This window comes from Thermovirga sp., assembly GCF_017656375.1.
Lineage (GTDB): Bacteria > Synergistota > Synergistia > Synergistales > Thermovirgaceae > Thermovirga.
The window spans coordinates 1-49,883 of sequence record NZ_JACDOB010000012.1; the positions used below are offsets into that span (position 1 = coordinate 1).

Annotated in this window: 51 protein-coding genes; 34 read left to right on the forward strand and 17 right to left on the reverse strand. The window is 44.7% G+C overall.

The window, feature by feature from the left end; genetic code table 11:
- A partial coding sequence (locus tag H0Z23_RS05115) for a cation diffusion facilitator family transporter (protein WP_296867901.1) occupies positions 1 to 322 on the reverse strand: 322 nt, incomplete at its 3' end.
- Between the two features lie 55 nt (positions 323 to 377).
- Positions 378 to 1,580, reverse strand: coding sequence for a tryptophan synthase subunit beta (gene trpB, locus H0Z23_RS05120; protein WP_296867902.1), 1,203 nt, complete (start codon positions 1,578 to 1,580; stop codon positions 378 to 380).
- A gap of 338 nt (positions 1,581 to 1,918) precedes the next feature.
- On the opposite strand from trpB, the gene H0Z23_RS05125 reads away from it, so the two are divergent.
- Positions 1,919 to 2,824 (forward strand): hypothetical protein, encoded by a 906-nt coding sequence (locus tag H0Z23_RS05125; protein WP_296867903.1) that lies wholly within the window; start codon positions 1,919 to 1,921, stop codon positions 2,822 to 2,824.
- A 1-nt stretch (position 2,825) separates the two neighbouring features.
- Here the strand turns inward: H0Z23_RS05125 and H0Z23_RS05130 are convergent, their stop codons facing one another.
- The 7 genes from H0Z23_RS05130 to hcp all read right to left on the reverse strand — a co-directional run bounded on the left by H0Z23_RS05130 (position 2,826) and on the right by hcp (position 8,498).
- Positions 2,826 to 3,479 (reverse strand): ABC transporter ATP-binding protein, encoded by a 654-nt coding sequence (locus H0Z23_RS05130; protein ID WP_296867904.1) that lies wholly within the window; start codon positions 3,477 to 3,479, stop codon positions 2,826 to 2,828.
- On the reverse strand, positions 3,476 to 4,237 hold the full coding sequence (gene cbiQ / locus H0Z23_RS05135; RefSeq protein WP_296867905.1) for a cobalt ECF transporter T component CbiQ: 762 nt from the start codon (positions 4,235 to 4,237) through the stop codon (positions 3,476 to 3,478). Before cbiQ ends, H0Z23_RS05130 begins: the two co-directional genes overlap by 4 nt.
- Positions 4,230 to 4,832, reverse strand: a complete 603-nt coding sequence (locus H0Z23_RS05140; RefSeq protein WP_296867906.1) for a hypothetical protein — start codon at positions 4,830 to 4,832, stop codon at positions 4,230 to 4,232. Before H0Z23_RS05140 ends, cbiQ begins: the two co-directional genes overlap by 8 nt.
- Positions 4,829 to 5,431: a cobalt transporter CbiM gene (gene cbiM / locus H0Z23_RS05145; protein ID WP_296867907.1), complete on the reverse strand. Its 603-nt coding sequence runs from the start codon at positions 5,429 to 5,431 to the stop codon at positions 4,829 to 4,831. Before cbiM ends, H0Z23_RS05140 begins: the two co-directional genes overlap by 4 nt.
- Positions 5,432 to 5,436: 5 nt before the next feature.
- Positions 5,437 to 6,225, reverse strand: a complete 789-nt coding sequence (locus H0Z23_RS05150) for a DUF4198 domain-containing protein (RefSeq protein WP_296867908.1) — start codon at positions 6,223 to 6,225, stop codon at positions 5,437 to 5,439.
- 147 nt (positions 6,226 to 6,372) lie between these two features.
- Complete coding sequence (locus H0Z23_RS05155) at positions 6,373 to 6,789, reverse strand: Rrf2 family transcriptional regulator (RefSeq protein ID WP_296867909.1); 417 nt, start codon at positions 6,787 to 6,789, stop codon at positions 6,373 to 6,375.
- A gap of 62 nt (positions 6,790 to 6,851) precedes the next feature.
- Positions 6,852 to 8,498 carry a hydroxylamine reductase gene (gene hcp, locus H0Z23_RS05160; protein WP_296867910.1) on the reverse strand — a complete coding sequence of 549 codons (1,647 nt, stop codon included), beginning with the start codon at positions 8,496 to 8,498 and terminating at the stop codon, positions 6,852 to 6,854.
- Positions 8,499 to 8,772: 274 nt separating this feature from the next.
- On the opposite strand from hcp, the gene H0Z23_RS05165 reads away from it, so the two are divergent.
- On the forward strand, positions 8,773 to 9,774 hold the full coding sequence (locus H0Z23_RS05165) for a radical SAM protein (protein ID WP_296867911.1): 1,002 nt from the start codon (positions 8,773 to 8,775) through the stop codon (positions 9,772 to 9,774).
- Positions 9,740 to 10,693 (forward strand): ADP-ribosylglycohydrolase family protein, encoded by a 954-nt coding sequence (locus H0Z23_RS05170; RefSeq protein WP_296867912.1) that lies wholly within the window; start codon positions 9,740 to 9,742, stop codon positions 10,691 to 10,693. Before H0Z23_RS05165 ends, H0Z23_RS05170 begins: the two co-directional genes overlap by 35 nt.
- Before the next feature lie 18 nt (positions 10,694 to 10,711).
- On the opposite strand, the gene H0Z23_RS05175 is transcribed toward H0Z23_RS05170, so the two are convergent.
- From H0Z23_RS05175 to H0Z23_RS05185, 3 genes are read right to left on the reverse strand one after another with little or no spacing between them, the layout of a single operon-like run.
- A complete protein-coding gene (locus H0Z23_RS05175) occupies positions 10,712 to 11,632 on the reverse strand; it encodes a patatin-like phospholipase family protein (RefSeq protein WP_296867914.1) in 921 nt (306 codons plus the stop codon).
- A 46-nt stretch (positions 11,633 to 11,678) separates the two neighbouring features.
- Positions 11,679 to 12,407, reverse strand: a complete 729-nt coding sequence (locus H0Z23_RS05180; RefSeq protein WP_296867916.1) for a polysaccharide deacetylase family protein — start codon at positions 12,405 to 12,407, stop codon at positions 11,679 to 11,681.
- 11 nt (positions 12,408 to 12,418) lie between these two features.
- A complete protein-coding gene (locus H0Z23_RS05185) occupies positions 12,419 to 12,805 on the reverse strand; it encodes a cupin domain-containing protein (RefSeq protein WP_296867919.1) in 387 nt (128 codons plus the stop codon).
- A 299-nt stretch (positions 12,806 to 13,104) separates the two neighbouring features.
- On the opposite strand from H0Z23_RS05185, the gene H0Z23_RS05190 reads away from it, so the two are divergent.
- The 19 genes from H0Z23_RS05190 to H0Z23_RS05280 all read left to right on the forward strand — a co-directional run bounded on the left by H0Z23_RS05190 (position 13,105) and on the right by H0Z23_RS05280 (position 27,451).
- Positions 13,105 to 13,539: an Hsp20/alpha crystallin family protein gene (locus H0Z23_RS05190; protein ID WP_296867921.1), complete on the forward strand. Its 435-nt coding sequence runs from the start codon at positions 13,105 to 13,107 to the stop codon at positions 13,537 to 13,539.
- A gap of 148 nt (positions 13,540 to 13,687) precedes the next feature.
- Positions 13,688 to 14,053 carry a DRTGG domain-containing protein gene (locus H0Z23_RS05195; protein WP_296867923.1) on the forward strand — a complete coding sequence of 122 codons (366 nt, stop codon included), beginning with the start codon at positions 13,688 to 13,690 and terminating at the stop codon, positions 14,051 to 14,053.
- Positions 14,050 to 14,496, forward strand: a complete 447-nt coding sequence (locus H0Z23_RS05200; protein ID WP_296867924.1) for an anti-sigma regulatory factor — start codon at positions 14,050 to 14,052, stop codon at positions 14,494 to 14,496. Before H0Z23_RS05195 ends, H0Z23_RS05200 begins: the two co-directional genes overlap by 4 nt.
- A gap of 2 nt (positions 14,497 to 14,498) precedes the next feature.
- On the forward strand, positions 14,499 to 15,833 hold the full coding sequence (locus H0Z23_RS05205; RefSeq protein ID WP_296867926.1) for a [Fe-Fe] hydrogenase large subunit C-terminal domain-containing protein: 1,335 nt from the start codon (positions 14,499 to 14,501) through the stop codon (positions 15,831 to 15,833).
- A complete protein-coding gene (locus H0Z23_RS05210) occupies positions 15,811 to 16,158 on the forward strand; it encodes a serine kinase (protein ID WP_296867928.1) in 348 nt (115 codons plus the stop codon). Before H0Z23_RS05205 ends, H0Z23_RS05210 begins: the two co-directional genes overlap by 23 nt.
- Before the next feature lie 19 nt (positions 16,159 to 16,177).
- Positions 16,178 to 16,906 (forward strand): PHP domain-containing protein, encoded by a 729-nt coding sequence (locus H0Z23_RS05215; RefSeq protein WP_296867932.1) that lies wholly within the window; start codon positions 16,178 to 16,180, stop codon positions 16,904 to 16,906.
- A gap of 117 nt (positions 16,907 to 17,023) precedes the next feature.
- Entirely contained in the window at positions 17,024 to 17,848 is an 825-nt protein-coding gene (locus tag H0Z23_RS05220; RefSeq protein WP_296867934.1) for a formate/nitrite transporter family protein, read from the forward strand.
- Positions 17,849 to 17,853: 5 nt separating this feature from the next.
- Positions 17,854 to 18,480 carry a molybdenum cofactor guanylyltransferase gene (locus tag H0Z23_RS05225; protein ID WP_296867936.1) on the forward strand — a complete coding sequence of 209 codons (627 nt, stop codon included), beginning with the start codon at positions 17,854 to 17,856 and terminating at the stop codon, positions 18,478 to 18,480.
- Between the two features lie 239 nt (positions 18,481 to 18,719).
- On the forward strand, positions 18,720 to 19,196 hold the full coding sequence (nuoE, locus tag H0Z23_RS05230) for an NADH-quinone oxidoreductase subunit NuoE (RefSeq protein ID WP_296867992.1): 477 nt from the start codon (positions 18,720 to 18,722) through the stop codon (positions 19,194 to 19,196).
- Between the two features lie 5 nt (positions 19,197 to 19,201).
- Positions 19,202 to 19,759: an ATP-binding protein gene (locus H0Z23_RS05235; RefSeq protein ID WP_296867941.1), complete on the forward strand. Its 558-nt coding sequence runs from the start codon at positions 19,202 to 19,204 to the stop codon at positions 19,757 to 19,759.
- Positions 19,760 to 19,764: 5 nt separating this feature from the next.
- Positions 19,765 to 20,136, forward strand: a complete 372-nt coding sequence (locus H0Z23_RS05240) for a (2Fe-2S) ferredoxin domain-containing protein (protein ID WP_296867943.1) — start codon at positions 19,765 to 19,767, stop codon at positions 20,134 to 20,136.
- Between the two features lie 19 nt (positions 20,137 to 20,155).
- Positions 20,156 to 21,943, forward strand: coding sequence for an NADH-quinone oxidoreductase subunit NuoF (gene nuoF, locus H0Z23_RS05245; protein WP_366928874.1), 1,788 nt, complete (start codon positions 20,156 to 20,158; stop codon positions 21,941 to 21,943).
- Between the two features lie 21 nt (positions 21,944 to 21,964).
- The gene (locus H0Z23_RS05250) at positions 21,965 to 24,037 is read left to right on the forward strand and encodes a molybdopterin-dependent oxidoreductase (protein WP_296867946.1); all 2,073 of its coding nucleotides are present in this window, start codon (positions 21,965 to 21,967) and stop codon (positions 24,035 to 24,037) included.
- The gene (locus H0Z23_RS05255; RefSeq protein WP_296867948.1) at positions 24,037 to 24,576 is read left to right on the forward strand and encodes an NADP oxidoreductase; all 540 of its coding nucleotides are present in this window, start codon (positions 24,037 to 24,039) and stop codon (positions 24,574 to 24,576) included. The genes H0Z23_RS05250 and H0Z23_RS05255 overlap by 1 nt, the downstream gene beginning before the upstream one ends.
- Positions 24,577 to 24,589: 13 nt before the next feature.
- Entirely contained in the window at positions 24,590 to 26,017 is a 1,428-nt protein-coding gene (locus H0Z23_RS05260; RefSeq protein ID WP_296867950.1) for a Ni/Fe hydrogenase subunit alpha, read from the forward strand.
- A 12-nt stretch (positions 26,018 to 26,029) separates the two neighbouring features.
- A complete protein-coding gene (locus tag H0Z23_RS05265; RefSeq protein WP_296867952.1) occupies positions 26,030 to 26,494 on the forward strand; it encodes a hydrogenase maturation protease in 465 nt (154 codons plus the stop codon).
- Between the two features lie 108 nt (positions 26,495 to 26,602).
- A complete protein-coding gene (locus tag H0Z23_RS05270) occupies positions 26,603 to 26,857 on the forward strand; it encodes a hypothetical protein (protein WP_296867954.1) in 255 nt (84 codons plus the stop codon).
- An 18-nt stretch (positions 26,858 to 26,875) separates the two neighbouring features.
- Entirely contained in the window at positions 26,876 to 27,262 is a 387-nt protein-coding gene (locus H0Z23_RS05275; RefSeq protein WP_296867956.1) for a DnaJ domain-containing protein, read from the forward strand.
- A gap of 30 nt (positions 27,263 to 27,292) precedes the next feature.
- Entirely contained in the window at positions 27,293 to 27,451 is a 159-nt protein-coding gene (locus tag H0Z23_RS05280) for a hypothetical protein (RefSeq protein ID WP_296867958.1), read from the forward strand.
- Between the two features lie 191 nt (positions 27,452 to 27,642).
- On the opposite strand, the gene H0Z23_RS05285 is transcribed toward H0Z23_RS05280, so the two are convergent.
- A complete protein-coding gene (locus tag H0Z23_RS05285) occupies positions 27,643 to 27,846 on the reverse strand; it encodes a dodecin family protein (protein ID WP_296867959.1) in 204 nt (67 codons plus the stop codon).
- Between the two features lie 156 nt (positions 27,847 to 28,002).
- Between H0Z23_RS05285 and H0Z23_RS05290 the strand changes: the two genes are divergently transcribed.
- The 4 genes from H0Z23_RS05290 (at position 28,003) to H0Z23_RS05305 (ending at position 32,367) form a co-directional block, all read left to right on the forward strand.
- Positions 28,003 to 28,464, forward strand: coding sequence for a hypothetical protein (locus tag H0Z23_RS05290; protein ID WP_296867961.1), 462 nt, complete (start codon positions 28,003 to 28,005; stop codon positions 28,462 to 28,464).
- A gap of 86 nt (positions 28,465 to 28,550) precedes the next feature.
- Positions 28,551 to 29,744 carry a CaiB/BaiF CoA-transferase family protein gene (locus tag H0Z23_RS05295; protein ID WP_296867962.1) on the forward strand — a complete coding sequence of 398 codons (1,194 nt, stop codon included), beginning with the start codon at positions 28,551 to 28,553 and terminating at the stop codon, positions 29,742 to 29,744.
- Positions 29,745 to 30,041: 297 nt separating this feature from the next.
- The gene (locus tag H0Z23_RS05300) at positions 30,042 to 31,394 is read left to right on the forward strand and encodes a TIGR00366 family protein (protein ID WP_296867964.1); all 1,353 of its coding nucleotides are present in this window, start codon (positions 30,042 to 30,044) and stop codon (positions 31,392 to 31,394) included.
- Between the two features lie 49 nt (positions 31,395 to 31,443).
- Complete coding sequence (locus H0Z23_RS05305; RefSeq protein ID WP_296867966.1) at positions 31,444 to 32,367, forward strand: carbon-nitrogen hydrolase family protein; 924 nt, start codon at positions 31,444 to 31,446, stop codon at positions 32,365 to 32,367.
- 52 nt (positions 32,368 to 32,419) lie between these two features.
- On the opposite strand, the gene H0Z23_RS05310 is transcribed toward H0Z23_RS05305, so the two are convergent.
- A complete protein-coding gene (locus H0Z23_RS05310; protein ID WP_296867968.1) occupies positions 32,420 to 33,985 on the reverse strand; it encodes a PucR family transcriptional regulator in 1,566 nt (521 codons plus the stop codon).
- Positions 33,986 to 34,049: 64 nt separating this feature from the next.
- Complete coding sequence (locus H0Z23_RS05315) at positions 34,050 to 34,559, reverse strand: hypothetical protein (RefSeq protein ID WP_296867970.1); 510 nt, start codon at positions 34,557 to 34,559, stop codon at positions 34,050 to 34,052.
- Between the two features lie 177 nt (positions 34,560 to 34,736).
- On the opposite strand from H0Z23_RS05315, the gene H0Z23_RS05320 reads away from it, so the two are divergent.
- The 5 genes from H0Z23_RS05320 to clpB all read left to right on the forward strand — a co-directional run bounded on the left by H0Z23_RS05320 (position 34,737) and on the right by clpB (position 42,593).
- Positions 34,737 to 36,290 carry a YbaK/EbsC family protein gene (locus H0Z23_RS05320; protein WP_296867973.1) on the forward strand — a complete coding sequence of 518 codons (1,554 nt, stop codon included), beginning with the start codon at positions 34,737 to 34,739 and terminating at the stop codon, positions 36,288 to 36,290.
- Between the two features lie 72 nt (positions 36,291 to 36,362).
- Positions 36,363 to 36,767 (forward strand): hypothetical protein, encoded by a 405-nt coding sequence (locus tag H0Z23_RS05325; RefSeq protein WP_296867975.1) that lies wholly within the window; start codon positions 36,363 to 36,365, stop codon positions 36,765 to 36,767.
- A gap of 274 nt (positions 36,768 to 37,041) precedes the next feature.
- Entirely contained in the window at positions 37,042 to 38,931 is a 1,890-nt protein-coding gene (dnaK, locus tag H0Z23_RS05330) for a molecular chaperone DnaK (protein ID WP_296867977.1), read from the forward strand.
- A gap of 113 nt (positions 38,932 to 39,044) precedes the next feature.
- Positions 39,045 to 39,965 (forward strand): DnaJ C-terminal domain-containing protein, encoded by a 921-nt coding sequence (locus tag H0Z23_RS05335; RefSeq protein ID WP_296867978.1) that lies wholly within the window; start codon positions 39,045 to 39,047, stop codon positions 39,963 to 39,965.
- A gap of 18 nt (positions 39,966 to 39,983) precedes the next feature.
- Positions 39,984 to 42,593 (forward strand): ATP-dependent chaperone ClpB, encoded by a 2,610-nt coding sequence (gene clpB / locus H0Z23_RS05340; RefSeq protein ID WP_296867980.1) that lies wholly within the window; start codon positions 39,984 to 39,986, stop codon positions 42,591 to 42,593.
- A 48-nt stretch (positions 42,594 to 42,641) separates the two neighbouring features.
- Here clpB and H0Z23_RS05345 read toward each other — a convergent pair whose 3' ends face one another.
- A complete protein-coding gene (locus tag H0Z23_RS05345) occupies positions 42,642 to 44,093 on the reverse strand; it encodes a sodium:solute symporter family protein (RefSeq protein WP_296867982.1) in 1,452 nt (483 codons plus the stop codon).
- Positions 44,094 to 44,503: 410 nt separating this feature from the next.
- Positions 44,504 to 46,384 carry a translational GTPase TypA gene (typA, locus tag H0Z23_RS05350; RefSeq protein ID WP_296867983.1) on the reverse strand — a complete coding sequence of 627 codons (1,881 nt, stop codon included), beginning with the start codon at positions 46,382 to 46,384 and terminating at the stop codon, positions 44,504 to 44,506.
- Between the two features lie 174 nt (positions 46,385 to 46,558).
- On the opposite strand from typA, the gene H0Z23_RS05355 reads away from it, so the two are divergent.
- The 3 genes from H0Z23_RS05355 to H0Z23_RS05365 are packed head-to-tail and all read left to right on the forward strand — an operon-like array spanning position 46,559 to position 49,870.
- Entirely contained in the window at positions 46,559 to 47,449 is an 891-nt protein-coding gene (locus tag H0Z23_RS05355; protein ID WP_296867985.1) for an electron transfer flavoprotein subunit beta/FixA family protein, read from the forward strand.
- Positions 47,442 to 48,458, forward strand: a complete 1,017-nt coding sequence (locus tag H0Z23_RS05360; protein WP_296867987.1) for an electron transfer flavoprotein subunit alpha/FixB family protein — start codon at positions 47,442 to 47,444, stop codon at positions 48,456 to 48,458. Before H0Z23_RS05355 ends, H0Z23_RS05360 begins: the two co-directional genes overlap by 8 nt.
- Positions 48,455 to 49,870, forward strand: a complete 1,416-nt coding sequence (locus H0Z23_RS05365; protein WP_296867989.1) for an FAD-linked oxidase C-terminal domain-containing protein — start codon at positions 48,455 to 48,457, stop codon at positions 49,868 to 49,870. The genes H0Z23_RS05360 and H0Z23_RS05365 overlap by 4 nt, the downstream gene beginning before the upstream one ends.
- Positions 49,871 to 49,883: the final 13 nt, after the last annotated feature.

A 49,883-nucleotide genomic window follows, 5' to 3' on the forward strand; every position in this document is an offset into this window, starting at 1 on the left:
TTAAAGTGTTCCAGATTTTTGATGTGCTCGTCAAAAATATTCCTATTGCTACGCCTATAAGGGATAAACCCACGATCACTGATGCAAGGGTTTCAAATTTCCCGTGTCCGTAATCGTGGGTTTCGTCCGTGGGCCTTCCCGCTAGCCTGAAAGCCACTATGGCCACGGCATCTGTAACGAGGTCTGAAAAAGAGTGAACTGCATCAGCTGTCATGGCGGAACTATTTCCGAGCAGGCCTGCAACAAACTTAAACACGGTGAGAACAAGGTTTATAGCTAGACCTATCCAAGATGCCCGTAAAGCTTTGTGCTGTCTGTCCACTGTGCCTTTTATTCTTCCTTCCTCCTCGCTTAAGTGCAAATGATTACGGTGACAATTATAATCCTAAAAGAGGAAGCACCGTATCCAGGTCTTTATCTCCCCTTCCAGATAAGTTAACAAGCACGGTTTCCTCTTTATCTAAACTAGGCAGTATTTTCAATGCATAAGCTAGGGCGTGAGAGCTTTCTAAGGCAGGAATTATACCTTCAAGCCTGCAGAGCGTTGAAAAGGCACCCAAAGCATCCTGGTCTGTTACGGCCACATATTCGGCTCGCCCTGTTTCTTTGAGGAATGCGTGTTCGGGGCCAACCCCGGGATAGTCTAGCCCCGCTGAAATGGAGTAGACTTCTGCAGGCTCCCCTTTTTCATCGGTCAATACGTAGCTTTTGAAACCATGAATTATTCCTGGTTTCCCGGCGACCAGGGTAGCAGCATGTTCTTTTGTATTCAGTCCCTTGCCTGCAGGTTCTACGCCTATTATTTTCACTGAAGAGTTTTCTATAAAGCCGGAGAACAATCCTATTGCGTTACTTCCACCCCCGACACAGGCTATTACATAGTCGGGAAGTTCTCCCTCTCTTTCAAGGAACTGTTTTTTAGCTTCTTCCCCGATGACGCTCTGGAATTTCTTCACTATTGTCGGGTATGGGTGAGGCCCTACAGCGGAGCCTAAAAGATAGAAGACATCTGGGTTTTTTATGTATTCTGCGAGGGCAGCGTCAACGGCCTCCTTGAGGGTTTGCTGTCCAAAAGTAACAGGTACGACTTCAGCACCAAGGACTTTCATGCGCGCTACATTGGGAGCCTGCCTTTTAACGTCTACAGCGCCCATGAAGATGGTGCATTTCAAGCCCAGCAAGGCACAAACGGTCGCTGTCGCGGTTCCGTGCATTCCTGCTCCAGTTTCAGCAATTACCCTGGTCTTTCCCATTCGCTTCGCTAGGAGAGCCTGGCCCAATGCATTGTTTATCTTGTGAGCTCCAGTATGGTTGAGATCCTCTCGCTTGAGAAACAGCCGGCCCCCGCCGAGTTTCTGAGAGATGTTTTTGCATTCCGTAATGGCCGAAGGCCTTCCTACATATTCCTTAAGGAGCCTATGAAATTCCTCAAAAAATGACTGGTCAAATATGATATCTTCATACGCCCTCTCTAACTCCAGTAGGCGAGGCTTCAGTTCTTCGGGAACGAAACTTCCCCCGAATTTCCCATAGAACCCTTTCCTTGCTGCTTCTGCCTGTGCTGTGCTCGTCCTTTTCATTCTCTTCTTCCTCCTTGTATGTTTAGTGTAAAAAATAAGGGGCTTCCCCTTAGGAAAGCCCCTTAAAGTACAATATTAAGGGGCTGGGGATAAGTTAAATCCCGCAGCCCCGCTAGTACAAGCTCACGGCTGCGGCGCCTTAGCGCCACCACCAGAAATTAACTTTTACATACGTGCTCTTTTGGATTACATTCTTCACTTTAGCTCATCTCCTCGTTTGGCGAAGACTATAGCAAATATCAAAAAATTTTGCAAATGCTTTTTATTTGGAGTAGGGTATAGAAAACGAATTGCTATAATTATATAGCAGAGTAAAGAAAAAATAGGGGGAAGTTGTGATGTTGGGATTTATGCATGTGTGCGAGAAAAGGAGTGCGTGTTTTTGGAAATACAGGACAAAGAGATTGCTTCTTATGTTTCTTGCAATGGCCTTTTTCGTGGTTCTTTCCCGAGGTCTAGCTGTAGCTTCAGAGGCATGTGCTACTCAGGCAAGCGAGAAGTCCATAAAAATTGTTTGTCCTACAGCTGGTGATGTGTACAGGGAAGGGGATATTTGTCGTATAAGGTGGGAAGCCAAGGGAGTGGAAAAAGTATCCATCGCTGTAGCTGTCGGAGGAAAAGATAGGGGGATGCTTGAATCTGATGTTGGTAAAACAGTTTTCGATGCTGAAAAAGGATTCTTTGAATGGAAAATTCCACTCGGCTTTGTGACTTCCTTTGGGGTGGACAAGAGCGATAACGTAAGGATCATGCTTATGGACGCCGATGACCCCGATCTTTTCGCTGTGAGCGATTCTTTTACAATAGAGGGCCGAGTTAAGCCTCCAGCTGAATTCCTTGATTTGCACGACAGTTCGGATTTTGAGCATGCTATAAAGGTGTATTATGGACAAATACAAGAGGGCAAATATGCTGAAGCGTTTAAGTTGTTATCTCCTGAAAAGATAACGATGACGTATGCTGACGGGGCCGCTCAGTCCTTTGGCCCGAGGCCGGATTATTCTGTTTGGTTAAAAGGGGCCGAGAATATTCGAGGCGTTGAGTTGCTTGAGATAAAGGAAGTGCGTCCACCAGAACGCGAATTGGAGATTTTAGGGATTCGGCTTTTTGAAGTTACATTGAAAGTGGATCTCGAAGAGGGGAAAAATTGGCCCATGCCTTCCGGGGAGGTTGCATATTTTCTGTATATGGCAAGGGGAAGCGATGGAAAAATTTGGATTTTGGATATAGGAACGGGTCCTTGATTTAGCAAAGCAATAAGTGCCCATTCGAAAGAATATAGCTTTTGGATGTACATTTTGCGAGGAATGGTTTATCGTGTGACGCCACTAGAACTGCTTTGCCTGTTTCTAATAGGATTTGTTCTAGCCTGGCTTGAGCTCTTTCATCAAGGCCGCTTGTTGGTTCGTCCAATAAAAGCAAGTCTGGATCCATGGCCAACACTGCAGCCAATGCTCCCATTCTTTTTTGGCCTTCCGATAACATGTACGGGGGAAGGCCAGCGAGATCTTTGAGTCCAACTAGTTCAAGCGTATCCATAGCTTTTTCTCTTGCCTGAGAAGTCGAAAATCCCAGATTGAGAGGGCCGAATGCTACATCTTCTAGGAGAGTGGGGCAGAAAAGTTGATCCTCGGGGTCTTGAAAAAGGAAACCGACCTTTTCCCGCAGGAAAGCAATTCCCTTTTTGCTGTTTATCGTCTTGCCCATGAAAATTATTTTGCCTTCATCAGGCTCCAATATTCTCACTATCAGATTGAAGAGTGTGGTTTTGCCGGAGCCGTTTTCCCCCACTATGGCTAACTTCTCGCCATATCTGATTGAGAGGTTTATATCTTTTAAGACTGGCTTACCTTCATGGTAGCTGAATGATATATTTTGAAGTTCTAGAAGGGGATTCATCTTGCGATACACCCCACCAAGAGGGCGCAAAAAGCTGCGCATTTTATTATTTCGTTGAGGGAAATAGCTTTATGCGGTTCGAGCGTTGGGAATGATCCGTTAAACCCTCGAAGTTCCATCGCGTTTGTTACTCTTTCAGCTCTTTTGAATGCTTTAAGGAAAATTACGCCCATGAAATTACCATAAGATCTCAGAGTGAATAAGTTAAGTTTGGGGTCAAAACCTCTGAGCTCCATGGCTTTCTGGACCTTCAATGCCTCTTTTACCAGCACATGTCCGTAGCGATAAGTAAAGTGCAAGAGGAGAATCAATTTTTGGGGGAAATAGAAAGAACGTAAGGCTTCCAAGTTTTTGTGCATAGGAGTAGTCCCAAGGAGGGCCATGAATCCCAAAAGGGCCGCATTGCTTCTGAGAGTGATTGCTAAAGCGGTTTTTAGGCCTTCCACATAAATGGGAATGTGTCCTAGATAATATTTCTCGCCTCCATACGTGAGTGGAAGGGTCAGCCAGAGGATTACTAGGATGCTGTCGAGAGCAGCTAATCGACTTGCTACTTTAGATAATGGCAATTTCCCCCATATGGTTAGAAGCATTGAGGTTCCCATCAAACCTAAAAGAGAGATCCAGTTATTTGTTAAAGCTACTGTTGCTGCCAGCACAAAAGATGTTAAAACTTTAAGTCTTGGGTCCATGTTATGCAAGCCAGAGCTGCCTTGTAATAGATCCCTGTCTTGGGTTATATCAAGATGCTTATTCATGCCGCTTCTTCCCTCTTATCCAAAGGGCAAGACCTGTCAAGCCTACTATATAGCCTATGCCCCCTAGTATTTCTGTTATGCCTGGCTTAGAAAGTTCTAGATTCAATTTTAAGAGTTCGTCAATAACGGGTTTTATTTCTTCCCTAACTACTTTTCGCACAGCTGTTTCTATTGCTTCTTCAGAAACGCCTTGGAGGGATATTCCTTCAGTTTTATAAGTTTTGGCATTTGCGTCTTTTACTGTTTCGTTCCCTTTTCTTGAAGTTTCTATGGTGGTTGTCCCTCTATGGCCGGCTCCTCCTTCCACTATTACTTCAAGCCTATTTGGCATGGGAGAGGGCACCTTTAAAGAAAAAAGGCCTTCCTCATTAGTTTTGCCTTTTACCAATGTTTGATCCTTGTTTACCTTCAGGAAAACAGGGCACCCTTTTGCAGGGGTCCCATCGTTAAAATATGCTTCTCCATTTACAGTGTCACCCTCCAGTATAGCAAATACACTAAGGCGATGCGCCATAGCAGAAGGAGGATTAACCGTTAGGACCATACTAACTATTGCTAAAATTGCAAACATCGATCTTGCCTTCAGTATGGTCATTTTATACCACCCTCCAAAAAAGTTTTGTCCGTCTTTGAAAGATAAGATACGATGAATCCAGTTACTATTCCTTCGATAATCATCACAGGCAAATGAGCACTTGTTATCATTACAGCAGAAGTCATGAAGGCTTCGCCGCGGAATAGTAATGAGATAGCTACGCAAGCTGCGGATCCTAATATACCGAGCAATCCGGAGGTGAAGCCGCATATAAAAGGATTAATGTTTGCTTTTAGCATCGCTCTTCCTATCATACCGGCCAGGATACCTGGAAGTGCCATATTTGTAACATTTACACCCAGAACTATCAGGCCGCCAAATTGAAAAAGCACAGCCTGTAATAATAAAGCAACCAAAAAAGCTGGGAATAGAGACCAACCCAGTAAAATACCGCCGAGTCCTCCCAGTACAAGATGAACGCTTGTTGCTCCTAGATTTACGTGGATCAAGGAAGCCACAAATAAAGCGGCGGAGACGATCCCGCAGCGGGGGATCGTCTCAAAGGAAAGTTTTTTTATTCCGTACGCCGTTCCTGCGGTGGCGATAGCAGCACCTGAAACTAAAACTGGTAAGGAAAGTACTCCTTCAGCAATATGCATTGCATTTACCTTTCAGATTTCTCGGCGTATACCCATATAAGGGCGCCAATTTCAATGGGCACATCCTCACCGGAAGGTGATTTCATTGTCTCTGGAGCGTCAGTCAAAGCGGCAAACCCCCACCAACCGGACCACGGTATAGCATAAGTGAACACTCCGTTCCTATCAGTTTTTACCACTTGTGTGACGTATGGTGCTTTGGGCGCTTCGACCTGTGAGCTAGTGTTATAATATTCCACCTCTACGTCTGCGTTAGCTACAGGCTTACCGTCCACAATTACCTTTCCTTGAAAAATGTTACCTGCCCAAAGGCCATAAGGCCTTGTCAGAGGGATAACTTCAGCTCTCAAGCCTACAGGCTCACTCCATGCATCTTCCATACCAAATGCGTTTACCACTGTTTTGGTGTAGTGAACTATGTATTTGCCCTCCGCTTTTTCCCAATAGGGTTTGGGTGCCACATAAAATACGTGGTCGCCGGGACGTTTTATAGTGTATTTTGTCTTCCAGGCTTTGATTCCTGGGGCAATGTCGTAACTTTTCAAGGTGCCTAAAAGATCTATTTTTTTGCCCCTTATCATGACACCAAACTCCGAAGGCCTTTCCATGTTCATGGGTTTTTGCTCAAAAGGATGGGTAAAAATTAAATTAAGGTCAATGGTCTTTTCGTCGTTCTGTTCAATTATATTCTCTTGAGGCATAATCACTTGGAAATGGGCTGATGCAACGCCACTTATACCTAAAACTATAATAGTTACAACAATCACAAATAGAGAAAAAGAAAATCTCTTCATAGTGTTTCCCCCCCACTCCGGGAATCTCAATTCAAAGAAAAGCATGCAAAACACGCGCGTGTTACAAAATTGCAAAAAGATAATACCACAGATCGAAATGCAGTCAAGGCTAGTATTGTAAATTTTTGTAGATGTGCGTTATTAGTTTTAAGAAAGCTTGTTCTTTAGATCATAAAGGGTTGTTTTATCAAGGTACTCCATGAATTGTTGTGTCAGGTCTTCGACTAGGTTCCCGAAAATGCAGGTTCCAAAGGGGCAAGGTGTGCCACTTTGGAGGAAGCACGTATCTGTTGTAATCTTTCCTTCTATTGCCTTGTATATGTCAAGTAGGGTTATTTCTTCAGGGGATTTTGCCAGCTCAAAGCCCCCCTTAGGGCCCCTTATAGAGTGTACAAGACCGCTTTTGGCAAGCCTTTGGAAAACCTTGGAAAGGTGTGCCTCTGATGCCTGTGTGATCTCTGCCATTTCCTTGATTGTTATTCGTCCCGTATCTGATGAAACTAAAATTCCCATGCCATGTAGGGCCAAGGATGTGGCTTCAGATATTTGGATTATTTTCTTCATTGTTTGTACCCACCCTATTTTTGTTTTGCGGCCGGAGTATACTCCGGCCGCTCTCAAGGATTTTATCCTAATATGGCCTTCAAGTCTTCTTCTGGCGTGGTTATTGGCATGAGATTGAATTCCTTCTGCAGGAATTCAAACACAGGAGGTTTGACAAATGCTGGAAGTGTTGGGCCAAGGCGCATGTTCTTCACACCTAGATATAGCAGGGATAGCAAAATACACACAGCTTTTTGCTCATACCATGACAAGATCAATGAAAGAGGCAAGCTGTTTATATCGGTTTCAAAGGCCTCTGCCAGGGCTTGAGCTATTTTTACAGCAGAGTAAGCATCGTTGCACTGCCCAACATCTAGCAAGCGAGGTATGCCTTCTATATCCCCGAAATCCAGCTTGTTGAAACGGTATTTCCCACAGGCCAAGGTAAGGATAACACAATCTTTGGGAACTTGTTTAGCCAAATCTGTGTAATAACTGCGTCCGCTTTTTGCTCCGTCACATCCTCCTATTAGGAAGAAGTGCCTGATCTTGCCTTCTTTTACCTTCTCTATGATCTGGGGCGCTACCGATAATACGGCATTGTGGCCAAATCCTACCATGATGGTCTTTTCGGGTGCATCTTCGGTAAATCCTTCTTCTGCCAGAGCTGCTTCTATTACTGGGGTGAAATCTTTATCTGGGCCAATGTGACGAACGCCAGGCCATGCCACTAAACCCGTCGTGAATATGCGGTGCTTGTATGATTCTTTAGGCCTCTGAATGCAGTTGGTGGTCATAAGTATGGCGCCAGGGAATTCGTCAAATTCCTTCTGCTGGTCCTGCCATGCGCCGCCGTAGTTGCCCACCAGGTGCGAGTATTTCTTGAGTTCCGGATAGCCGTGGCAGGGGAGCATCTCTCCGTGTGTGTAAATGTTTATTCCTTTGCCTTCTGTCTGTTGAAGCAGCAGTTCTAGATCTCTTAAGTCGTGTCCTGAAACCAGGATAGCCTTGCCTTTGACTGGGGTTATGCGCACTTTGGTTGGAACTGGATCTCCGTATCCGCCGGTGTTTGCTCTGTCCAGCAGCTCCATGACCCTTATATTCCATTTGCCTGCGTCCAATGCCCTGGCGATTAGGTCGTCCAGTTTGAAGGAATCGCTTGAAAGGTAATTGAGGAAATCATGGAAGAACCCGTAAATTTCATCGTCTTCGTGTCCAAGGACGTGGGCGTGGTCCACATATGCAGCGCTTCCTTTGAGACCGAAGAGGATGAGGTCGTGCATGCCCTGGATGACCTCTCCGTGTTTTTCGGCCCCTTTTGCCGGGGTCACTTCCTCTCCTTTAGCTACCATCTCTTCCTTAGTACTGCCCGGATCGAAGGTTGCTGGACCCTTCAGTTTCTCAGGTTCTTTACCTGCTTTTTTGCATGAATCCTCATACATTTTGCGAGCTTTTTCTCTCAGTTCTACGGCCCTTTTGACCAGGCCTTCCATCCTGTTTTCGTCGAAATTAACGTTTGTAATTGTTGAAAAAAGAGCTTCAACTACAAAAGTGTCTATCTCGTGGTCCTTTGCCCCTAATTGTCTGGCCCTGTGGGCGTACATGGAAATTCCTTTGGTGATGTGGATTAAAAGGTCCTGCATATCCGATACTTCGGGGGATTTTCCACAAACTCCTGCCACTGTACAACCTGTTCCTTTTGCTGTTTGTTCACATTGATAACAAAACATATTGCCTCACCCTCCTGGCTGTAGTTGTGATTACACAGATAATGGTACCACAATACCAAAAATATGGAAAGGCTTTTTGCGATTGCGCTTTTAAATTGGGTTGTAGGCATAACTTTCCACCCCCTTTTGTTTCATAATCTATTTGCAGGGAGTTTTAATTCTCTCCCTTGAGTCCAATAAAGCCAGCAAAACGGTGCAAATTGGTACTGTTACTGCCGAAGCTAAGGATGTAAACTTTTAGTGATAATAAATATCAACAAAAGAGGGGGATAATATGTGTATTTTTGGTCCTGTTCCTTCCAGAAGGCTCGGCTCAAGTTTGGGTATAAATAATATTCCTTACAAGATATGCACTTACACCTGTGCCTATTGCCAGATAGGGCCAACGTTGCGTTTGGAACTAGAAAGAAAGCGCTACAGTGATCCCGAAAAAATAGCAAGCTCCGTGAAAAAGCGGCTGCTTTGCCTCGCTGAAAAGGGAGAGAAAGTCGATTACATCACCCTCGTCCCAGATGGAGAACCTACGCTCGATACAGCTTTGGGAGAGTTGCTGACTGAACTTAGAAAGACGAGCATACCGGTGGCCGTTATCACCAATTCTTCGCTGATATGGGAATCGCAAGTCAGAGAAGCTCTCATGTTAGCAGATTGGGTTAGCCTCAAGATCGACGCCATATCCGAGGACGTGTGGCGCAGCGTAGACCGGCCTCACCCGGCTTTAAAACACGACGAGATACTTGAAGGTATGAAAATCCTCGCGGCTGATTTTACAGGAAAACTCTGCACGGAAACCATGCTCGTAAGAGACCTCAATGACGTGCCCGAAGAACTCGAAAAGATAGCGGATTTCATCTCAAATTACCTCAATCCCTACACAGCCTATATTTCCGTTCCTACTCGGCCACCAGCAGCTTCCTGGGTGTTGCCTCCGAAGGAAGAGGCTGTAACTGCAGCTTATGCAATATATAAAAAGAAAGGCTTAACCGTTGAGACACTGACAGGTTATGAAGGCAACGAGTTCGTCATTACAGATAACCCCGCAGAGGAGATCCTCAATATAACGGCAGTCCATCCAATGAGAAGCGATGCCATAGAGGAAGTCTTACGGCGTTGGGAAGCAGACGAGCAGATCATAGAAGACCTGGTAGATGAAGGTAAAATAAAGAGAGTAGAATATGAGGGGAACATTTATTACCTGCGAGTGATGGGCGACCAAAAGGAGAAAAAGGGAGCATTAGCTGATGGCATTGGGAGTCAACCAAGATGTGATAGATAGGGCTCAAGGCTGTTTCTTGGGCCAAATAATAGGGGATTTGCTTGGCAGCTTGGTGGAGTTTAAAACACGAGAGGAGATTGAAAGGTTGTTCCCAAGCGGCCTTGAGAATGCCATGAACAGTGGGCAAGTGAATTTTCTTGCGCTCCAACCCACAGACGATTCAGAGATGGCTCTTGCGCTCGCAAGGGCCTTAATAAAAAAGGGCCGTTACGATAAAGGCTACGTGCGAGATTCATACGTCAGATGGCTCGATTCTAACCCTCCCGACTACGGGTTCACGGTCGAGGCTGGGTTAAGAGGAACTCCTAACATCAAAAGCCAGGCCAATGGGGCGCTGATGAGGATAAGCCCCTTGGGAATCTTCGGGGCAAATCAAAATCTTGAGCTAGTGGCTTCTTGGGCCAGGGAGGATGCGAAGATAACTCACCCAAACCCCGTTTGCGTTCAGATCAATGAACTTTTTGCGATGGCCGTAGCTTTTGCCATCAGAAACGGCCCAGATGTTAAGGCTTTATATGATCAGATCGTACGTTGGGCCGATGAAAGAGATGTAGAACCGATCGTGCGAGATGTCGTAATTGCAGCAGAGAAAAATCCTCCCCAAGATTACATTACCCACCAAGGATGGGTGTTGATAGCCTTTCAAAATGCGCTGTGGCAGTTGCTGCATGCTCCAAACTTCAAAGAGGCGATAGTGGATACGATTACGCAAGGTGGGGATGCCGACACGAACGCTGCGATATGCGGGGCGCTAGTGGGCGCCGTGTACGGCAAAAGGGCCATTCCTAAAAAATGGATAGATATTATCCTTAACTGTCGAGCTGAAGATGTAGAGGACCCTGCTGTCAAGGCAAGGCCCAGAGAATATTGGCCTGTGGACGTCATGGATTTGGCTTGGAAACTCCTGATTAATAATTAAATTGTTTTTAGTATAAAATTAACGAGGACTTTTGTCCGGCTTGATAAAAGATAGTGCACGAAAAATCCAGCTTTCCCTGCGGCGCAGAAGTTTCTTTATTTGTGGCAAATGCTCTTTAGCTGAGTCCATTCCTATTTTGATAAATTTATTGTACTCCGAAAAGTCGGACCAAGGGACATAGGGCAGATGAGGTTTTATTAAGATGTCTGCCTTTTCTGCCTGAAGTCTGGAAAGCTCAAGGCCCATTATCAGCTGACAGCGTTCTATGATATCTATCATGGCTGGATCCTTTAGTTGTGGAAGGCTAGAAGGACTGGCGGAAATGGCTATAACCATCTCAGCACCCAGTTTTATGGTGCTTTCCACTGGTATAAGCTGGGTAATTCCTCCGTCAGCAATGAAAAGGTCTTTTTCTTTCTCCGGCGGTAGAAACCCTGGAACTAAAGAGCTTCGCTTTACAGCCTTTCTGATATCACCCTTGTCGAATATTAAGGTTTTGCCTGAATTTAGATCCGTTGCTACTGCAGCAAAGGGGATCTTGGTCTCCTCTATTTTCCCTTCTTTAACCAAAAAGTTGACGGCCTCATCCAGAACGTGAGATTTGAAAAAGGGCCTCCTGGCGCCCAGAGATATGGCATATACGCGCTTTGCCAAAGTTCTTGCTAGCTTGCTAAGGGGGGTAGAGTCCTCTTGTTCATCATTGCCAATAATAGGCAGCTCAAGGTTGCCATGCTTTTCAGAGTCAAGGTATGCTTTTACTTTTTTTATAGCTTCTTCAATATTTCCCTGTTGGGCGTAAATGGCGCCTATTATGGCTCCCATAGAAGTGCCGCAGATGATATCTATAGGTATATTCTCTTCTTCCAGGACTTTTATCACTCCTAGATGGACAAGCCCTCTTGCACCTCCACCACCTAGGGCTAGGCCTACTGTAGGCATGCAAATCTCCTCCTCATTTTATGTTCATTATACACTTCAGGAGTTGTTAGTTGCTATGGGCTAGCGATATGGGTTTTATTGGCTTGTGGAGCATTTGCTCCAGGGTGACGAAAGAGTACCCTTCTTTTCTTAAGGTGTTTATTATCAGGGGCAGGGCTGCCAATGTGAAGTTGCCTCCGTCATGCAAAAGAACTATTGCACCAGGCGTAGCCCTTCTTATCACTGTTTTGGCAAGGGCTTGGGGGGAATAACTATCAAAGCCAGCGTCATATCCGTTGATGGTCCATAAAACTGTCTGCAGCCCTAATTTGTTTGCAATATCCAAAGTCCGGTTATTCCAATTACCCCCTGGGGGACGAAAGAATCGAGGGGGTGTTTCAGTTATTGCCTTTATTGCCTGATTGCAGAAACGTATTTGTTCTTCTACTTCTTTTCCTTCAAGTTTACTTAAATTTGGGTGACTCCAAGAGTGGTTTCCCAGTACGTGCCCTCTCTTAACTATGTTCTTGAGTATAAAGGGGTTTTCGGCGGCTTTTACACCTACGACAAAGAACGTTGCTTTTATTTGAAAGGAATCCAACAGGTCTAGCAATTGGGGAGTATGGAATGGATGAGGCCCATCGTCAAACGTTAGTGCTATAACTTTTGCGAACGTGGGCCCAGAAGTGATAGGGGAAAGAGCCAAGGCAAACTTGGGCCTCGCAACTAGCAGCAATGCCGCCGTAATTATCATTAAAATTTGGTTCCATTTACAAAACTTGCTGAAGAAATTCATGGTTTTTATGCTTAAGCTTCAGGGTCACCTTTTACGGGAACAGTGCAGAGAAAGTTCAAGGGGCTGTCTCCTAGGTTTTTGAAACAGTGCTTTTCTCCGGAAGGCACGTAAGCCCAGGAGTGTGCATCCAAAATATATGAGTGATCATTTAACACGAACTCAACCTTACCTGACAGAATTACCACGTAATGCGGCCAGTCGTGGGTGTGTAAAGGTGTTTGAGCTCCTTTGTCCAACTGAAAGTGTCTCATAACGTAATCTTTCCAGAATCTGCGGGGCCCAAATACGATTTTCTTTTCTACACCCCAAGCTTCTTTTACGGCAACGGACTCGAGAGACTCAATCGATCCGGCAAAAACATTATCTTCATTAGCCATTTTCTTACCTTCCTTTCTCATTTGTTTTATACAGCAAAATATTTCATTTGCTTATGATACTACAACTTTAGGAAGAGATAATAGTTTGCATGCAACAGCTTCTAACTGTTGAGAAAAAATGAGATATGAAGAGATATTTGTAGAAAAATGCCTCAAAAAAAGAATATGCCATATTATTTCTCAACATATACTGACCTTTACTGACTTTTATATTTGACTATTATTGACCTTATCGTAAAATTTGAAGTGCAAATGAGGAACGAGGAAAGAAGGCGCAACAAGAAATAAAAACGTTAGAAATTGGCAGGGGGGTGGATAAGATGACTGGAAGGTACATGATGCCTTGGAATGGGACGAGGAGTATTTTTGATGAAATGGATGAATTTTTCCGTGGTTTCTCCGAAGCTCTAAGGCCTATGACCAGCAGGTATGCTCCTGTTGAAATGTACGAAGAGGGAAATGAGTTGGTGCTGAAAGTTGATGCGCCCGGCTTTGAACCTTCAGATGTGGAGATAAAGACCTTTGCCGACAAAGTTTTGATTCAGTCCAAGGTTGAGCAGAAGGAAGAAAAGGAAGAAAAGGGAAAAACTTATTACATCAGGCGCAGGTCTCAGGCTATGAACTACAGCATCAACCTGCCCTACGAAGTTGATCCCGCTAAGGCTAAAGCTTCCTTCAAGAACGGGGTCATAACTATAAAGTTGCCCAAGAGTGAGGCCGTAGAAGGCAGGGTAATTCCTATTGAGAAAGAATAATAACACATGGCCTTTACATTTAACGGAGCTTTCAAGAAGGGGGGGACGTAGTAGCCCCCCTCTTTTTTGTGGCCTCAAAGATAAACATTTATGAAAAAACATGATATAGTTAATAATATCACTAATTGCTTGTAGGGAGGCCACTCAGATGTTTTTAAGTGAAATTTTGGGTTTGTTGGAAGCAGAAAAGGTTGGAAAGAGTGAACATCTTTCGGTGGAAATTGGCTGTGCATTTGCTTCTGACCTGATGAGCGATGTTTTGGCCCTTGCTAGCCCAGGCTCTCTTTTAATTACTGGCCTTACTAACATTCAAATAGTTAGGACTGCGAGCATGTTAGATATGCCTGGGGTTGTCTTCGTTCGTGGCAAAAGGCCGGCCAAGGAGACCGTAGAATTAGCTGATAAAATGGGGCTTCCCATAATATTGACGAACAAGACCATGTTCGAGACCTGCGGAATACTATATGCGGCAGGCATTAAATCTTGCTTTTGCCCAAAGAGGAGTGGGCAATGAGCGCAAGAGAACCTTTGATAGTCCAAAGAGAGGTTAAGCCTCTTGATTTTTTAGCAGCAGGCGAGACAGCTTCAGAGTTCAAAGAGCTTCTTAAGTCTTTAGGCATACCCACAGATATATGTAGACGAGCCTCTATAGTAACCTATGAAGCAGAGATGAATACAGTCATCCATGGCGGTGGGGGAGTTATGAGTTTGAGGTTGGAGGATGATGCTATCATAATAGTAGCTGAAGACCAAGGGCCAGGAATAGCAGATTTGGAGAAGGCCATGCAGGAAGGATATTCGACTGCCCCTGATTTTGTCAGAGAAATGGGTTTTGGTGCAGGAATGGGACTTCCTAATATAAAGAAATATTCTGATAAACTGGAGATAGATACAAGAGTTGGAGAGGGTACAACGCTAAGGGCCTATATTTTCATTAAAGGCCAACGGGAGGAATAAAAATGTCCCATGGAATAAAAATAAATAAAGAAGCATGCAAAGGTTGTGTAAATTGCATAAAGACTTGTCCTACAGAGGCAATGCGAGTAATAGATGGCAAAGTCCGTATCATGGAAGAGCGGTGTATAGGTTGTGGCGAGTGTCTTAGAAGTTGCAGGCACAGAGCCCTGTCTTTGAAAGAAAACGACTGGGATTTCCTCTCAAGTAAGCGGTCTTTGGCTGTAGTTGTTGACCCGGCATTGTGTTTCCAATTCCCTTGGAGGCCTTATCCAGATGTTCTGTCTCAGGTGCTGCGGAACATGGGATTTGACCCTATTTTCAAAGATGCTGCTTTGGCTTTTGACCTTACAGCTTTGGCTGAAGCAAGATTGCTAGATGGCAATTCAGATAAGCGTGGTCCCATGATATCTACCTACTGTCCCGCTGTGGTAAGGCTTATCCAGATGAAGTTTCAGGAACTTATTAAGAATCTGTCGCCTGTTGAAAACCCTCTTGAGATATGTATAGACCTGTGGAGAGCAAAGCATGTCAAGCACAATGTCCCTGCTGCATTAGTGGCTCCGTGCCCCGCACGCGTAGCGATGGTTGAGGATCCTGTTGGTAGAGATGCAAGTTCTGCTGATTATGTTATTTCTGTTACTCGTATGGCAAGAGAAATATTGACAAACAGTAGGAGCGTTGAACATTTGGAGGACTCTGCAAGAGGCTCTAATTCTCGGTGGGTTAGGTGGGCCTCCTTGGGAGGCGAAACCGCCCATATAAAGGAATTTGCCGAAAAACCCGTTCGCTCTTTGACGGTGTCAGGGATGCGAAATGTTATTGATTTGTTTCAAGAATTGGAATTGGGGAGACTAAAAGGGATAGATTTCATAGAGGCTAGGGCTTGTAACTTTGGGTGTATAGGCGGTATAGCCAACGTTGAATCTCGTTTTATAGCCCACCAAAAACTTAAGATGTTAGCTTCCTCAGCGCCAACGGATGAAGAGAAGCTACTTCTAGATGAACTTTATGAAACGGGGATATGGAAATTGCAGGAAGAGATAATGCCAGTGGAGCAGGCACCATTAGGAATGGATTTGGCCAAGGCTATGGAAAAGTTGGAAGAACTTCACTCAGTGTACGCTGAGTTGCCTCATCTGGATTGCGGAACCTGCGGAAGACCCACTTGTAGGGTTATGGCTGAAGATATAGTGAAAGGAAGTGGATCCATTGAGGATTGTATTTTCAGGGTGAGAGAAAGAATTGCAGAGCTTTCAGAAGAAATACATGTTTTATCTAAAAAACTGATTCATACTATGACTCCGGAGGGAGAAAATGAAGATAAGCGAGATATGTAACAGCTTGGAGCTTAAGGTTTATTGGATGCCAGACGAGGATGTGGATGTTAAAGGTGCAGTAGTTGGAGATCTTTTGAGCTTCGTCATGGGTAATGCCCCTGCAGGTTGTTTGTGGGTGACTATTCAAAACCATCTCAATGTTGCAGCTGTTGCAGTATTGAAGGAAATCCCTCTCGTCATACTCGCTTCAGGAAGGGAACCATCCTCTGAGCTTATCTCCAGATGTGAAAGTGAAAATATAGCATTGGCTTCCACGAGTTTGGATGCCTACACGATTTGCGGGAAGCTTTATGATTTGGGCATAAGGAACGAGGAACGTATATAAAAAAATGAAAATATTTCATATGGATCTTCATGTGCACACGGTGCTTTCCCCTTGTGCAGAACTTGATATGGGTGCGCCAGACATAGTAGGTAAGTGTATTGAAGAAAGGATAGATATAATCGCTATAACGGACCATAATGCTGTGGAAAATGCCATGGCGGTGAAAAAAGCTGCTGAGGGTTTGCCCCTAGAAGTTATATATGGGGTGGAAGTTCAGTCCTTTGAAGACGTGCACGTGCTTTGTTACTTTTCAGAATGGGGGAGAGCAAAGGAATTTCAAGGTTGGCTATGGAACTATTTGCCTCCGATAGGCAATGTGCCTGAAAAATTTGGCGTACAACTTATAATAGACGAAAAAAACGGCATTATTGGTGAGGTCCCTAGGTTTTTACTTCAAGGCATCAATAAGACGGCAGATGAGATAATTGCAAAAGCGAGATATTATGATGGTATTTGCGTTTTGGCCCACGTGGATAGGGATGCGTTTTCATATGTATCTGTTTTGGGCTTTGTGCCGGAAGATTTAGAAATAGGCGCTGTGGAGGTTTCTAGACATATTTCAAGAAGTGAGGCGCTATGTTGGAAACGAAAGGTTGGGGGGCGCCCTCTAATAAGGTCGTCAGACGCCCATAGATTAGACGATCTGAAAAAGGAATATGCAACTCCTGTTTTGCTTGAAAAACCTACCCTTGAAGAAATTACTATGGCGTTTCATGGTGTCAATGGAAGGAAAATCCTCTGGCCATAACCCTCCTTGCTTTGCGGGTTGAATTAATTTTTCTCTTTAGGTACTATTCTTTGGGTTTACGGTAGGGAAACCGATAGTGAGCAAGAGAGACGATAAGAGAAAAGGAGGAATTTGGACATGAGCTTTAAGACGCCGTCGGAACTTGCTAAAGGAGCATGCAGCGCTGCCATTACGAAAAGCAGATGGACAGTGCCTCAGATGCTCATATTAGGATTCTTTGCAGGGGCGTACATTGCTTTCGCCGGTTTTTTGTATACGGTTGTAACCCAAGATTTGGCTCGCTTTGCGGGGGTTGGTTTTGCGAAGTTTTTGGGAGGATCTGTTTTTTCGGTTGGCCTGATGTTAGTTGTTATTGCAGGAGGGGAACTTTTTACCGGTAACTGTATGATGCCCATGGGTACTTTATCTGGTTGTATATCTGTAGGTGACGTTCTGCGCAATTGGTTTTGGGTGTATTTGGCTAATTTTTTAGGTTCAGTCATAGTGGCCTTTTTGGTCTTTCATTCAGGCCTTGCAACGGGCCAAGTAGGTGTTAATGCGCTAAAAATAGCGACAGCCAAGATGAATCTCCCTTTCAAGGAAGCTTTAGTAAGGGGAATTTTATGTAATTGGCTTGTGGTGTTGGCAGTTTGGATGAGCATGGCTGCTACAGACATAACGGGTAAAATCTTTGCTATATTTTTCCCCATAATGGCGTTTGTCGCTTCAGGCTTTGAACACAGCATAGCTAATATGTACTTTATGTTTCTGGGTATTTTACTGAAAGGCAGCGAAAAACTGGTTGAAGCTGCCAATATTTCTGCAGATAAGCTTGCCTCGGTTGGGTGGGGAGGCTTTCTCCATAACCTCGTTCCAGTAACTATTGGGAATGTAATAGGAGGGGTCGTATTCGTGACCATTTTGTATTTTTGGGTTTTCAAGGGCAATTTGAAAGAAGATTAGAAAAGATGAAACAAAACGATCTTTCAGCATCATTGGTCATCCTTGGTGGAGGAAAGGGCATTAGAATAGGCACTGAAAAGCTGTTTTTGCCTTTAGGAGATTCGTTGCTGATAGAAAAGGTCATTGATAGGACGTCTTCGTGGTTTGAGGAGACGATAATTGCCGTAGGAAAGTCTCATGTACCTTTCATGGAGGCTTTTTTGCAGGGAAAAAGTTGCGTTAAGCCTGTTAGGGTAATAGCAGATGAAGTGAGTAATCGGGGCCCCATAGAGGGGCTCCGATGTGCTTTGAAAGTCTTAAAAACTCAATGGGCTTTTGTGATAGGTTGTGATATGCCTTTTGTAAGGAAAGAGATAGCCCAGGCATTGTGGCACTTCTGCAATGAAAAGGCAGATGTGGTTTGCGGAAGGCTTAACGGGTTCTTGGAGCCTCTCCATGCTTTTTATTCTGTATCATGCTTGCCTGCCATAGAAAAAGCCCTAAAAAGAGGGCATCTTTCCTTAAAGGGTTTTTACAAGGACGTAAAGGTTTTCGTAGTTGAGGAAAGCGTTCTTTCCGGTTTACCAGGCTACAGACGTTCTTTTGTGGGAATAAATACTAAAGAGGAACTTTTTCAATTAGGGGACGTATAACCTGTACTAGTTTACTCGCGGGCACATTCTTAGTTTAAATATCATGCAATCATGCAAATTGTGTTGTATTGCAGGTGCATTTCGGGATGTACCTAAATTAAATACCCCCCAAGTCTATTGCGACATATACTTTTCAATGTTATAAGAGCTAAAGGTATTGTTTTTTTGTCAATATTTGTGATTGTGCTCACTATGCTGAAGTGGTGCTAATGTGTAGAAAAAATTGAAAGTAGGTGGTGGTGATAGTGGTAGTGAAGGCGGCAGAAATAGCGGCGAAGACCAAGGAAATAGTGGAGCCTTGGAAAGGGAAGCATGGTGGCCTAATTCCTATTCTCCAGGAAATCCAGCATGAGTTTGGTTATTTGCCGGAGGAGGCCTTGGTCACCGTTTCCAAGGAGCTCAAGATTCCAAAGGCGGATATTTATGGTGTTGCTACTTTCTATGCCCAGTTTCATTTGAAGCCCAGAGGGAGACACGTCATAAGAGTGTGTAGGGGAACTGCGTGTCACGTAAGGGGTAGCCTCAAGATTATGGAAAAGATAAAGCAGATCTTGAATGTGAATGAGAACGATACTACTGAGGATTTGCGGTTTACTCTAGAGCCTGTGGCTTGCCTTGGAGCCTGTGGCCTTGCGCCTGTTCTTATGGTTGATGATGATACTCATGGAAGATTGACTCCAGACAAGGTGCAATCCATTTTAGATAAGTACGAGTAATTACAATGTTGCAGGACCTATCTCAGTACGTACTGGACATATCGGAAAATTCATTGAAGGCTGGAGCATCCAGGGTAGAGATAGAGTTGTGCGTGGATGAGCAAAAAGACCTTGTGAGCTTAACCGTCACAGATAATGGCCCAGGTATGGATGAAGAGCTTTTAAGCATGGTGGTTGATCCCTTTTGCACGACCAGGCGGGAGAGAAAAGTGGGATTAGGTATCCCTTTCCTAAAGCAGGCAGCTGAAACATGCGAAGGCTTCTTGAGAATTGACTCAGGGAAAGGAGAGGGAACTAAGGTCAATGTCTTATTAAGGAAAAGCCATATTGATTGTCCGCCAATGGGCGATGTTGCATCTACTGTGGTTGCGTTGATGGTAGGTTGGCCAGATAGGTCTTTTGTGTTTAGGTATGCAGTTGATGGCAAGACGTTGGATCTAAGTACTGATCAGCTTTTGGAGATTCTTGAGGATAGGAATCTTTTAGTATTGCCAGAAGTGGCTGTGTGGTTAAGAAAGTACTTAAGTGAGCAGATAGAAAAACTCCATATGGGGAGGAAGTGATTGAATTGCCGAAAATTACCAGTTTGGAAGATTTGAGGAAAATAAAGGAACAGGCTAGAGATTTAACTGCTGCTCGAAGTGGTGGTAAGGTAAAGATAATAATCGGTATGGGTACCTGCGGTATAGCAGCAGGAGCCAGGGAGATCATGACAGCGGTCTTAGAGGAATTGGACAAAAGAGGCCTTAGAGACGTTGTTGTGGAGACCACGGGTTGTATAGGCATGTGTCAAAAGGAGCCTTTGCTAGACGTCATAAGGCCCGGGGAACCCCGCATTACTTATGGCAATGTTAGAGTGGAAGATGTACCCATGATAATTGCCGAGCACGTCGTAAACGGCAGGGTTGTTGAAGAAAAAGTTGTAGGAAGAACGGAATAGGGGGGCAAAGAAGATGTCCATGTATCGTGCTCACGTACTAGTTTGTAAGGGAACAGGATGTACCGCAAGTGGCTCTCCTTCTGTTTTCAGCGCTTTCAAGGAAGAGCTTGCAAAACGCAAGCTGGATAACGAAGTAATGCTGGTGGAAACGGGATGCCACGGAATGTGTGAAATGGGGCCCATAGTGGTTATATATCCTGAGGGTGCGTTCTATTGTCGGGTTACTGCAGAAGATGTTCCAGAGATAGTTGAGGAGCATCTCTACAAAGGCAGGATAGTAGAGAGATTGCTTTATACTATACCCACCGATATGACCAAAGTGCCTCATTACAAGGATATACCTTTTTACAGCAAACAGCACAGGATAGTGCTTAAAAACTGCGGTTACATAAACCCTGATCACATAGAGGAGTATATTGCAAGAGATGGTTATCAAGCTTTGGCCAAGGCTTTGACTCAGATGTCCCCAGAAGAGGTTCTGGAAGAGGTCAAACGTTCAGGGCTTAGAGGAAGAGGAGGAGCTGGTTTCCCTACGGGACTTAAATGGGAGTTTGCGAGAAAGGCTGCAGGCGACAAGAAGTATATAATTTGTAACGCTGACGAAGGAGACCCAGGAGCGTTCATGGATCGCTCAGTCCTTGAAGGCGATCCTCACGCAGTTATAGAGGGAATGCTTCTTGGAGCATATGCCATTGGTGCTGATGAAGGTTACATCTACTGTCGAGCGGAATATCCCCTTGCCATAAAGAGGCTTAAGAATGCCATAAGTCAGGCAGAGGAGTATGGGCTTCTTGGGAACAACATAATGGATACAGATTTCTCCTTCCATCTTCACGTTAAAGAAGGAGCAGGAGCTTTCGTATGTGGAGAAGAGACGGCACTCATGGCCTCCATAGAGGGTAAAAGGGGTATGCCTCGTCCAAGGCCTCCATTCCCCGCTCAGGCCGGGTTATGGGGCAAGCCCACTAATATAAACAACGTGGAGACGTGGGCCAACGTACCTCAAATAATATTGAACGGTGCCGATTGGTACAGCTCTATAGGAACGGAAACCTCCAAGGGTACCAAGGTGTTCGCCTTAACAGGTAAAGTAAAAAATACTGGCCTTATAGAGGTCCCGATGGGGATTACTATAAGGGAGATAGTATTCGAACTCGGAGGCGGTATTCTTGGCGATAAGGAATTCAAGGCAGTTCAAATAGGTGGGCCTTCGGGAGGATGCTTGACCAAAGAACACCTGGATCTTCCAGTAGATTATGAGTCCCTGACAGGTGCTGGAGCCATAATGGGATCGGGTGGCCTTGTGGTAATGGACGAGGATACCTGTATGGTGGACGTCGCCAAGTTCTTCCTGGAGTTTACTCAGAGAGAGTCTTGCGGGAAGTGTGTTCCTTGTAGGGAAGGGACGAAACAGATGCTTCTTCTGTTGGAGAAAATAACCAACGGAGAAGGCACAATGGAAGACCTTAACACCCTTGAGGAACTTGCCCACATGGTCAAGAGAATGTCTCTCTGTGGTTTGGGCCAGACGGCTCCTAACCCGGTACTTACTACCCTCAAGTATTTCCGCCATGAATACGAGGCTCATATAAAGGACAAAAAGTGTCCGGCTAAGGTTTGCACAGCTTTGATAACTTACAATATAGATAGTGAAAAGTGCCGCAAATGTGGGCTCTGTGCCAAAAATTGTCCGGTCGATTGCATTTCTGGTGATAGGCAGACACCATATAAGATTGATCAAGAGCGCTGCATAAAGTGCGGCACGTGTCTAGAGGTTTGCCCGTTCAATGCGGTATATAAAGACTGAGGCAGCGGGGAGGAAGAAATAATGAAAGAGATTACTTTAACCATAGATGGAAAGGTTTGCAAAGGTTCCCATGGGGATACTATCCTTACGGTTGCCAGGAAAAATGATATCTATATACCCACACTTTGTTACCTGGAGGGATTAACTCCTATTGGTTCGTGTAGAATGTGTGTCGTAGAAGTTGAGAACAATCCGAAACTTCTCACTGCATGTACTACTCCCGCTCAAGACGGGATGGTAGTGCACACCAAGACAGAAACTCTTCACAACTACAGAAAACAAGTCCTTGAATTACTTTTTGCTGGCAGGAACCATTTCTGTATGTACTGCTCCCAGAGTGGCGACTGTGAGCTGCAGCGTTTGGCAATAGAGCACGGCATGGATCATGTCAGGTATCCTTTCCTTTACTCGGATTTTGAGAACGACGCGACCCACCCCGAGTACCAGGTGGATCACAATCGTTGCATCCTGTGTTTGCGCTGTATAAGGGTATGTGCAGAAAAAGTGGGAGCCCATACGTTGGACCTCAAGGATCGTGGCTGGAATGCCAAGGTAATATCCGATTTGGGCAAAAAACTTGGAGAAAGCGATACATGCGTAAGTTGCGGAGCGTGTGCCCAGGTTTGCCCCACAGGAACTATTACCATAAGGGAGTTTGCATATAGGGGACGTCGTAGCGACTGTGATGATGTAGTGGAAAGTGTATGCCCTCTTTGCGGGGTAGGCTGTAAGATAAAAGCATATGTTAGAACTGGCAGCATAGTTCGTGTGGAAGGTACCACTACCGATCAGCCAGATGGAGGGCAGCTTTGCTACAGAGGTAGATTGGAACTTCCTAGATCTACAGAAAGAGACAGAGTACACGTTCCCATGATAAGAGAAGGGGTTTATTACAGGGAAGCTACATGGGAAGAAGCATTATCCTTGATAGCGGAGAACTTTAAGACGGCCAAAGAAGCTGATAAAGCCGGTGCTTTGGTTTCCAGTATATGCACTGATGAAGAGCTATCCGTGTTCAGCGCACTTTTCAAGGACTCTCTTGGAATGAGAAGATTGGATACTTTTGATGGAGACATATTAAGGGGATTCAGAAAGGGTTTTGAGCCATTCAGGCAACAAGGGGTAAGGCCATTTACCGCGGCGCACAATATTTTGAAAAGCGACTGTATAGTGAACCTCTGCGCTGATCCAGATGAGGAAGCACCAGTTGTTGCTAGCTACATGAGAGTGGCTGCCCTCAGGAATGAGGCATCCCTTATTAATGTCTCAAGTGGTAAGAATCCATTTGAAGGCATAACCGATGTTGATATAAGATTGTTGTCGCCATGTGGTGATCCTTGCCTGCTTGATAGCATAACTAAGGTTATAACCTCGTTGAGGATGTCTGAAGAAGACCTCGGCAAAGGCACTGAAGCACTAAACGATTACCGCAACTACCTGGAGAAGACTGCCGCTTTGGTCAATATGAGCGTAGAGGAAGTGGAGCAAGTTATATTGAAACTTGCTAATGCTAAAAAGCCTATATTTGTCTTGGGAAGCAACGTATCGAAGAATCCAGCAGTAGTCCAGGCAGGAGTAAACCTTGCAATAGCTAGCAGGGCATTCTTCGAGGATGGCATAGGTATCGTACCTCTAGTGGTAAGCAGCAACAGCTTAGGTACTGTGAACACTGTTTTGGCTGAGGAACCATGGCTTGGCAAGGAAGATTTGGATTTTCTCTATGTCTTCTCGACGGGCATGATCCCGGAGGACGAGGAATCCCTTTCGGCGATATCCAGAACCAAGTTTGTGGTGGTTCAGACACCTTATTTGGTACATCCTCTGGTGAACATGGCAGATGTGTTGCTTCCGGCTCCAGCATGGTATGAGAGAAGTGGGCATTTCTGCACGATAGAGGGAGAGAGAAGAAGGCTGAATGTGGTTGTACCGCCTAAGGGAGAAGTCAAAGGACTCGCCTCGGTTATTCAAGAATTTGCTTCGGCCCTTGGCGTAGAGTTGGGCAGCCCTAAGGCTGTTCCGTGTGAGCAACTTTTTGGGAGCGAAAAAGCTCCTGAGACCGCCCAAATGGTCGAGCTGGAGGAGGTGTCTTTGTAATGGCCAAGGTTAAACTTGCCACTGTGTGGCTGGAAGCCTGTGCGGGCTGCCATATGTCTTTCCTCGATATTGATGATAGGATACTGGGCTTGTTGGAGAAAGTTGACATAATGTATTCCCCTGTGGTAGATGCCAAGGAAATACCAAAAGTTGACATAGGTGTTATTTCCGGAGCGTTGGGGAACGACGAGGAAGTTCATCTGGCGAAGAAGATGCGAGAACAGTGCGATATTCTGATCGCATGGGGAGATTGTGCTGTTTTTGGGGGCATAAACAGCATGCGTAACTTTATGCCTGCAGAGGAAGCGCTTAAAAAGGCATATGTAGATACTGTGAGCACTGTGAATCCTGAAGGAATAATTCCAGGAGAGGACATTCCTCAATTGCTGCCTAAGGCTATACCAGTGGATCAGGTCGTAAAGGTAGATGTTTACGTTCCTGGATGTCCGCCAGATGCAGACACTATATTGTGGGTTTTCCAGGAATTGCTTGAAGGAAGGATTCCTAAAGTTCCCGCTGAAATGATGCGGTATGACTAAGGGGGGCTATAAAATGGGTACGGTTCGTAAAATAGAGGTTAATCCCATTACGAGGATAGAAGGACACGGCAAGATCACGGTACATCTCGACGAGAATGGAACCGTTTCTGAAGCCCGTTTTCACGTCACTCAGTTCAGGGGGTTTGAGGCCTTTACTAAGGGACGTGATTTTAGGGAGATGCCGGAGATAACGCCTAGAATATGCGGGATATGCCCGGTTAGCCACCATCTTGCTTCCGCTAAAGCCTGTGATGCTATTCTTGGCGTACAGATAACCCCAACTGCTCACAAGCTCAGGGAATTGCTTCATATGGGACAGTTCGTTCAGTCTCATGCGTTGAGCTTTTTTCACCTTTCCAGCCCGGATCTGCTCTTTGGCTTTGATGCTGATCCTGCCATAAGAAATATTGTAGGTGTTGCTGCCAAATTTCCTGAGATCGCTACCAAAGGCATAATGTTGAGAAAATTTGGGCAGGAGATAATAAAGACTCTGGGAGGCAAGAAGGTACATCCTTGGCACAGCATCCCAGGAGGGGTAAATAGGAGCATTAAAGAAAGTGAAAGGGATTCCTATCTTAAGGAAATTCCCACAATGAAGGGATACGTTAAAGATGCCTTGGAACTCGTAAAAGGCTATTTACAAGAACACAAAGATGAAGTTTCCACATTTGCGCCTATGAAAACTTCCTATATGGGACTTGTAGCCGATGGCTTCCTGGAACTTTACGATGGGGACATCAGGCTTAGGGGGGCAAGAGGCAGGATTATCGACGAATTTCCTGATTGGGCATATGCAGACTACATAGGGGAGCATGTTGAACCATGGAGCTACCTCAAGTTCCCATTCTATCGTCCCCTAGGATATCCAAACGGAAGTTATAGAGTAGGGCCTCTTGGAAGGCTTAACGCGTGCGATGATATATCCACTCCGGAGGCCTCAGAGGAGTTGAAGCTTTACAGACAGGCGGGAGAAGAAGGCATAGTACACGATGTCCTCTATTACCACTACGCAAGGCTTATAGAAGCGCTCTACGGAGTTGAGCGTATAGAGCAACTCTTGGAAGATCCGGATATAACAGGAAGCGATCTTAGGATAACTTCCAATGAACTTTACCCTGAAGGTATAGGTGTCATAGAGGCGCCCAGGGGAACGTTGATTCACCACTACAAAGTCGACGAGAGTGGTGCCATAACGGACGTTAACCTTATAGTAGCCACAGGACACAACAATTTTGCTATGAACAAGGGAGTAGAGGCCATAGCGAAGGCGTACATCAAAGGAGACGACGTACCTGAAGGGGTCATGAACAGGATGGAACACCTTATCAGGTGTTACGACCCATGCCTTTCGTGTTCGACTCATGCTGTAGGCAAGATGCCTTTGGAGTTGTCCATAGTGGACAACAGCGGAGAGATTCTCCGTAAGATCTACAAGGATTAGTCTGAGGCTAAGATGAAAGCTTTTGTCCTGGGATATGGAAACGTTTCCAGGCAGGATGATGGGGCGGGCCACTTGCTTGCAGGGCTTGTGGCCCGCATTATCAGAAAGAGCGGGGCTGAAGTTGAGCTTTGGAGAGGGCATCAGTTGGTGCCAGAAGTTCTTCTAGATATAAAAGGATATCAAGTCCTGTTTTTTTGTGATGCATCATTAAAGCCTTATCCTGAGGGTTTTCTCATAGAGAAGGTAAATCCAGGAGATATGAAGACAGAAGGGCTAAACATGCATACCTTTGGCCCTGCAAACGTGTTATCTTTAGCTGAGCAACTCACGGGAGAGGTTCCTGACGCATGGTTGATATCTGTTACGGGGGAATCTTTCGATTTTTCTCATCGTCTAACTCCTCAGTGCAAGACGAGAATAAAAAGCGCGGCTAGAGCATTCCGTTCTTTTTGGAAACATCTTTCTGAGGGGCTTTAAGTTAAAGCCCCTCAGAAAGATGTATAATAAACTATCCATTCATTCAATTGTTTGTTTCCTTTTTTGTTCTTAATAATGCAGAATAATTTCTGAAAGGAGGTTCCTTTCTTGAGTAGGGCTTTTGTAAAGGATGATGAAGATGCTGAGAGAATAAAGGAACTGTTTGAGCAGGAAAAGAAACTTTTGGATTGGTTGAATATCCAGAAGAAAAAGCTTTCTGTGCTTGAATCTGGAGAAAAAGCAGGTACCATTGATGAAGTTAAGAGGAAGCAATGGATAATAAAAACGAAAAAAGATATAGAGGATACGGAAAAAACCCTAGAGAGATTGCGCGAGGAGATAAAAGGGCTTCAAAAAGGATAGTGTTCGGAGGGGTAGGGGATGCTTTTTGTTCTACGGTTGTTGAGGTTTGCTTTTCCTATTTTGATAATGTTTTTGGGATTTAAGTTGCTGTATTTTTTCTTGAAGCAAGCCAAGGTTCATGCTGGAAGAGCTTATAACGAGACTTGGGAAAAGGATTATCGCCAGGAAAACAAAAACCGCAGTGAGAGAAGTTATTCTTTCAAGGATCCTTATAAGGTGCTCGGGCTTTCTAGAAGTGCCGATGAAGAGACAATAAAAAGGCGCTACAGGGAGCTTGTGGCCAAGTATCACCCTGATAAATTCATAGGTCAGAATTTGGATAAAGAATTTATTGATCTTGCCACGAAAAAGTTTCAGGAAATCCAGGAAGCCTATGATAAGATACGAAAAGAGAGGCACTTTTAACAGATTTAAGAAAGAGGGGCTAGGTACTCTATGAAGTTGAAGTTGGTCGTATTGGTAATTGCCTATATTCTTGCCACAGCGGTTTCCTCCATGGCTGAAGGAGTTGTCTTTTCAGCCGAAGCCAGAAAAGAAATGGCCAAAATGGGCAATGAAGGTTATATAAGCATACAGAAGATAGGTTCTGGCTGAAGGGCAAATTATATAGCCCTCGTGCAGGGCGGCAAGCCCGAAGACCTGGAGAATTATTATCTTGTATCGACGGAAGGTATAAATTTGTGGGTACAAAAAAACCTTGAATATGAAGGGGATGCCCTCCACATTGATAAAGTGCTTACTACTTTAGGTTATCTGCTATTAGGTGTAAACGCCCATATGAGGTTCTAATGATATTTGAAGGAGAGTTTTATTTTAACTCTGTATTGGTCAATTTTCCCATCCTTTATTGTCACATCTTGTTCTACGACTTCTGCTACTCGTAAGTCCTGAAGAGTTTTGGAGGCTGTTTCTACCGCATTTTTGACGGCTTCTTCCCAGGATGTATCACTACACCCTATTATCTCTATTACTTTATAGACTCCGCTCATGGAAATCTACCTCCTCTCAACTTTAAATCTAATTACCAAACAAGATAAAGTGTTACATTGTTAGTATATACCCTGAAGGGGCAATAGACAATGCCTGATTATTGAGATGATAAGTGTGGTAGAATACTCTAACCATGTAAACATGGAGGGATTGGAATGGAAGAGCGAACATATAGCCAGAGCGGATGGGGGCTTAGGTTTGTCCTTGTACTTGTTTTTGCTGCCATAGCAGTCCAGGTCTGGGCATTGAAAACGCCTGGGAGCATGTCTCATATGGTTTTAGTAGTCTCTGCAGTTTTGTTAGGCTTTACCCTAGTGTTTTTTACCTCCATTAAGGTGACTTTGACGGGGGATAAGCTTGTTGTGAGCATGGGGCCGGGGTTAGTAAGGAGAACTCTGCCTATCTCAGATATTCAATCGGTTTCTTTTACGAAGGTCCCTTGGCATTCAGTGGGACTAAAACGCATATATAAGGGCTGGCTTTATAGTGTAGGTGTAACTGACGCGTTAGATATTAGGATGGTAGATGGGAAGCGCTACATAATAGGCATAAAAGATGCCAAAGCCATAGGAGAAATCCTTCAAGATCGAATGAAGATGACCCCTAGCAACAAATAATAGGTTATTTTTATGTGAGACCTTGACAGCTACAATTTGGGAATGGCTCGTTAAAATGGTTACTGTGAGAAATTTTCTTTGGAAGGGTGATTTCATTGAAGGCTTTAGAAGGCATTAGAGTGCTTGATTTCACACGAGTTTTGGCCGGTCCATTCTGCACCATGGTTTTAGCTGATCTAGGTGCAGAAGTGGTGAAAGTAGAGCGCCCTGGGGTAGGCGACGATTCTAGGGCCTTCGGGCCATTCATTGGTCAGGAAAGTGCCTATTTTATGAGTATAAACAGAAACAAAAAGAGCATAACCTTAAACTTGAAAGACCAAAGGGCTGTGGAAATAGTCAAGAAGATGATACCTCATTTCGACGTGGTAGTTGAAAACTTTAGACCGGGCGTGATGGATAGGTTAGGATTAGGTTATGAAAGCTTGAAAGAGCTCAACCCGAGGCTTATTTATGCTTCTTCCAGTGGCTTTGGCCATACAGGACCCTATTCTCAACTTCCAGCATATGATCTGATAGTCCAGGGTATGGGTGGCATCATGAGTATTACAGGGCCTGATGAACAACATCCAACTAAAGTGGGAAGCTCCATTGCCGACATTTTTGCTGGAGTCTTTTGTGCCATAGGCATTCTGGCTGCACTCAATCATCGGGAAAAGACAGGAGAGGGCCAGAAGGTGGATGTCTCCATGTTGGATTGCCAGGTGGCTATACTGGAAAATGCCATATCTCGCTATTTCGTGACAGGGAAGATACCTACTCCCATAGGAAACAGGCATCCGTCCATAGCCCCTTTCGCTACATTCAAGACGCAGGATGGTTTTATAAATATAGCCATAGGGAATGATTTTATCTGGAATCGATTCTGCAACCTTGTAGGCCGTCCAGAGCTAGCCGAAGATAGCCGTTTCATTAGTAACGAGGCAAGAAATAACAACTGGGAAGAATTGGAGCCGATTCTAGAGGAAATCATGGCAAAGGATAACACTGCGGCATGGATAGAGAAACTGCGTTCTGTAGGAGTGCCTTGCGGTCCAATTAACAATATAGAACAGCTTGTGAATGATCCACAGGTTCTAGAGAGAGAAATGATTGTCGAAGTAGAACATCCTGTGGCAGGGAACCTCAAGATGCCTGGATGTCCCATTAAAATGTCCAAGACACCAGGTAAGATAGAAAAGCCGGCTCCACTTCTTGGCGGGGATAATGAAGAAATTTTGACCCGATTTGCGGGGCTATCCAAAGAAGAGCTTAAGACCCTTCAGGAAGAAGAGGTTATCTAACAAGGCAATCCCTCCAAAAAATTCTTTGTCCGCAGTGAGGGCAGGATTGACACTAAAAAACAATCCTGCCCTTGTGTTTTATTCATGTCAACCAACATCACAATAAATAGGGTTTGAACATGTCAAAGAATGACAATTCTTTAAGTCCTATACGTCAGTAGAATGAAATTGCAAGTTTCTGTTTATTTGCGCAAAAAAGAACAAACCGGAAAGGAGGGCTAAAAGGAGAAAGTCCATAGGGGAAGGTTGCGGCTTAGGGCATGGGATCAACTTATTAAATGGAGGTGTGGTTTTGTCATGATTAAGAAGCTAGGAGATGTGCTAGCAAGACTTTCTATGAAATATCTTCCCGACCCGTTTATTTTTGCGGTGATATTGACATTTATTTCGTTTATTTTAGGGGTAACCATAACCCATCAATCAGTAATGCAGATGGTAATAAATTGGTACAAGGGCTTTTGGAGTTTATTGCCTTTCTCAATGCAGATGTGCCTTATGGTCATTACACCAGCGGCTCTCGTTGCTGCGCCTGGTGTTCATAAATTTGTGGACACCTTGGCTGATAAACCTAAAGATGGAAAATCCGGTGCTTTTTGGGTTGCCATGCTGGCTTGTGTCTCCGCTATGATACATTGGGGTCTTTCTTTGATTCTTGCTTCCATATTTGCTAGAGAGGTAGCTAAAAAACTCTATGCTAAGGGTGTTAAGTTTAGCTACGGTCTTTTAGGTGCAGCGGCATATTTGGGACAGATGGTTTGGCATGCTGGTTTTTCTGGCTCAGTTCAGCTCCTTATAGCTACACCAGGTCATTTCCTCGAAAAAGAAATTGGTGTCATTCCTGTATCTGAGAGCATACTCACGCCTATGAATTTGTTTGTGATGCTTTTAACTGCAGTCCTTCCTGCCTTTTTCATAGCAAAGATGGCACCAAAGGAAGAAGAGCTTCAGGAATTGGATCCTGAAATTGTAGAGTTTCTTAAAAATCAGCACGTTGCCCACGTAAAGAGACCCGAGAATCCCACTATAGGAGACCGCTTAAACCACAGCATTATAGTAAACTACCTTATTTGTGCAATGGGGGTGGCATACATAATCTATCATTTTGCCACCAAAGGCTTTGACTTAAACCTGAACATAGTTAACGCCATATTCTTGTTCCTTGGCATGATTCTCCACAAGACTGTGGCCAGTTACGTAAAGGCCGTATCAGATTCCGCCAAGAGTGTCGCAGGAATTATTTTGCAGTTCCCATTCTACGCGGGAATCATGGGTATGATCCGTCACAGTGGCCTTGTTGATGTATTTGCAGGCTGGATAGTTTCCTTCTCCACTGTCAAGACCTTGCCCATGTGGACGTTCATAACCTCATCTATAGTAAACCTCTTCGTGCCCAGCGGTGGTGGACAGTGGGCAGTACAGGGGCCAATAGCTGTAAAATCGGCACAAATGATGGGCGTTAACGTCATTAAAGTGGCAACAGCTCAAGCCTGGGGTAACTGTTGGTCTAACATGCTTCAGCCTTTCTGGGCCATAGCCTTGTTGGGAATTACAGGTCTAAAGGCGAGAGACATTATAGGTTATTCAACGGCAGTCATGTTAGTAACAGGAATTATATACATAATCGGATCATTCTTGCCGGTTAGCTTCTAATAGTAATCTAAAATACAGTAGATCGTGATACTGAGGGGAGGAATAATGAGTGAAGGAATTTATAGTTGCAGGTTGCCAGTTCACAATAAAACCAATGGATGTAAAGGCCAATATAGAAAAAGCTTTGGTATTTCTCGAGAAGGCCGCAAAAGAGCATGAAGCTGATTTAGTGGTCTTTCCTGAGACCATAACGACTGGGTTTACTCCTCTCTCGAAGGCAACCCAGGAAGAGACCATTGAATCCTTGTGGGAAGCGGTAAGCGAAGTCCCAGGCCCCATAACAGAACCCATTCAAGATGCAGCGGCAAAATTAGGTGTCCATGTAATATGGCCTACTTATCGTCGAGGTCCTTCAAAGGATATCGTTTACAACTCCTGCATGGTTATAGACGACAATGGAGACATAATAGGCGACATTTATAATAAGACCCACCCATTCCCAACGGAGAGAAAAGAAGGAGGCGGGTGGACTACTGCTGGAGATAAACCAGTGGTAGTAGAGACTAAGCTTGCTAAAATAGGGCTTACTATATGTTACGATGGCGATTTCCCAGATTTGGCCACGACAGAAACTTTGATGGGGGCTGAGGTCATAGTGAGACCTTCTGCGTTACTTCGTACTTACGACATTTGGCAGTTTGTAAACCAGGCAAGGGCCTATGATAACCACGTATATTATGTTGCGATAAACTCAGTAGGAGTGGACGGTTCAGGTAACAGTTTCTTTGGAAGCTCCATGATAATAGATCCCACAGGGTGGAAGTTGGCCCAGGCCAGGGGCAATGATGAGATAATTTCCGCAAAGTTAGATCCAGATCCCATAAAATATGTGAGCCATGGCACCAAGTCACCTATGATCTTTGACCACATTGAGGATAGAAATGTAGGTGTATACAAGGATTGGATATTGAAGGAAGGAAAATGTCCTTTCGAACCCGCAAAACGAATCCCCTATAAGAAAAAAAGTTCCTAAATAAAAAGGGGGCTATAGCCCCCTTTTTGCTTGTCCTTCAATTCTAAAGTTTCTATATATCCCAAGATGTGTTGTCTCGCAAAATGTGTACGTAATAGCTTAAAGTTATAGCCAATCTATGCAGTCTATTGTTGAGATCTATCTGTAGGACGCCTTCCAGCTCCCTTACGTAGTTTCGTACTGTGTTATAATGAAGGTGTAAAGATTTGGCGCACTCTTTTATGTTGAAGTCGGAGGATATGAGAGCTTTTGCTACTTCTCCTAAGGGTACTGCCCTTCTTGTAGAGTTTTCGTAAAGGACAGGGGCCCAATAGCGTTTCCAAAGCCCTTTTGCCTCGGGAAGAGTCGCTAGTTTATTTAGCAAAGTATGCATAGCTAGTTCCCCATATCTATAAATTCCAGGAGTGGGCCTAAATTTTCTCAGCCAATCAAGAGCTCTTTTGGCTTCGTCATATGATATTTTTATATTCTCCCAATTTTTTACTGTGCTTCCTACAGCAATCCACAACTTTTCATCTTTGGCAGTTTTAAGCAGGTCTGTGTAGTGGGACTTGTAATCTGCAGAGCTTGCAATGCTAATCCATTGATTGGCGTGCTTGTAACTCAAAGAGAAGGGAGGTCTCCAAAGCGGCGGGGCGTATGTATCTTTGGTTGAGCATGTCAGAAGCACTATAGTCTCCTCAGGTATATTTATGTTGAGTTCTTTCGCCCTTTGCGTAACCATTTCTTCGTTGTTGTACGTGCCAAGGCATAAGTTTTGCAAGAATTGGTCCCTTTGGGCTGCAAGAGCGTTATTTAACAATTTTGCCTCGAAGTTGCTTCCCCTCAATATACCCAAGGCCCTTATGGTCATTCTTTCTTGCTTTATGGATGGGTATTGTTCACCTGGAGGCAGCACTAAAGCTATCTCCAACGGTGGTTGTGCCTTTAAAGCATATATGCTTACGTATCTTTTTTCCCCATGCAGTAAGGTTTCTCTTACATGAATAGTTATGGCACCACAGGATGGCATCTCTTTTTCACTTAAAGCAGGAAGGAATAATATTTCTTCAGCTTCCGTTGAATCTAGTACAGTTCCATCAATTTCATAGTAATTGTTTATCGCGAGGTCTGGAGCTCTGACGGCCAAAGGGCATCTAATACTGGAAGCTAGATGTGCTAATAGCATGTGGTTATCCCAATTTTCGTTGAATATGTCTTGCAGCACTGGTCTACTATAGTTTTTACCAAACTCTCTTTCCCTCAAGAGCCACCCATAAACTATTTCGTTTATGTCTATCCACCTATATTTTAAGGGGATTTCTATTAGAGGAAGTCCTAATTTATCCGATTCTTTGATGCAACTTTCTGGAATTTGAGAGTGGTACCTGTCTATTTTGATGCCCAGAGCAGCTATCTCTCTTCCTGCCACCAAGCGTAAGAATTCTGCCATGCTGTCGGGATCTTCTTTGAATATGTAGCCACTTCCTATTAGGAACTCCCCGCCTCGCATCCATCTAAACACATCTGGAGAGTCTATAACAGACACAGAAGTTATTTCTCTTGAGACTCCCTCGGCTCCAGCTATGAGGCGGAAATCTGGGAATACGGTTTTTTTAAAAAGATCGGCTACTTTCATTTTTGCACCTCGTTAGGGAGTTTTTAATCATATATATTTATATTATACATTATCCGAATACAAGTTATCTTCTGCCTTTAGAGGCTTTTGTGTACCATTCTTTTAGGAAGGCTATTATGTCAGGGTAGAGATGGTAATTTAGTTTATTAGTAAATGGAAAAGTCGCTGCGATCTTTCCTATGTAATAAGGGTCTCTCCCAAGGGGGAGAAAGGGGCCTCTATATATTACGTAGTCGTCGTATATGATCCATTCAAGAAGTCCAGGGGTTAGTTCCTCCTCTGATTCAAGGGTAAGATCAGAATTGAACTTAAATACTTTTTCTCCCCCCTTTGTGTTTCCCGATATTATGAAGGCCTCTTTCGATTCTTTGATGCACACTAGGGCGTGATTGAGATCGCTGTCCACAAAAATATCGTGAAATCCCCAAAAGGGAGGATTGAAGACCAAAATTCTTTTGTTTTTGCTCCATTGGATGTATTTATCAAGGCTTGGAGCCCTGTCCATTATGTCCTTGGGTGTTATCGGTAATTTTTTTCGTTTGAACAATTTGCCTAAAAAAGCCAAAGGATCCATAAGTTTACCTCGCTTAAGAAAGATAGAATATGCCCCTGCTTTTAGCAGGTTACTATTTAAATTTATTTAGTGCAAGTTATTTAAGGGGGCTTTGAACAAAGCATCGAGTGTTGTATACTACATCAAAATATCTGTCTTGTCGACGATGGATAAGCCAAATTGCTGGAGGGATAATAAATGAAGATGTCTAATCTTTTTGCGCCGACAATCAAAGAGGCGCCGAAGGGGATTGTGGATCAAGGGATTTTGCGACTTATAAGAGGGGCTTTTGTTAATAGAGCCTCTAGCCAATCCTCTCTAGGGCTTTTACCTCTTGGGGTTGCCTTATTTGAACGAGTCTCAGGTAAAGTAGAGGAGCTATTTGATGCAAGTGCGTTTCAGCAGGTTGATTTTTACGATTTTTTTGGCCAGGCACTAGAAGTCGCTTCGGGTTTTGTGAAAAGCTATAGACAGCTGCCGTTGACGTTCTATCAGAAGAAAAACAGAGTGTACGAAGTGCTAGGTTTCACAGAGTTGCAAGAGCAGGCAGAGGAACTGATAGGTAATTTTTGTGAAAAATTTTCCGAGTCCTTCTTGAAGTTAGGGTTTTCTGTGAAGAAGAAGGTTTCTCTTAACGATGGATTTGAAAGCCTTGATTTGGTAACTTTTGTTGAGAAAAGCTTCCCATATGCGGAAAGTGCATATTACTGTACGAATTGCAGCTGGTGTGGATGGGAGGATTCACCTGTAAAACAGGAGGTAGCGTCACAGGATGAAGAGCCTAAAGACCTTGAAGTTGTGGACACACCTGGAGCAGATACAATAGTGGAATTGTGTAATCAACTGGGTGTATCTCCCGAAAACACCATAAAGACTATGTTCTATGTAGCTGAGGGCGAAGATAAGAAAGAGGTTTTTGTCGTTCTGGTAAGAGGCGATCACAAGATCAGCGAGGAAAAGGTGAAAAGAGCGATTGGATGTTCTGCCATTCGTTTTGCTGATCCACTTGAGATAAAGGAAACAGTGGGAGATCTAGCAGGTTACCTGGGGCCTGTGGGACTTCCCAAAAAGCTTAAGGTAATAGCAGATTTTCATGTGAGGGGCATTATAAACGCCGTGGTAGGAGCCAACCAGCCGGAAAAGCACATGTTGAACGCTTGTTGGGGAAGGGATTTTACGGCCACGCAAGTGGAAGATCTAATAATTTATGAGAGGAAGATGAAGTGCCCCATATGCTCTTCTGATTTGGATGTTAGGCCCTTTGCCAAGGTGGCATCTTTTTCTAGTGACGCCGGTTACCTGACTAATGGAAAGGGTATTTCCTATCAGGGGAAACAGGGCAAAGTGGAAGAAGCCCATTTGTGGAAGGGTGAAATTTACCTGGAGCCACTGGCTTTAAGTTTGGTGAAACCTAATGGGCCTTTGCCTTTTGGGGTAGCACCCTTTGATGTCAGTATAATAGTGCCCTCAGTAAGGAATAAGGAAGCTTTGGCCCTGGGCGGGAAGTTGGAAGAAGCCCTTGACAATGAAGGGTTCAATGTTTTGCTTGATGATCGTGATGAAAGGGCAGGGGTAAAGTTCTCGGATGCAGAACTTCTTGGCTCGCCAGTGACAGTAATATGTGGCAAGATGTCTGCTGAGGGCATTGTGGAACTGTCCTATCCTGACGGATCGAAAAGAGAATGTAAAGTTGAGGACGTAGTAAAGGAAGTAAGGAATGTTATCTGTACGAAATGTGGAGAGGACAAGTAGGTAGATTTACTCATGCCTCCCTGCGGTATTGTTTTTACAATACTATTAGAAAGAAAAGAGAGGTGCAATAACATGAGTAAAAAGATTATTGTTTTGCTAGCTTTTGTAGGCATTTTGGCAGTAGCAGGGGTGGCTTTTGCCCATTGGGGTGGTGGCCCTGGCCCACGGCGCTGGGTGGGAAACCAGCAGTTAGTTGGATGTTGGGCTGAAAGCATGGGTAGGATGGCGTTCGGTGGAGGATATTTACGAGGCGCGCCTGTCAGAAGAGGAGACCTAAGCATCTATCCAGAGGAAATAGTCGATAAAATGAACGAACTGCACAGGGCTAATTTGGAGCTTCGCCTAGCCATGATTGAAAACAAACCAGACGAGCAAAAAATCAGAAGCCTCTTCGAAAAGTCAGAGCAGCTTAGGAAGGAAATTCGAAGTTGGAGGTTCGAGCAGTTTTTAAAAGCACGGACCCAAAGCGGCCAGTAAGCCGGATTTGAGGGTTACACAATTGGTCAAATAGGGACGAAGAGGGAAAGGTGTGCCTTTCCCTCTTCGTTATTATGTAAATTGCGAAAAATATAGAAAAATCGATAAAAAGCATATTTATGAGACCTATAAGGATATATATAGTATTATTTTGCCTTATTTGACTTATTTTGACTTGCGAATCGGGATTTCTGTTATATAATAACCATCGCAAAGGTCAAATAAAGTCAAATTGTTTGATAGTTTTGGGATAAATAGAAGAGGGGGGATTTAAATGGGGCGTGTAGTTGGAATAGACCTTGGAACAACTAACTCGGTTATTGCATTTATAGAGGGAGGACAGCCTACAGTTATACCCAACGCTGAAGGAGGTAGGACGACCCCGTCAGTGGTGGCTTTTACTAAGAACGGGGAGCGCCTTGTAGGTGCTTTGGCTAAAAGACAGGCAGTTCTGAACCCGGAAGGGACAATTTACTCAATAAAGAGGTTTATGGGGCGCAACTATAGCGAAGTTGCCGAAGAGATGAAGATGGTGCCTTATAAAGTTGTGGAAGGGCCTCATAACTCTGTAAGGGTAGTAGTAGGCGATAAGCAATATGCACCAGAAGAGATAAGTGCAATGATCTTGAGAAAGCTTGTTCAGGATGCTGAGGCATTTTTGGGCGAAAAGATAACTGACGCGGTTATTACCGTGCCTGCATACTTCAATGATGCTCAGAGGCAAGCAACTAAAAATGCCGGTAAAATAGCGGGTTTGAATGTCTTAAGGGTTGTCAATGAGCCCACTGCCGCGGCTCTGGCATACGGCATGGATAAAAAAGAGAACGAGATAATAATGGTGTTTGACCTTGGTGGAGGTACCTTTGATGTTTCTATATTGGAAGTAGGGGATGGCCTTTGTGAGGTTAGGGCCACTGCAGGGGATACTCATCTAGGTGGCGACAATTTTGATAAATGCATAGTCGACTGGATGGCAGAGGAGTTCCTCAAAGACCAAGGCATTGATTTGAGAAAAGATAGGCAAGCACTGCAGCGTCTATATGAAGCTGCAGAGAAAGCCAAGTGCGAGCTGTCCTCAAGGACAAGTACAGATATTAGTTTGCCTTTTATAACTGCTGATGCTAGTGGGCCTAAACATCTGAATATGACTTTGACAAGGGCTAAGTTTGAGCAGCTTACGGAGCATCTTGTGAAACGCTGTGTGGGCCCTGTGCAGCAGGCATTGAAGGATGCCAAGCTAAAACCTGAAGATATTGCAGAAGTTATTTTGGTTGGTGGATCAACAAGAATGCCGGCCATTCATAAGTTAGTGGAAGAGTTTACTGGTGGTAAAAAGATAAACATGAGCGTCAATCCTGATGAAGTGGTGGCCATGGGCGCGGCTGTACAGGCTGGCATAATCAAAGGAGAAGTAAAGGACGTACTGCTTTTGGATGTTACGCCGCTCTCCTTGGGAATAGAAACTCTAGGTGGTGTTATGACAAAGATGATAGAAAGAAACACCACAATACCATGCAAGAAGTCGCAAATCTTTACCACTGCTGAGGACAACCAGCCAGCCGTCGAGATTGTGGTACTGCAGGGAGAGCGTGAGATGGCTAAAGACAACAGAGTGCTTGGCACCTTTAAGCTGGATGGCATTAGGCCAGCTCCTAGAGGAGTGCCTCAGATAGAGGTAACCTTTGACATCGATGCTAATGGCATATTGAACGTATCTGCGAAGGACAAGGATACTGGTAAAGAACAAAAGATAGTTATCTCTAACTCCACTAATTTAACCGACGATGAGATAGAGAGAATGATTAAGGAAGCAGAGCTTCATGCTGAGGAGGATAGGAAAAAGAAAGAGTGGGTAGAATCTCGTAACGAGCTAGAAAATGCCATCTATCAGGTGGAAAAGAAATTGTCGGAAGTAAAGGAAACTGTCCCAGTAGAGGAAAAGGGTACAGCTGAAAGAGTAGTAGAAGAGGCCAAGGAAGCTATTAAGAAAGAAGAGCCAAAAGAAAGGTTGCAAGATCTCACTAAGCAATTGCTGGAGATTTTAGGTAAATTGGCAAGCTTCGGTAGTACTGCTTCTTCAGGAGGCGGGACATCTTCACAGGAATCAGGGACATCAAATGCTTCTGATGAAGATGTAATAGACGCAGATTTTAATGAGGGTTGAGGATCCTGCTAAGATGCCGTGGGCATCACAAGATGATAAGAGCCCCCCTTTCAGGGGGGCTCAGTTATGAAGGCCAAGAAACATGAGGGCCATGGAAAAGGAGGCGATGGCCTGTGGAGTATAAAGATTATTACAAAATACTCGGTGTGGATAGAAATGCCACAATAGAGGAAATACAAAAGGCTTACCGGAAGTTGGCTAGGAAGTATCATCCGGACGCCAATAAAGACCCTGCTGCTACCGAAAAGTTTAAAGAAATAAACGAAGCATATGAAGTTCTTAGGGATCCGGAGAAAAGAAAGAAATATGATGCTTTAGGTAGTGGTTGGCAGCATGGACAGGAGTTTACGCCTCCGCCTGGCTGGGAAGAGATATTCAACTTTGGAACTAGAAGAAGCTCCAAGGGAAGAGACACTTTTTTCAGTGATTTCTTTGAGGCTTTTTTCGGTGATTCGGCTTTCTTTTCCCAATCACCTTTTAGAGGTAGGACGAACGCAACTGTTAAAGGCCAGGATGTTGAGGCTCCGTTGGAGTTGACTTTGAACGAGGTAATTAATGGTGGGAAGAAAAAGATTACCTTAAACATAGGAGGCCAACAGAAAAGCTTAGAAGTAAATATTCCAAAGGGAGTAACAGATGGATCAAGATTGCGTCTTGCGTCCCAGGGAGCGCCTTCACCTACAGGTGGTCCAGCTGGCGATCTGTATTTGAGGGTTCATATTAAGCCTGACCCAAGGTTTGGAATCAATGGGCACGATTTGACTATGAGATTGGATCTGGCACCCTGGGAGGCAGCTTTGGGAAGTACAGTAACTATCCCTACGCTGACGGGACCGGTACAGTTGAAAGTGCCACCTGGCACTCAAAGTGGCCAAGTTTTGAGGTTGAGAGGGAAAGGCTTGCCAAAGAGGACAGGGGGCAATGGGGACCTTTTAGCGACTGTGAGGATAGTGGTTCCCAAGAATTTAACGGAAAAGGAAAGAGCTCTTTTTGAGGAGTTGGCGAAAGAATCGCCATTTAATCCCAGGGCTTGAAGTAAGGGGGGATAAAACATGGATATGAACAGATTGACGCAGAAGTCACAAGAAGCGTTAGCAGATGCACAGAAGGAAGCCATACAGAGAGGACATAGAGAAGTAGATAATGAGCACCTGCTTCTTGCTTTGCTTAAGCAGGAAAACGGGCTTATACCTAAATTGATGACAAAAATGGATGTACCTGTAGATGCCTTGGTCGCTGCAGTGGAAAAAGAATTGGCCAGGAGACCCTCTGTTGCAGGGGCTTCTGTGGAAGCAGGAAAAATTTATATTTCTAACAGATTAGGGGCTGTTCTCATAGCGGCCGAAGAGAAAGCAAAGAAATTAAAGGATGAGTATGTGTCAGTAGAGCATCTTTTTAGTGCTCTCTTAGAGGAACCTGATCCCAACTCTGCATCCAGGAAAATATTGACTGATTTTGGTGTTGACGAAGGTAAATTTTTTAAGGCTTTACAGGAGGTAAGGGGTAATCAGCGGGTTCAAAGTGCTGATCCCGAGAACACCTATGAGGCTTTAGAAAAATACGGTAGAGATCTCGTTGCACTGGCAAGAGCAGGCAAACTTGATCCTGTGATAGGGAGAGATGAAGAAGTTAGGCGGGTTATAAGAATTCTAAGTAGAAGGACCAAAAATAACCCGGTACTGATAGGCGAGCCTGGAGTAGGTAAGACCGCCATAGTCGAAGGGCTTGCCCAGCGAATAGTGAGAGGTGATGTGCCTGAGGGCCTAAAAGACAAGAGCATCGTGGCTCTTGATATGGGTGCCTTAGTAGCTGGCGCAAAATATAGGGGAGAGTTTGAAGAACGCCTCAAGGCTGTCTTGAATGAGGTCAAGGAGAGCGAAGGCAGGATCATCTTGTTTATAGATGAGATTCACACTATTGTGGGGGCAGGCAAGGCAGAAGGTGCCATGGACGCAGGTAACATGCTGAAGCCCATGCTTGCGAGAGGGGAACTTCACTGTATAGGAGCTACTACCCTTGATGAGTACAGAAAATACATAGAAAAGGATGCGGCATTGGAGCGGAGGTTCCAGCCTGTTTTTGTCGATCAGCCCACGGTAGAGGATACTATATCGATACTGAGGGGTTTGAAAGAGCGGTTTGAGGTCCACCATGGTGTGCGAATTCAAGACAATGCCCTTGTCGCCGCTGCTGTGTTGTCACACCGCTACATAACTGATAGGTTCTTGCCTGATAAGGCCATTGACCTTGTAGATGAGGCATGTTCCATGATAAGGACTGAGATCGACTCTATGCCTGCTGAGCTTGACGCAGTAATGCGCAGGGTTATGCAGCTTGAGATCGAAGAAGCAGCTCTTAAAAAGGAGACTGATAAGGCAAGCCAGCAGAGGCTTGAGAATTTGAGGAAAGAGCTTCAGGAGGCCAGGGAGAAAGCCGATGCCCTCAAGGCTCAGTACGAAATAGAGAAAAAGCTCATTGCAGAGGTTCAAAGCCTAAGGGAAGAGATAGAAAAGATCAAACATGAGATAGAAAAAGCTGAAAGGGAATATGACCTCAATAAGGCTGCGGAACTGAAGCATGGCAAGCTTCCTGAGTTGGAGAAGAAGCTTCAGGAAGCACAACAACGTATAGAAGAGAGTAATACTGGGGAAAGGCTCTTGAGGGAAGAGGTAACGGAGGAAGAAATAGCCAAGGTGGTCTCCATGTGGACAGGCATACCCGTGAGTCGCCTTATGGAAGGCGAAAGGGAAAAGCTGTTGAAACTTGACCAGGTGCTTCATCAAAGGGTAGTTGGCCAAGATGAGGCGGTACAGCTTGTAGCCGATGCAGTACTCAGGGCCAGGTCTGGAATAAAGGACCCCAGAAGGCCCATAGGTTCCTTTATATTCCTTGGGCCAACGGGGGTTGGTAAGACTGAGCTCGCCAAGACGCTGGCCGAAGCTTTGTTCGACAGCGAGGAAAACCTTATAAGAATTGACATGTCTGAGTACATGGAGAAGCATGCTGTTTCCAGGTTGATAGGTGCCCCGCCGGGATATGTGGGATATGAAGAAGGTGGGCAGTTGACCGAAAGAGTTAGAAGGAAACCTTATTCCGTCATACTTTTCGATGAGATAGAAAAGGCTCATCAGGATGTCTTTAACATCCTCCTTCAGATACTGGATGATGGGCGTCTTACGGATAGCCATGGAAGGACCGTTGATTTTCGTAACACCATAATTATCATGACTAGCAATATTGGAGCTACTGCCCTGATGGAAGGCATTACCGATAAAGGGGAGATAACCGAGGAAGCACGCAATGAAGTTATGAGACAGCTAAGGCTCCACTTTAGGCCAGAGTTTCTCAACAGGGTTGATGACGTAGTGTTGTTCAAGCCATTGAGGGATGAAGAACTGGAGAGGATTGTCGACCTGTTGACCGTGGACCTGAAGAGAAGGCTAGAAGAGCGTTCTATAACCCTTGAGCTAACCAGGAACGCTAAACGGTTCATAGCTAAAGAGGGTAGCGATCCTGTCTATGGAGCCAGGCCTTTGAAGCGTTTCATAGCTCACGAGGTGGAGACTAAGATAGCGAGAATGATATTGAGTGGACAGTTGTATGAAGGCAAGAAGCTGTTAATTGATTCAGATGGAAAGAAACTTACTTTTGCCGTATCCTAAAAACGAAAAAGGGGCGTAATTTGAGATTGCGCCCCTTTTTCGTTGTAGCTATGCCTCATTATCCATTAAAGGAATTTTGCTAAAGGCCTTCTCAAGAGTCATGAAGAAACCAAAGCCCAACATGGAACAGGCGATTCCTACAAAGAAGGGATGTATGCTGCCTATGATTCCTGGGGCGCTGAGATTCATGATTTTCTGAGATGTGGGGGCGAAAGCTAAAGCGTACCACGCTAAAGCTGGTGCCAACCCACTCAAAGAGGTTCCCCAGAAGGTTAATTTCTTTAAGTTGTCCCCAAAAATTAGTAATGCGAGGTACGGAATGAGAATAGCAGAGGCCAGAAGGGTCCAGCTGGTTGTGCAAATCATAGCTATGATTTGAGAATTTTTTGTAGCGAAGATGCCAGAAAGGATCGCACAGGAAGCCACTAAGGCTTTCCATATTAGATTGTTGGGACGTCTGTGCAAGATGTCGTTAGTTATTGCTGCTGCAACGATATGAAGCAATGCAGAGGCTGTTGATAAAGATGCTGAGACTATAGCTATGGCGAATATTTGCCCTCCCACCTTAGGAAGGAGCCTTGAGACCAAAAGGGGGATTACTGAATCTACTGATTTTACTTCTGGTCCTAGAACCAATCTTGAGAGAGCGCCAGCGAAATATGCTCCTCCTACAACTATTCCTATGCTGAGCATGGCAAAGGGGATTACCCTTTTTGCTTCTTTAGGGCTTTTTAGGGCAAAATGCCTTTGTATAAGCTGAGGTTGAGCCCAGACTCCTATGGATGTGACGGAAACCAGAGAGAATATAAAAAGCCCTCCTTGGCCGGAGCTTAAAGCCGTAAAACCGTTGGTTGCATGTTGGGTAGCATCTAGTGATGCTAGGCTTGTTATCCCTTCTATAGGGCCTCCTACTGCGCGTAATGTAGCAAAAAGCAAGGCAAGGACTCCTACAAGCATTATTCCTCCCTGAAGGGCCTCGGTGTATAGGACGCCTCTTAACCCACCCCAGGATACACTTAAGGCTACTACCAGAATCAAACTCCAAAGGCAGATGGTGACCGATAGCCCCGTAACTCCTGATAACATGTATGCGGCTCCCTTGAATACCGCCGATGCATATACTATGAGTAAGGCACTGGATAAGCCGCCCAAGTAAATTCTAAAGAGCTTGGAATCAGCTGCAGTACCTAACATTTCTGCTGGGGTGCGGGCTTTCAGTTTCCGTTGCCATAATCTGGTGGGCCAGGCCAGGAAGCGATATACAAACCATGTTCCAAGCCACATGTTACCTGCTGCTATAAGCAACATTTGCAAGCCATACCTGTAGCATAAGCCAGAGAAGCCAACAAGCGCTACAGCTGAGACGTAAGTTGCCACATATGCAAGAGCCTGTATTAAAACGCCTACCTTTCCTGGCAATAATACGTCGTGTCCCTTGGACCATCGGGCTAGAAACACTAAAGCAATTCCGTAAATCAGCCATATTGAAAGGTTAATCATGACTTATCCCCCCTGTCTGAAATGAGCATCCAAATGGGTAAAAGTATCCCTGCTGCAATGGCGGCCATTGAAAAAATAATGAAGCTATCAATTTGATGCATGCCTGTCACCTCCATTAAGATAAAAAAATCCGCCTCCCCGATCGGGAAGGCGGATTTGAAAGCTGTAGGTGTTTTCTTGCACTTACCCTGCTTTCATGCAACAGCCAACCTCGCCCGAATCGGTTCGATGCGGGGTAAAGTACAAGTAATAATAGTAATTAAAAACGAAAGCTTGCGAAGTGGCCATTTTGTCCTCCGTGCTCATATTGTATGTTAAATTACAAAGCAGACTATCATCTGTGTCCTCATTTGTCAACGTGTAAATTTGCATTTGTTGTAGAAGGGCCTATATTTCGTTTCTTTTGGCTTTTATGCTGCGCTTTCTTGGCTTTTTGCCCTTTTCGAAGCTTTTTTCCTAGCTTCGTGGTTCAGTATGTTTTTCCTAACCCTCACGGAAAGTGGGGTTACTTCCACTAGCTCATCTTCCGCTATCCACTCTAAGGCCGCGTCAAGGGTTAGTTTTCTGGGTACGTCCAGGATAACGGTATTGTCCTTTGTGGAGGAGCGATGGTTAGTGACGTGTTTTTTCTTTGTTGGGTTGCAAGGAAGGTCGTTGGCTCTTGAATGTTCTCCTATGACCATACCTTCGTAGACTTTATCCATAGGTGATATGAAAAGAGTTCCTCTCTGCTGTAAGTTCTCGAGCTGGTAGCTTGTAGCTTCACCGTTATCCATGCTTACCATTGAGCCTCTGTTTCTTCCCGATATTTCACCTCGCCACAGGTCATAGCCTATGAAACGAGAGGACATTATTCCAAGGCCGCGGGTGTCTGTCAGAAACTCCGTTCGATAACCTATAAGGCCTCTGGTAGGGATGTTAAATTCTAGTCTCATGAGGCCTGTCCCTAAGTTATGAGCGCTTGTAAATTCCCCTTTGCGTCTGGAAATTTTTTCTATAACCGCGCCCTGGTATTCCTCTGGGACATCTATTATCAGCTGCTCCATGGGTTCCAATAGGTTCCCATTTTCGTCCCGTTTTGTTATTACTTCTGGCCTTGACACGCAGAGCTCCATGCCTTCTCTTCGCATTTCCTCTATGAGAATGGCAAGATGTAATTCCCCTCGACCTGACACTTTCAATCCATCTGGCCTTCCAATATCCTCTACTTTTAAGGCCACGTTTACCCTGGCTTCCTGCATGAGGCGTTCTTTTATTTGTCTTAACGTGACAGCTCTGCCTTCTTTGCCCGCGAAGGGGCCATTGTTTACCAAAAAGAACATGGAAACTGTTGGTTCTTCTATTTCTAGAGGATGAAGAGGAAGGTTAGCGTTCTCTTCGAATGAGAGAGTGTCTCCTATGGATATGTCCTCTGGACCAGCTATCCACACAACGTCACCTGCAGAGGCTTCTTCTACTTCAGTTAGTTTGAAGCCTTTTGTCAGCCACAGGTGGGTGATCTTTGCCTTTTCCTGAGCGGTTATCTCCCATTGGGTTTTATCTATATCCTTCCAGGCCGTGCTGGTCCTTATTATTACGTCGCCCTTTTTGATCTTTCCTTGGACTATCCTTCCGCACCCTACCCGGCCTATGTAATCATTCCATGTTATGCTTGTGGCCTGCATGAGAAAAGGCTTATTGATGTCACCCTGTGGGGGAGGTACGAAGTTTATTATGGTTTCAAATAAGGCGTCCATGCCTTCGGGGTTGTCTTTCTCCAAATCCCTCACGAACCAGCCGTGAAGTCCTGAGCCGTACAGGACGGGGAAGTCTGCCTGCTCTTCAGTGGCGCCTAGTTCGAGAAAAAGATCGAAAGTGGCGTTCAATGCTTCATTTATAGCTGCATTTGGACGGTCCACCTTGTTCACTACAACTATGGGCCTTAGCCCTGCTTTTAGGGCTCGCATTAGTACGTAACGGGTTTGAGGCATAGGCCCCTCGTTGGCATCTACCAAAAGCAAGGCAGAATCAACCATAGATATAATGCGTTCTACCTCTCCTGAGAAGTCAGCATGTCCAGGAGTATCAATTATGTTTATGAGGTAGTCTTTCCATTCTACGGAGCAGTGCTTTGCCCGTATTGTTATGCCCCTTTCCCGTTCCAGGACGTTGTTGTCCATGATGCGCTCTTCTACTCTGGCGTTGTCTCGAAAGAGCTTAGCTGCTTTGAAGACTGAGTCCAACAATGTAGTTTTGCCATGATCAATGTGGGCTATTATGGCGACATTCCTTATTTTAGATATATCTCTCATTCAGTTCCTTCCTTCCTGATGGTGTAACTTGCAAGTTTATGGCCCATCGTAAAGCCAAACAAACCAAACAAAGGTGTATTATACTGCAATTTTCAGAAAAAGCCATAATATACGGTATTTGCAGCCAATTGCCCCCACTTCCACAACGTAGCATTTCTTGGAGAGGGGTGTGGAATGTTGAGTTACAATGAGGTATACTTTGTCGTTGAACATTTTGGTTATTTGGCGAAAGCGTTAGCAAGAAAAGGAAGTGATAAAGTGCATATTGCTGTTTTGGTAAAGCAGGTTCCCGATTCGGATGAAGTAAAGATGGATGAAGAGAAAGGGACGATGGTCAGATCAGGAGTTGGGGCTATCATCAATCCTCTTGACCTTCATGCCATTGAGTGTGCATTAGATTTGAGAAAAAAACATGGAGGCAAGGTGAGAGTTTTTTCTATGGGACCCCCTCAGGCTGAAGAAGCTCTAAGAGAGGCGGTGGCCCTTGGAGTCGATGAAGTTTTCTTGCTTACGGACCCTTGTTTCGCGGCAGCCGATACCTGGGCTACTGCTAAGACCCTCGCGGCGGCTTTAAGTAAGGCAGGCCCTCATGATCTTATCCTTGCAGGCGAAAAGGCAACTGACGGTGAAACAGGGCAGGTAGGCCCGGAGGTTGCAGTTATGCTAGGGTTGCCTTTCAGCACTTATGTTAGCCGTCTGGCCATCGAAAAAGATTTTGCTGTAGTACACAGAACAGTGGAGGATGGTGTGGAGATTCAGAGGCTCCCTTTACCCTGCCTCTTGACGGTCCTAAGAGATCTCAATGAACCTTCAATGCCGACCTTAAGTGGGAAGAAAAAAGCTCGAAGATTTAATGTCGTTAAGTGGAGTCATGAAGAAATAGACTTGTCTCCTTTGGAGGTGGGACTTTCGGGTTCACCGACGAGAGTAGTGAAAATTTTCTATCCTAAAGTAACCAGAGAAGGTGCTTTTTACAAAGGCAAAGATTTGGATAAGGGCATAGAACATCTTTTGGAGGAGCTTCACTCCAGGGGCCTCTTGGATGGAGGAAAGGGCAATGCATAGGAATAATTCTTCCAGCGAAATTTTAGTAGTAGGAGAAGTCAGGGGAGGAATCCTTCATTCCGCGACAATAGAGCTCACGGCCAAGGCAAGGAAGCTGGCAGATATTTTGGGCGCCAAGGTTACAACTTTGTTGATGTATAACCATGTAGATCGTTCCGTGGAGGACCTTTCATGGTGGGGAGCAGACGTAGTCTTATGTGCCGTTGGGGAGGAGTTTGAGTCTTTTAATCAAGAGATATATACAAATATTATAAGCTATTTGATAGAACAGAGGAAGCCTCAGATAGTCTTAGCTCCAGCCACAACCTCGGGTAGAACTTACATGCCTGCTGTGGCAGCTAAAATACATACGGGCCTTACGGCGGACTGTACTGGCCTTGATATAGACAAAGATACCGGTCTTCTCCTTCAGACAAGGCCGGCAATTGGCGGAAACATCATGGCTACGATTCAAACGCCAAATCACATGCCGCAAATGGCTACGGTCAGGCCCAGGACGTTTCCTGTCCCCAAGCCTGATAAGAGACGTAAAGCACAAGTAAAGTATCTAACTCTTCCAGAAGAGCTTCTAAAGAGCTCTATTGAGATTGTGGGGAAAGAAGTTCAGGAAGGGTTGGACGTTAATATACAGGATTTGGATGTTGTAGTTTCTGGAGGTAAAGGGCTCAAAAAGGCAGAAAATTTCAAGCTATTGGAGGAATTGGCCTTTGTACTTGGTGGAGGAGTTGGAGCGAGTCGTGCAGCCGTGGACAATAAGTGGATAAGCTATCCTCACCAGGTGGGATTGAGCGGTAAGGTGGTTTCTCCAAAGGTTTATTTTGCTATAGGGATTTCTGGCTCGGTGCAGCATCTTGCTGGAATGCAGACAGCAGATTTTATAGTGGCCATAAATAAAGATCCAGAGGCTCCCATTTTCAGGGTGGCTGATATAGCCTTTTGTGGCGACCTTTTCGATATAGTCCCCAGGTTAATAGAGAAAATAAAGGCAGAAGGGGGAAAAGAGCAGTGACTACGTTCATGCCTGTGACAGATAAGGTAATAGAGGACCTACGTGCAATTGTGGGTTCCCATAATGTATCTACAGATGAAGAAAAAAGGCTCACATATTCTAGGGACGAGGTGGGAGTGCAGTTCTGGGATCGGGAATATTGTGCCGATGTAGTAGTTTTCCCAGAGAGCACAGAGCACGTTTCCAAGATCATGGCTTACGCAAACGAGAATATTATTCCTGTGACTCCCAGAGGGGCTGGTACTGGGCTTTCAGGAGGTGCTGTTCCTGCTTATGGTGGGATAATTATGTCTTTTGAAAAGATGAATCGGATTCTGGAATTAGACTTAGAAAACCTTACCGTTACGGTGGAGCCTGGTGTTGTAACTTCAGAGATTCAGGTGGCAGCCATGAAGCATTCTCTGCAGTATGCAGGTGACCCTTGTAGTGGAGATGCATCCTTCATAGGAGGCAATGTGGCAGAGAATGCTGGAGGTAATAAGGTCATAAAGTATGGAACCACTGGAGCCAACGTGTTGGGCCTTGAGGTGGTTTTGCCCTCTGGTGAAGTTACATGGTTTGGAGGGAAGAGACGAAAGGATGTTACTGGGTTGGACCTAGTACATCTTATGGTGGGCTCAGAAGGCACCTTGGGTGTAGTGACCAAGATCATACTTAAACTTGTCCCTTTGCAGGATAGGATAGTGGATCTTTTAGTCCCCTTTGAAAAAGTGGAGGACGCTATATCCTTTGTGCCAAAAGTTATAACTGAGGCAAAAATAGTTCCTGTGGCATTGGAATTCATGGACAGAAGAGCACTAAAGATAGTGTCCAGATATCTTGGAAGTTCTCTTCCATTTGATGATGCCGGAGCCCATCTGATAATACAGTTAGAAGGAAGGGATCCTGAGGTTTTGGCTGATGAATATGAGAAAGTTGGAGATATGTGTCTGGGAAACGGAGCCTTGGAAGTTTTTGTTGCAGATAATCGTAATTTCAGGGAAAAGCTGTGGAAAGCTAGAAAGGGTATAGCGGAAGCGGTTATGGCTTTTTATACCAAGTACGCAAAAGAGGATATTTCTGTGCCAATACGGGAAGTCCCTGCACTAATAAAGGCAGTGGATGAGGTTTGCCAAAAGTGGAACCTTGAGGCTGCAAATTATGGCCATGCTGGAGATGGCAATGTTCACATCAATCTTCTGGCCGGTGAAGACCGAGCAGATTGGCATGAAGCTATAGAAGGAGCCAGGGTAGATCTTTATGAAGCAACAAAAAAGCTTGGCGGAACCCTTTCTGGGGAACATGGCATAGGACTCAAGCGAAAAAAGTATATAGGCATGTTCCTTGATGAAGCGCAAATAAGGCTTATAAAGGGCATAAAGAAAGTTTTCGATCCTAAAGGGATATTGAATCCTGGTAAATTGGTTGACTGATGCGTTTTTAATT

Bases quoted from the DNA above. Each gene is read 5' to 3' on its own strand.
- trpB (WP_296867902.1), bottom strand. From the start codon at position 1,580: ATGAAAAGGACGAGCACAGCACAGGCAGAAGCAGCAAGGAAAGGGTTC.
- H0Z23_RS05125 (WP_296867903.1), top strand. From the start codon at position 1,919: ATGTTGGGATTTATGCATGTGTGCGAGAAAAGGAGTGCGTGTTTTTGG.
- H0Z23_RS05130 (WP_296867904.1), bottom strand. From the start codon at position 3,479: ATGAATCCCCTTCTAGAACTTCAAAATATATCATTCAGCTACCATGAA.
- cbiQ (WP_296867905.1), bottom strand. From the start codon at position 4,237: ATGAATAAGCATCTTGATATAACCCAAGACAGGGATCTATTACAAGGC.
- H0Z23_RS05140 (WP_296867906.1), bottom strand. From the start codon at position 4,832: ATGACCATACTGAAGGCAAGATCGATGTTTGCAATTTTAGCAATAGTT.
- cbiM (WP_296867907.1), bottom strand. From the start codon at position 5,431: ATGCATATTGCTGAAGGAGTACTTTCCTTACCAGTTTTAGTTTCAGGT.
- H0Z23_RS05150 (WP_296867908.1), bottom strand. From the start codon at position 6,225: ATGAAGAGATTTTCTTTTTCTCTATTTGTGATTGTTGTAACTATTATA.
- H0Z23_RS05155 (WP_296867909.1), bottom strand. From the start codon at position 6,789: ATGAAGAAAATAATCCAAATATCTGAAGCCACATCCTTGGCCCTACAT.
- hcp (WP_296867910.1), bottom strand. From the start codon at position 8,498: ATGTTTTGTTATCAATGTGAACAAACAGCAAAAGGAACAGGTTGTACA.
- H0Z23_RS05165 (WP_296867911.1), top strand. From the start codon at position 8,773: ATGTGTATTTTTGGTCCTGTTCCTTCCAGAAGGCTCGGCTCAAGTTTG.
- H0Z23_RS05170 (WP_296867912.1), top strand. From the start codon at position 9,740: ATGGCATTGGGAGTCAACCAAGATGTGATAGATAGGGCTCAAGGCTGT.
- H0Z23_RS05175 (WP_296867914.1), bottom strand. From the start codon at position 11,632: ATGCCTACAGTAGGCCTAGCCCTAGGTGGTGGAGGTGCAAGAGGGCTT.
- H0Z23_RS05180 (WP_296867916.1), bottom strand. From the start codon at position 12,407: ATGAATTTCTTCAGCAAGTTTTGTAAATGGAACCAAATTTTAATGATA.
- H0Z23_RS05185 (WP_296867919.1), bottom strand. From the start codon at position 12,805: ATGAGAAAGGAAGGTAAGAAAATGGCTAATGAAGATAATGTTTTTGCC.
- H0Z23_RS05190 (WP_296867921.1), top strand. From the start codon at position 13,105: ATGACTGGAAGGTACATGATGCCTTGGAATGGGACGAGGAGTATTTTT.
- H0Z23_RS05195 (WP_296867923.1), top strand. From the start codon at position 13,688: ATGTTTTTAAGTGAAATTTTGGGTTTGTTGGAAGCAGAAAAGGTTGGA.
- H0Z23_RS05200 (WP_296867924.1), top strand. From the start codon at position 14,050: ATGAGCGCAAGAGAACCTTTGATAGTCCAAAGAGAGGTTAAGCCTCTT.
- H0Z23_RS05205 (WP_296867926.1), top strand. From the start codon at position 14,499: ATGTCCCATGGAATAAAAATAAATAAAGAAGCATGCAAAGGTTGTGTA.
- H0Z23_RS05210 (WP_296867928.1), top strand. From the start codon at position 15,811: ATGAAGATAAGCGAGATATGTAACAGCTTGGAGCTTAAGGTTTATTGG.
- H0Z23_RS05215 (WP_296867932.1), top strand. From the start codon at position 16,178: ATGGATCTTCATGTGCACACGGTGCTTTCCCCTTGTGCAGAACTTGAT.
- H0Z23_RS05220 (WP_296867934.1), top strand. From the start codon at position 17,024: ATGAGCTTTAAGACGCCGTCGGAACTTGCTAAAGGAGCATGCAGCGCT.
- H0Z23_RS05225 (WP_296867936.1), top strand. From the start codon at position 17,854: ATGAAACAAAACGATCTTTCAGCATCATTGGTCATCCTTGGTGGAGGA.
- H0Z23_RS05235 (WP_296867941.1), top strand. From the start codon at position 19,202: ATGTTGCAGGACCTATCTCAGTACGTACTGGACATATCGGAAAATTCA.
- nuoF (WP_366928874.1), top strand. From the start codon at position 20,156: ATGTATCGTGCTCACGTACTAGTTTGTAAGGGAACAGGATGTACCGCA.
- H0Z23_RS05250 (WP_296867946.1), top strand. From the start codon at position 21,965: ATGAAAGAGATTACTTTAACCATAGATGGAAAGGTTTGCAAAGGTTCC.
- H0Z23_RS05255 (WP_296867948.1), top strand. From the start codon at position 24,037: ATGGCCAAGGTTAAACTTGCCACTGTGTGGCTGGAAGCCTGTGCGGGC.
- H0Z23_RS05260 (WP_296867950.1), top strand. From the start codon at position 24,590: ATGGGTACGGTTCGTAAAATAGAGGTTAATCCCATTACGAGGATAGAA.
- H0Z23_RS05265 (WP_296867952.1), top strand. From the start codon at position 26,030: ATGAAAGCTTTTGTCCTGGGATATGGAAACGTTTCCAGGCAGGATGAT.
- H0Z23_RS05275 (WP_296867956.1), top strand. From the start codon at position 26,876: ATGCTTTTTGTTCTACGGTTGTTGAGGTTTGCTTTTCCTATTTTGATA.
- H0Z23_RS05280 (WP_296867958.1), top strand. From the start codon at position 27,293: ATGAAGTTGAAGTTGGTCGTATTGGTAATTGCCTATATTCTTGCCACA.
- H0Z23_RS05285 (WP_296867959.1), bottom strand. From the start codon at position 27,846: ATGAGCGGAGTCTATAAAGTAATAGAGATAATAGGGTGTAGTGATACA.
- H0Z23_RS05290 (WP_296867961.1), top strand. From the start codon at position 28,003: ATGGAAGAGCGAACATATAGCCAGAGCGGATGGGGGCTTAGGTTTGTC.
- H0Z23_RS05300 (WP_296867964.1), top strand. From the start codon at position 30,042: ATGATTAAGAAGCTAGGAGATGTGCTAGCAAGACTTTCTATGAAATAT.
- H0Z23_RS05310 (WP_296867968.1), bottom strand. From the start codon at position 33,985: ATGAAAGTAGCCGATCTTTTTAAAAAAACCGTATTCCCAGATTTCCGC.
- H0Z23_RS05315 (WP_296867970.1), bottom strand. From the start codon at position 34,559: ATGGATCCTTTGGCTTTTTTAGGCAAATTGTTCAAACGAAAAAAATTA.
- H0Z23_RS05320 (WP_296867973.1), top strand. From the start codon at position 34,737: ATGAAGATGTCTAATCTTTTTGCGCCGACAATCAAAGAGGCGCCGAAG.
- H0Z23_RS05325 (WP_296867975.1), top strand. From the start codon at position 36,363: ATGAGTAAAAAGATTATTGTTTTGCTAGCTTTTGTAGGCATTTTGGCA.
- dnaK (WP_296867977.1), top strand. From the start codon at position 37,042: ATGGGGCGTGTAGTTGGAATAGACCTTGGAACAACTAACTCGGTTATT.
- clpB (WP_296867980.1), top strand. From the start codon at position 39,984: ATGGATATGAACAGATTGACGCAGAAGTCACAAGAAGCGTTAGCAGAT.
- H0Z23_RS05345 (WP_296867982.1), bottom strand. From the start codon at position 44,093: ATGATTAACCTTTCAATATGGCTGATTTACGGAATTGCTTTAGTGTTT.
- typA (WP_296867983.1), bottom strand. From the start codon at position 46,384: ATGAGAGATATATCTAAAATAAGGAATGTCGCCATAATAGCCCACATT.
- H0Z23_RS05355 (WP_296867985.1), top strand. From the start codon at position 46,559: ATGTTGAGTTACAATGAGGTATACTTTGTCGTTGAACATTTTGGTTAT.
- H0Z23_RS05360 (WP_296867987.1), top strand. From the start codon at position 47,442: ATGCATAGGAATAATTCTTCCAGCGAAATTTTAGTAGTAGGAGAAGTC.